The sequence below is a fragment of the Micromonospora sp. C41 genome, assembly GCF_018070485.1.
In the GTDB taxonomy this organism is placed as follows: domain Bacteria; phylum Actinomycetota; class Actinomycetes; order Mycobacteriales; family Micromonosporaceae; genus Micromonospora; species Micromonospora chalcea.
In genome coordinates, this window is sequence record NZ_JAGPXP010000006.1 from 1 (window position 1) to 53842 (window position 53842).

59 protein-coding genes, 1 pseudogene and 1 riboswitch are annotated in these 53842 nt (G+C 73.1%); of the genes and pseudogenes, 31 read left to right on the forward strand and 29 right to left on the reverse strand.

Translation table 11 applies throughout. The features are described from left to right. Positions 1-56: 56 nt before the first annotated feature. Entirely contained in the window at positions 57-245 is a 189-nt protein-coding gene (locus tag KBX43_RS08615) for a DUF397 domain-containing protein (protein WP_166455865.1), read from the forward strand. A 16-nt stretch (positions 246-261) separates the two neighbouring features. Here the strand turns inward: KBX43_RS08615 and KBX43_RS31410 are convergent, their stop codons facing one another. Then, complete coding sequence (locus KBX43_RS31410; protein ID WP_307851494.1) at positions 262-687, reverse strand: nuclear transport factor 2 family protein; 426 nt, start codon at positions 685-687, stop codon at positions 262-264. Then, positions 670-1374, reverse strand: a pseudogene (locus KBX43_RS31415) (hypothetical protein); the annotation flags it as partial. The pseudogene KBX43_RS31415 and the gene KBX43_RS31410, both read right to left, overlap by 18 nt. Between KBX43_RS31415 and KBX43_RS08625 the strand changes: the two are divergent. Beyond that, on the forward strand, positions 1373-2329 hold the full coding sequence (locus tag KBX43_RS08625; RefSeq protein WP_233514592.1) for a sulfotransferase: 957 nt from the start codon (positions 1373-1375) through the stop codon (positions 2327-2329). The pseudogene KBX43_RS31415 and the gene KBX43_RS08625 sit on opposite strands and share 2 nt — an antisense overlap. A 70-nt stretch (positions 2330-2399) precedes the next feature. On the opposite strand, the gene KBX43_RS08630 is transcribed toward KBX43_RS08625, so the two are convergent. Then, entirely contained in the window at positions 2400-2924 is a 525-nt protein-coding gene (locus KBX43_RS08630) for a hypothetical protein (protein WP_069087827.1), read from the reverse strand. 67 nt (positions 2925-2991) lie between these two features. Next, a complete protein-coding gene (locus KBX43_RS08635; protein WP_247677250.1) occupies positions 2992-4170 on the reverse strand; it encodes a Fic family protein in 1179 nt (392 codons plus the stop codon). A 131-nt stretch (positions 4171-4301) separates the two neighbouring features. Here KBX43_RS08635 and KBX43_RS08640 point away from each other — a divergent pair, with 131 nt between their 5' ends. From KBX43_RS08640 to KBX43_RS08650, 3 genes are read left to right on the forward strand one after another with little or no spacing between them, the layout of a single operon-like run. Beyond that, positions 4302-4769: a DUF4442 domain-containing protein gene (locus KBX43_RS08640; RefSeq protein ID WP_210884012.1), complete on the forward strand. Its 468-nt coding sequence runs from the start codon at positions 4302-4304 to the stop codon at positions 4767-4769. Between the two features lie 46 nt (positions 4770-4815). Further along, positions 4816-5568, forward strand: a complete 753-nt coding sequence (locus KBX43_RS08645) for an HAD family phosphatase (RefSeq protein WP_104115972.1) — start codon at positions 4816-4818, stop codon at positions 5566-5568. Beyond that, a complete protein-coding gene (locus KBX43_RS08650; protein WP_210884014.1) occupies positions 5565-7934 on the forward strand; it encodes a glycoside hydrolase family 65 protein in 2370 nt (789 codons plus the stop codon). Before KBX43_RS08645 ends, KBX43_RS08650 begins: the two co-directional genes overlap by 4 nt. A gap of 43 nt (positions 7935-7977) precedes the next feature. Here KBX43_RS08650 and KBX43_RS08655 read toward each other — a convergent pair whose 3' ends face one another. From KBX43_RS08655 to KBX43_RS08665, 3 genes are all read right to left on the reverse strand, one after another. Beyond that, entirely contained in the window at positions 7978-8157 is a 180-nt protein-coding gene (locus KBX43_RS08655) for a hypothetical protein (RefSeq protein ID WP_210884016.1), read from the reverse strand. Positions 8158-8218: 61 nt separating this feature from the next. Beyond that, complete coding sequence (locus KBX43_RS08660) at positions 8219-8566, reverse strand: co-chaperone YbbN (RefSeq protein ID WP_210884018.1); 348 nt, start codon at positions 8564-8566, stop codon at positions 8219-8221. Beyond that, positions 8536-8928: a MerR family transcriptional regulator gene (locus tag KBX43_RS08665; RefSeq protein ID WP_043327105.1), complete on the reverse strand. Its 393-nt coding sequence runs from the start codon at positions 8926-8928 to the stop codon at positions 8536-8538. The genes KBX43_RS08660 and KBX43_RS08665 overlap by 31 nt, the downstream gene beginning before the upstream one ends. A gap of 181 nt (positions 8929-9109) precedes the next feature. On the opposite strand from KBX43_RS08665, the gene KBX43_RS08670 reads away from it, so the two are divergent. Continuing rightward, on the forward strand, positions 9110-9763 hold the full coding sequence (locus KBX43_RS08670; protein ID WP_043327103.1) for a dienelactone hydrolase family protein: 654 nt from the start codon (positions 9110-9112) through the stop codon (positions 9761-9763). An 11-nt stretch (positions 9764-9774) separates the two neighbouring features. On the opposite strand, the gene KBX43_RS08675 is transcribed toward KBX43_RS08670, so the two are convergent. Next, positions 9775-10908 carry an AI-2E family transporter gene (locus KBX43_RS08675; RefSeq protein WP_043327100.1) on the reverse strand — a complete coding sequence of 378 codons (1134 nt, stop codon included), beginning with the start codon at positions 10906-10908 and terminating at the stop codon, positions 9775-9777. Positions 10909-11037: 129 nt separating this feature from the next. Here KBX43_RS08675 and KBX43_RS08680 point away from each other — a divergent pair, with 129 nt between their 5' ends. After that, complete coding sequence (locus tag KBX43_RS08680; protein WP_043327099.1) at positions 11038-11220, forward strand: antitoxin; 183 nt, start codon at positions 11038-11040, stop codon at positions 11218-11220. Positions 11221-11297: 77 nt separating this feature from the next. Here the strand turns inward: KBX43_RS08680 and KBX43_RS08685 are convergent, their stop codons facing one another. From KBX43_RS08685 to eccB, 8 genes are all read right to left on the reverse strand, one after another. Then, on the reverse strand, positions 11298-11906 hold the full coding sequence (locus KBX43_RS08685; protein WP_043327097.1) for a C39 family peptidase: 609 nt from the start codon (positions 11904-11906) through the stop codon (positions 11298-11300). A 146-nt stretch (positions 11907-12052) separates the two neighbouring features. Beyond that, on the reverse strand, positions 12053-12466 hold the full coding sequence (locus tag KBX43_RS08690) for a pyridoxamine 5'-phosphate oxidase family protein (RefSeq protein ID WP_209959771.1): 414 nt from the start codon (positions 12464-12466) through the stop codon (positions 12053-12055). A gap of 22 nt (positions 12467-12488) precedes the next feature. Beyond that, complete coding sequence (locus KBX43_RS08695; RefSeq protein ID WP_043327093.1) at positions 12489-12827, reverse strand: YkvA family protein; 339 nt, start codon at positions 12825-12827, stop codon at positions 12489-12491. Between the two features lie 77 nt (positions 12828-12904). Further along, positions 12905-13738 carry a hypothetical protein gene (locus tag KBX43_RS08700; RefSeq protein ID WP_064448627.1) on the reverse strand — a complete coding sequence of 278 codons (834 nt, stop codon included), beginning with the start codon at positions 13736-13738 and terminating at the stop codon, positions 12905-12907. 146 nt (positions 13739-13884) lie between these two features. Then, positions 13885-14280: a hypothetical protein gene (locus tag KBX43_RS08705; protein ID WP_043330706.1), complete on the reverse strand. Its 396-nt coding sequence runs from the start codon at positions 14278-14280 to the stop codon at positions 13885-13887. Positions 14281-14387: 107 nt separating this feature from the next. Next, positions 14388-15668 (reverse strand): WXG100 family type VII secretion target, encoded by a 1281-nt coding sequence (locus tag KBX43_RS08710; RefSeq protein ID WP_064448611.1) that lies wholly within the window; start codon positions 15666-15668, stop codon positions 14388-14390. Further along, positions 15661-16032 carry a hypothetical protein gene (locus KBX43_RS08715; protein WP_030503518.1) on the reverse strand — a complete coding sequence of 124 codons (372 nt, stop codon included), beginning with the start codon at positions 16030-16032 and terminating at the stop codon, positions 15661-15663. The genes KBX43_RS08710 and KBX43_RS08715 overlap by 8 nt, the downstream gene beginning before the upstream one ends. A gap of 115 nt (positions 16033-16147) precedes the next feature. After that, entirely contained in the window at positions 16148-17617 is a 1470-nt protein-coding gene (eccB, locus tag KBX43_RS08720; RefSeq protein ID WP_043327091.1) for a type VII secretion protein EccB, read from the reverse strand. Between the two features lie 159 nt (positions 17618-17776). Here eccB and KBX43_RS08725 point away from each other — a divergent pair, with 159 nt between their 5' ends. Further along, positions 17777-18949 (forward strand): type VII secretion protein EccE, encoded by a 1173-nt coding sequence (locus tag KBX43_RS08725; protein WP_064448609.1) that lies wholly within the window; start codon positions 17777-17779, stop codon positions 18947-18949. Here the strand turns inward: KBX43_RS08725 and eccD are convergent. After that, positions 18933-20330 carry a type VII secretion integral membrane protein EccD gene (eccD, locus tag KBX43_RS08730; protein WP_064448608.1) on the reverse strand — a complete coding sequence of 466 codons (1398 nt, stop codon included), beginning with the start codon at positions 20328-20330 and terminating at the stop codon, positions 18933-18935. The genes KBX43_RS08725 and eccD overlap by 17 nt on opposite strands. A gap of 170 nt (positions 20331-20500) precedes the next feature. Between eccD and eccCa the strand changes: the two genes are divergently transcribed. The 7 genes from eccCa (at position 20501) to KBX43_RS08765 (ending at position 27133) form a co-directional block, all read left to right on the forward strand. Then, positions 20501-24466 carry a type VII secretion protein EccCa gene (gene eccCa / locus KBX43_RS08735; protein WP_210884022.1) on the forward strand — a complete coding sequence of 1322 codons (3966 nt, stop codon included), beginning with the start codon at positions 20501-20503 and terminating at the stop codon, positions 24464-24466. Positions 24467-24539: 73 nt separating this feature from the next. Further along, positions 24540-24950 carry a YbaB/EbfC family nucleoid-associated protein gene (locus KBX43_RS08740; RefSeq protein WP_043327085.1) on the forward strand — a complete coding sequence of 137 codons (411 nt, stop codon included), beginning with the start codon at positions 24540-24542 and terminating at the stop codon, positions 24948-24950. Positions 24951-24966: 16 nt separating this feature from the next. Next, positions 24967-25260, forward strand: coding sequence for a hypothetical protein (locus KBX43_RS08745; RefSeq protein WP_043327083.1), 294 nt, complete (start codon positions 24967-24969; stop codon positions 25258-25260). A 31-nt stretch (positions 25261-25291) separates the two neighbouring features. Continuing rightward, a complete protein-coding gene (locus KBX43_RS08750; RefSeq protein ID WP_043327081.1) occupies positions 25292-26020 on the forward strand; it encodes a hypothetical protein in 729 nt (242 codons plus the stop codon). A gap of 12 nt (positions 26021-26032) precedes the next feature. Next, the gene (locus KBX43_RS08755; RefSeq protein WP_043327079.1) at positions 26033-26302 is read left to right on the forward strand and encodes a hypothetical protein; all 270 of its coding nucleotides are present in this window, start codon (positions 26033-26035) and stop codon (positions 26300-26302) included. Positions 26303-26514: 212 nt separating this feature from the next. Next, positions 26515-26823 carry a WXG100 family type VII secretion target gene (locus tag KBX43_RS08760; RefSeq protein WP_043327078.1) on the forward strand — a complete coding sequence of 103 codons (309 nt, stop codon included), beginning with the start codon at positions 26515-26517 and terminating at the stop codon, positions 26821-26823. A gap of 28 nt (positions 26824-26851) precedes the next feature. Next, entirely contained in the window at positions 26852-27133 is a 282-nt protein-coding gene (locus KBX43_RS08765) for a WXG100 family type VII secretion target (RefSeq protein ID WP_043327076.1), read from the forward strand. A 112-nt stretch (positions 27134-27245) separates the two neighbouring features. On the opposite strand, the gene mycP is transcribed toward KBX43_RS08765, so the two are convergent. Next, positions 27246-28484, reverse strand: coding sequence for a type VII secretion-associated serine protease mycosin (gene mycP, locus KBX43_RS08770; protein WP_280841768.1), 1239 nt, complete (start codon positions 28482-28484; stop codon positions 27246-27248). A gap of 56 nt (positions 28485-28540) precedes the next feature. Beyond that, a complete protein-coding gene (locus tag KBX43_RS08775) occupies positions 28541-28882 on the reverse strand; it encodes a MarR family winged helix-turn-helix transcriptional regulator (RefSeq protein ID WP_043327074.1) in 342 nt (113 codons plus the stop codon). A gap of 159 nt (positions 28883-29041) precedes the next feature. Between KBX43_RS08775 and KBX43_RS08780 the strand changes: the two genes are divergently transcribed. Beyond that, complete coding sequence (locus KBX43_RS08780; RefSeq protein WP_043327072.1) at positions 29042-29701, forward strand: carbonic anhydrase; 660 nt, start codon at positions 29042-29044, stop codon at positions 29699-29701. A 61-nt stretch (positions 29702-29762) separates the two neighbouring features. Here the strand turns inward: KBX43_RS08780 and KBX43_RS08785 are convergent, their stop codons facing one another. From KBX43_RS08785 to KBX43_RS08800, 4 genes are all read right to left on the reverse strand, one after another. Then, entirely contained in the window at positions 29763-30788 is a 1026-nt protein-coding gene (locus tag KBX43_RS08785; protein ID WP_043327069.1) for a hypothetical protein, read from the reverse strand. Between the two features lie 3 nt (positions 30789-30791). Further along, positions 30792-30923, reverse strand: a riboswitch (cyclic di-AMP (ydaO/yuaA leader). Positions 30924-31077: 154 nt separating this feature from the next. Then, positions 31078-32361, reverse strand: a complete 1284-nt coding sequence (locus KBX43_RS08790) for a YibE/F family protein (protein ID WP_043327067.1) — start codon at positions 32359-32361, stop codon at positions 31078-31080. 164 nt (positions 32362-32525) lie between these two features. Then, positions 32526-32735: an SHOCT domain-containing protein gene (locus KBX43_RS08795; RefSeq protein ID WP_043327065.1), complete on the reverse strand. Its 210-nt coding sequence runs from the start codon at positions 32733-32735 to the stop codon at positions 32526-32528. 125 nt (positions 32736-32860) lie between these two features. Continuing rightward, on the reverse strand, positions 32861-33160 hold the full coding sequence (locus KBX43_RS08800) for a metal-sensitive transcriptional regulator (RefSeq protein WP_013283780.1): 300 nt from the start codon (positions 33158-33160) through the stop codon (positions 32861-32863). A gap of 80 nt (positions 33161-33240) precedes the next feature. Between KBX43_RS08800 and KBX43_RS08805 the strand changes: the two genes are divergently transcribed. The 4 genes from KBX43_RS08805 to KBX43_RS08820 all read left to right on the forward strand — a co-directional run bounded on the left by KBX43_RS08805 (position 33241) and on the right by KBX43_RS08820 (position 36950). After that, positions 33241-33447: a heavy-metal-associated domain-containing protein gene (locus KBX43_RS08805; protein ID WP_043330704.1), complete on the forward strand. Its 207-nt coding sequence runs from the start codon at positions 33241-33243 to the stop codon at positions 33445-33447. Positions 33448-33482: 35 nt separating this feature from the next. Continuing rightward, the gene (locus KBX43_RS08810) at positions 33483-34439 is read left to right on the forward strand and encodes a hypothetical protein (RefSeq protein WP_043327063.1); all 957 of its coding nucleotides are present in this window, start codon (positions 33483-33485) and stop codon (positions 34437-34439) included. A gap of 17 nt (positions 34440-34456) precedes the next feature. Continuing rightward, positions 34457-36709, forward strand: coding sequence for a cation-translocating P-type ATPase (locus KBX43_RS08815; RefSeq protein ID WP_140946139.1), 2253 nt, complete (start codon positions 34457-34459; stop codon positions 36707-36709). A 67-nt stretch (positions 36710-36776) separates the two neighbouring features. After that, positions 36777-36950 carry a CsbD family protein gene (locus tag KBX43_RS08820; protein WP_043330702.1) on the forward strand — a complete coding sequence of 58 codons (174 nt, stop codon included), beginning with the start codon at positions 36777-36779 and terminating at the stop codon, positions 36948-36950. 64 nt (positions 36951-37014) lie between these two features. On the opposite strand, the gene KBX43_RS08825 is transcribed toward KBX43_RS08820, so the two are convergent. From KBX43_RS08825 to KBX43_RS08835, 3 genes are all read right to left on the reverse strand, one after another. Next, positions 37015-38265, reverse strand: a complete 1251-nt coding sequence (locus KBX43_RS08825; protein ID WP_187692286.1) for an RNA polymerase sigma factor — start codon at positions 38263-38265, stop codon at positions 37015-37017. Beyond that, positions 38262-38624 (reverse strand): YciI family protein, encoded by a 363-nt coding sequence (locus KBX43_RS08830; protein WP_205796229.1) that lies wholly within the window; start codon positions 38622-38624, stop codon positions 38262-38264. The genes KBX43_RS08825 and KBX43_RS08830 overlap by 4 nt, the downstream gene beginning before the upstream one ends. A gap of 99 nt (positions 38625-38723) precedes the next feature. Continuing rightward, positions 38724-39914: a DUF2786 domain-containing protein gene (locus KBX43_RS08835; RefSeq protein WP_210884028.1), complete on the reverse strand. Its 1191-nt coding sequence runs from the start codon at positions 39912-39914 to the stop codon at positions 38724-38726. Positions 39915-40052: 138 nt separating this feature from the next. Between KBX43_RS08835 and KBX43_RS08840 the strand changes: the two genes are divergently transcribed. Then, positions 40053-40895, forward strand: a complete 843-nt coding sequence (locus tag KBX43_RS08840) for a DUF3152 domain-containing protein (RefSeq protein ID WP_209959779.1) — start codon at positions 40053-40055, stop codon at positions 40893-40895. A 15-nt stretch (positions 40896-40910) separates the two neighbouring features. On the opposite strand, the gene KBX43_RS08845 is transcribed toward KBX43_RS08840, so the two are convergent. Next, the gene (locus KBX43_RS08845) at positions 40911-41336 is read right to left on the reverse strand and encodes an ATP-binding protein (RefSeq protein WP_043327055.1); all 426 of its coding nucleotides are present in this window, start codon (positions 41334-41336) and stop codon (positions 40911-40913) included. Positions 41337-41374: 38 nt separating this feature from the next. After that, positions 41375-42130, reverse strand: a complete 756-nt coding sequence (locus KBX43_RS08850) for a cyclopropane-fatty-acyl-phospholipid synthase family protein (RefSeq protein ID WP_113972132.1) — start codon at positions 42128-42130, stop codon at positions 41375-41377. An 84-nt stretch (positions 42131-42214) separates the two neighbouring features. On the opposite strand from KBX43_RS08850, the gene KBX43_RS08855 reads away from it, so the two are divergent. Beyond that, positions 42215-42433, forward strand: a complete 219-nt coding sequence (locus tag KBX43_RS08855) for a hypothetical protein (protein WP_030503492.1) — start codon at positions 42215-42217, stop codon at positions 42431-42433. Positions 42434-42445: 12 nt separating this feature from the next. On the opposite strand, the gene KBX43_RS08860 is transcribed toward KBX43_RS08855, so the two are convergent. Continuing rightward, a complete protein-coding gene (locus KBX43_RS08860; RefSeq protein ID WP_210884029.1) occupies positions 42446-42697 on the reverse strand; it encodes a hypothetical protein in 252 nt (83 codons plus the stop codon). Positions 42698-42869: 172 nt separating this feature from the next. On the opposite strand from KBX43_RS08860, the gene KBX43_RS31420 reads away from it, so the two are divergent. The 9 genes from KBX43_RS31420 (at position 42870) to KBX43_RS08905 (ending at position 53822) form a co-directional block, all read left to right on the forward strand. Beyond that, positions 42870-43289: a hypothetical protein gene (locus tag KBX43_RS31420; RefSeq protein WP_223201253.1), complete on the forward strand. Its 420-nt coding sequence runs from the start codon at positions 42870-42872 to the stop codon at positions 43287-43289. A 184-nt stretch (positions 43290-43473) separates the two neighbouring features. Beyond that, complete coding sequence (kdpF, locus tag KBX43_RS08870) at positions 43474-43563, forward strand: K(+)-transporting ATPase subunit F (RefSeq protein ID WP_036343797.1); 90 nt, start codon at positions 43474-43476, stop codon at positions 43561-43563. Beyond that, positions 43563-45218 carry a potassium-transporting ATPase subunit KdpA gene (gene kdpA / locus KBX43_RS08875; RefSeq protein ID WP_043327048.1) on the forward strand — a complete coding sequence of 552 codons (1656 nt, stop codon included), beginning with the start codon at positions 43563-43565 and terminating at the stop codon, positions 45216-45218. The genes kdpF and kdpA overlap by 1 nt, the downstream gene beginning before the upstream one ends. 20 nt (positions 45219-45238) lie before the next feature. Next, the gene (kdpB, locus tag KBX43_RS08880; protein WP_069087840.1) at positions 45239-47413 is read left to right on the forward strand and encodes a potassium-transporting ATPase subunit KdpB; all 2175 of its coding nucleotides are present in this window, start codon (positions 45239-45241) and stop codon (positions 47411-47413) included. Continuing rightward, the gene (locus tag KBX43_RS08885; protein ID WP_069087841.1) at positions 47413-48294 is read left to right on the forward strand and encodes a potassium-transporting ATPase subunit C; all 882 of its coding nucleotides are present in this window, start codon (positions 47413-47415) and stop codon (positions 48292-48294) included. Before kdpB ends, KBX43_RS08885 begins: the two co-directional genes overlap by 1 nt. An 80-nt stretch (positions 48295-48374) precedes the next feature. After that, positions 48375-50921, forward strand: coding sequence for a DUF4118 domain-containing protein (locus KBX43_RS08890; protein ID WP_210884030.1), 2547 nt, complete (start codon positions 48375-48377; stop codon positions 50919-50921). Continuing rightward, positions 50918-51598, forward strand: a complete 681-nt coding sequence (locus tag KBX43_RS08895) for a response regulator (protein WP_064448596.1) — start codon at positions 50918-50920, stop codon at positions 51596-51598. Before KBX43_RS08890 ends, KBX43_RS08895 begins: the two co-directional genes overlap by 4 nt. A 58-nt stretch (positions 51599-51656) precedes the next feature. Continuing rightward, the gene (locus KBX43_RS08900) at positions 51657-52763 is read left to right on the forward strand and encodes a magnesium and cobalt transport protein CorA (protein WP_064448595.1); all 1107 of its coding nucleotides are present in this window, start codon (positions 51657-51659) and stop codon (positions 52761-52763) included. Positions 52764-52895: 132 nt separating this feature from the next. Next, positions 52896-53822 (forward strand): ion transporter, encoded by a 927-nt coding sequence (locus KBX43_RS08905; protein ID WP_043327039.1) that lies wholly within the window; start codon positions 52896-52898, stop codon positions 53820-53822. The last annotated feature ends 20 nt before the right edge of the window (positions 53823-53842 follow it).

Here is a 53842-nt window from a genome sequence, read left to right on the forward strand (position 1 = left end):
GCGGAGGCGATGCCGCACGGGGAGACTCTGGCGGCGATTTCGGAGGCGGCGAAGCGATGGAGTTGACCGGCGCGATCTGGCGCAAGAGCACCCGCAGCAGCGGCAATTCCGGCGATTGTGTCGAGGTGGCGGACAATCTGCCCGGCGTGGTGGGTGTGCGGGACAGCAAGGACCGGCAGGGGCCGGCGCTGACGTTCACGCCGTCGAGCTGGGCGGCGTTCGTCGCGTACACGAAGCGGGGTTAGGCAGCGACCGCCGTCGTCACCCGGCGGCGGTGGTCCGCCGTTCCGGCGCGAACGGCCACTCCTCGAACGACAGGCAGCGGCCGTCCTCGGCGAACCGCATGATCCAGAGGTCGCGCCACTCCTGGTGGACCGGGTCGCCGTACCGGACCTGCACCCGGGCCACAGCGGTGTCGCCGTCGACCGCGACGACCTCCGAGGTCATCTGGAAGACCTCGTCGGGTCCGTCGCGTTCGCCGTCCCACATGCGGACGATGGCGGGCAGGCCGACCACCGGATCCCGGTACGGCCCCTGCTGGTAGGTCGCGTCGGGCGTGAACATCGTGCCGAGCGCCGCAGTGCCCGGTGTGCGCCACGCCTGCTCGTACGCCGCGATCCAGGCGGCCACCCGATTCCTGTCCATGGCTGCCAGCCTGCCATCCCCGCCCGCCCGGATCTCCCACATCGGCCGCCCGGGGTCGTCGTTGTGCACGACGACGTCGGCGTGCTCGGCCGGGCGGGCAGTGGCGAAGTAGAGCCGCTGGGCGGGAAGGTACCGCTCGTGCCAGCGCCGCTCGACGTCGGCTCTCGTCGACACGCGGCTCTCGCGGATCACGGCCCGGTCCACCGTCTTGTCGAGCGCGGTGGACACGAAGACGCGCAGCTCCCACCGGTCGACCAGTTCCGGGCGCAGCAGGAAGACACCGTCGAAGACCAGCACGGCGTCCGCCGGAGCGGTCGTGGGCGGCGGGGACAGCACCGTATCCGTCGCGTGGTCGTAGACCGTGTGCCGGAAGCGTCGATCTCCGCCCGGGCCGAGCGGATCGAGCAGCACCCGGTTCAGCGACCCGTGATCGTGGGTGTCGACGTAGCAGCCCTCGGCCGAGAACTCGCCGCGCCGGTAACGCCGGGCGCGGGGGAAGAGGAAGTCGTCCACCGTCGCGCGGATGACGTACCGGCCCCGGGCGCGCAGGACGGCGGCCAGCTCGTCGGCGAGCGTGGTCTTGCCGGCAGCGGGCGGCCCGTCGACCGCGACCCGGGTCGGGTGCGGCACGGTGACGGACCCGACCGCGTCGGCCAGGAGGCCGATCAGCTCCCGGCGGGGATAAATGGATTGCCCCTGCGCCCGGCCGGGAGTTTCACTGCCGCCCATGCCGTCCCCCTCACCGGTCTTCGTCGCGGGCACAGGTCGTTCGGGCACCTCGCGGATCGCCGACGTCATCGGCCAGCACCCGCTGATCCACCGGATCCCGATGGAAACCAAGTTCATCGTCGAACCCGGCGGCCTGCGGGACCTGGCCGACGCGCTCACCGAACGGTACGACCCCATCGTCGGCGAGGACGCCCTGCAGCGGCTCAGCGACTTCCTGACCGTACGGGTGCCCGGACGGCGTGACGATCGTGGCAAGACCGTGCCCGAGCTGGTCGGCGAACGGCGCTACCGGGACGCCGTACACCAGCTCTGGCCGCTGTTGATCGCGGACGCCTTCGAGGAGCCCGCGCCCGCGGCGGGCTTCGGCGACGGCGACCGGCCCACCGGGCCGTTCGGGCCGACGGGCCGACGACGGGTCGTGCCGAGGTACTTCCGCGACCGGGCCGAGCTGATCGCCGTCCTGCGCGGCCTGGTCGAGACGCTGTTCGGCGGCGCGGCGGCCGACGCGGGCAAGCCGACGTGGTGCGAGAAGACGCCGTTCAACCTCTTCGCCATGGACTTCCTCTGGGAGCTGTTTCCCGAGGCGACGATCGTGCACATCACACGGCACCCGGTCTCCGTGCTCGCCTCCCACCTGGCCCAGCCGTGGGCGCCGTCAACAGTCGACGGGGCGCTCGCCTACCTCGTGCCGGTCTATCAACGATGGCTGGCCTGGAGGAACGCCGCCGACCTGACGACCCGGCGGTACGTCGAGGTGAAGGCGGAAGACCTCGCGGCCGACTGGGCCGGGCAGCGGCGCGCCCTGTTCGCACGGCTCGGCGTCGAGGACGCCGTCACCGCGTCGACGTTCCAGGCGGGCAGGCTCGCGCACCGCGACGACCAGTTCGACGCCGGCACCCGCGCGTACGTCGAGCGGGAACTGGGCGAGATCATCCCCGCCATGGGCTACGAGTGACGGCCGAGCTGTCGAGGGCCCGCCCCGCTGTGCGGAGCTGACCGGCCCGATCAGGTGATGCGGCTCCGGATCACGCCTTGCGGCGCAGTTCGCGGAGCACGCCGTGCCGGCGGAGCGCCCACGCCAGTCGCCGCGCGCTCGGGTGCCGGACGAACAGCACCGCCGCCCGGCGGACCAGCCCGAACCGGTTGTCGCTCACTTGGTCGTCGGCCGCCCGCCAGATCAGCTCGCGGACGCCGGGGCTGTCCAGCATCGCCCTTACCTCGTGGCGTACCCGGGGGTCCTCGGCCGCGGACGTGACGGCGGTGACCAGGCCGGGACGGTCGGCGAGCGGCTCCACCGCCGCGGCGACGAGCGGCCGGCGTACGGTGTCCCGCTCCAGCAGCAGCAACACCGCCTCCCGGACCTCGGTGCTGTCGAGCCCGGACCGCAGCAGGCCCAGCGCGCTGCGCTCGACCTCGCGGTCGCGGTCCGGAAGGGACAGTGCGGCCAGCAGCACTGTCACCTCGTCGAGGTCGACGAGGTGACGCAGCCCGTCGCGGAACTCCGGGAGCGCCCACGCCACCGTCAGCCCGCGCGCGAGATCGCGGTTCATGGGCCATTCGCTACCCGGAGTCGACAGCCGCCGAAACGCCGCGACAGCGCCGTGAAATAAGCCGTGGTTACAACCGTTCACCTGACCCGGTCGTATTGGCAGCCTCGGTTGCGAGAACGACCGGCATGGCCGGATAGGGGTCGCTGATCGGTTTGCGCTGAGCATGGACTCTTTCCCGCACCGTCACCAGCGTGGGGCCGGCGACGTAATGCCTGCCCCGCCGCTCACCTCGTGCTTCCAGAAGGCCCTGCTCGACAAGGTTGGCCAGATCCCGAGATGCGGTCCTGTCCTCGACCTCGGCGAGTTTGACGTACCCGGATCGGCGGATGCGATATCCGAGAACGGCCTCGTAGAGCAGATCGGTCACCCGTTCGGGGAGTCTTCTCTCAGCGATGATCGCGTCCAACTCGGACCAGATGCCGGACGCCTCTTCGAAGCGGCGAGCGACAGTCTGTGCCTGCATGTGATGGGCTCGCAGGTTGAACGACACCCATAGGTGTGCCGAGCCTTCAGGATTCCAGTGGCCACGACCGGTGACCGCCAGCACGCGGAAGTAGTCCTCGGTGTTGCTGCCCAGCCATTCCTCGATGCTGGAGAAGGCCGGCTCAACGATCGCGCGCCGGGAGAGCACCAGCGTCTGAAGGGCGCGTGCCATCCGCCCGTTGCCGTCACGGAACGGATGGATCATCACCAGGTTCAGATGCGCCATGGCTGCTTTGACGAGCGGGGAGGCGGTGACATCCGACCGTAGATCTTCGGTTAGCTCCTCCATGAGGTGAGGCACGTGGTCGGCGTCCGCGCCCTCGTACACTCGCTCATCGGTTCGCTCATCGTGGACGTAGATCGGGCCCTTGCGATATTGCCCCGGGCTCTTGCCCAGATCGTGCGAGAGCATCATGTAGTGCATGCTGCGGATCACCGACGTGTCGAACCGGAAGTGCGGATCCCCGGCGGTTTGCAGCACGTATCCCAGAGCCTGCCGATAGCCCCGGATCTCGGCGAAGGTCCGGTCGTCGGCGCTCAGCGGCTCCTCGCCGTCCAGCGCGGCGGCTGCGTCGTCCTCGGCGACCACGTAGCCCTCGATGCTGTTGGAACCGAGAATCGCGCGCGCCAGCATCGTGCGCCGAAGGCCACCGGTCCATCGGCGAGGAGTGCGCAGGACATCGGCGAGCATGCGGCGCATGTCATGCACCTCGGCCAGGACGGTCTCGTCGCGATCGTTGAGTTCTGGGGTGGCGTAGATCATCTCATGTCCCAATGTCTCTTAATAAGAGACAAGGCTAGCGTCAGGCGATGTGGATGTCACTTATTTAGTGACATTCGGCCAACGTGTTCCGGTGTCTTGCCGGAAAAGTTACCGGCGAGTAGCGTTCGGGCATGAGCATCGACTCTCGCCAGGTCGCGGCCGGTCTCCTCGCCGCCGTGCCGTTCGCCCGCACGCTCGGGATCGAGTTCGTCGAGGTGGCGCCCGAGGCCGAGGGCGGGGTCCGGGCCGTGGTCCGGCTCCCCGACGACCCGGCGCACCACAACCACGTGGGCGGCCCGCATGCCGGGGCCATGTTCACGCTGGGGGAGAGCGCCTCGGGCGCGGTTGTCCTGGCCGCGTTCGGGCAGGTGCTCGACCGGGCCGTACCCCTGGCCGTGACCGCGACCATCCGCTACCTCAAGGTGGCGGTGGGGCCGGTGCTGGCGACGGCGCGGCTCGGCGGTGTCCCCGCCGAGGTGCTGGCCGAGCTGGACGCCGGGCGACGGCCCGAGTTCCCGGTCGAGGTGGAGGTCCGCACCGAGGACGGCACGCTCACCTCCTCGCTCACCGTGATCTGGACGCTGCGCCCGAACCGCTGAGCCCTGAACGGGTTTGCCCGGGGCGAGCGCCGGATAGATTCAAGCGATGCTGGGCCTCCCCGCGCACGTGAGCGCGTGTCTCTTCGATCTGGACGGTGTGCTGACGCAGACCGCCAAGGTGCACAACGCCGCCTGGGCGGAGACGTTCGACGCCTACCTGCGGCGACGGTCCGTCGAAACCGGCGAGCCGTTCCAACCGTTCGACCCCGGACCGGACTACAACCGTTACGTGGACGGCAGACCGCGCGCCGACGGGGTGCGCACATTCCTGGCCTCGCGCGGCATCACCCTGCCCGAGGGCTCACCCGACGACCCACCCGAGGCGGACACGGTCAACGGCCTCGGCAACCGCAAGAACGTCGTCCTGCTCCAGCGGATCGAGCAGCACGGCGTCGAGGCGTACGAAGGTTCGGTTCGCTACCTGGAGGCCGCCACCGCGGCCGGGCTGCGGCGGGCGGTCGTCTCGGCCAGCGCCAACTGCGCCGCCGTGGTGCACGCCGCTGGGCTGGACCACTGGCTGGAGGCGCGGGTCGACGGCGTGGTCGCCCGCGCGAACGGGCTGCGCGGCAAACCGGCCCCGGACACGTTCCTGGAAGGCGCGCGGCTGCTCGGCGTCGAACCGGCGCAGGCCGCCGTCTTCGAGGACGCCCTCGCCGGCGTGGCCGCCGGACGGGCCGGCGGATTCGGGTACGTGATCGGCGTCGACCGGGTCGGCCAGGCCGACGAGCTGCTGGCGCACGGCGCCGACGTGGTGGTCACCGACCTCGCCGAACTGCTCGCGGCGGAGCCGGCCGCGTGATCCGGGAACGGGCGTATCCGGTCGAGCCCTGGCATGTCCGGGAGGTACGCCTCGACATGGACGTGCTGGCCCAGTCCGAGTCGGTGTTCGCGCTCTCCAACGGGCACATCGGGCTGCGCGGCAACCTCGACGAGGGCGAGCCGCACGGCCTACCCGGCACGTACCTGAACTCCTTCTACGAACTGCGCCCGCTGCCGTACGCGGAAGCCGGCTTCGGCTTCCCCGAGTCGGGGCAGACCATCGTCAACGTCACCAACGGCAAACTGATCCGGCTGCTCGTGGACGACGAACCGCTCGACGTCCGCTACGGCGAGGTGCTCGCCCACGAGCGGGTCCTCGACATGCGCGCCGGAACGCTCCAACGCGACCTGCACTGGCGTTCCCCGGCCGGGCGCGAGGTCAAGGTCCGCACCACCCGGCTGGTGTCGTTCACCCAGCGCTCGGTCGCCGCCATCCACTACGAGGTGGAGCCGGTCGACGGGCCGCTGCGGCTGATCCTCCAGTCCGAGCTGGTGGCCAACGAGACGCTGCCGCCGCAGAGCCGCGACCCCCGGGTGGCCGCCGTGCTGGAGTCACCGCTGCAGGCCGAGGAGGAACTCACCACCGACGACGGCGGCCTGCTCATCCACCGGACCAAGGTCAGCGGCCTGCGGGTCGCCGCCGCCATGGGCCACGACGTGCACGGCCCCGAACGCACCACGATCGAGAGCGAAGGGTACGAGGACTGGGTCCGCACCACCATCGGCTGCGTGCTCAAGCCCGGCGAGAAGCTGCACGTGATCAAGTACCTCACGTACGGCTGGTCCAGCCGCCGGTCGCTGCCGGCGCTGCGCGACCAGGTCGGCGCGGCGCTCGCCGCGGCCCGGCTCGACGGCTGGGACGGGCTGCGCCGGGCGCAGCGGGAATACCTCGACGCGTTCTGGGACGCCGCCGACGTGCGCGTCGAAGGCGACCCGGAGGTCCAGCAGGCCGTCCGCTTCGGCCTCTTCCACGTGCTCCAGGCCGGCGCCCGCGGGGAACGGCGGCCGATCTCCGCCAAGGGCCTCACCGGCCCCGGGTACGACGGCCACGCATTCCGGGACACCGAGATGTTCGTGCTGCCGGTGCTCACGTACACCCAGCCCGGCGCGGTCCGCGACGCGTTGCAGTGGCGGTACGCCACGCTCGCCCAGGCCCAGGAGCGGGCCCGCACGCTGAACCTCGAAGGCGCCGCCTTCCCGTGGCGCACCATCGAAGGACCCGAGTCGTCGGCGTACTGGCCGGCCGGAACCGCCGCGTTCCACATCGCCGCCGACGTCGCCGACGCGCTGCGCCGCTACGTACTGGTCACCGGCGACGAGACACTGGAACGCGAGATCGGACTGGAACTGCTTGTCGAGACCGCCCGGCTGTGGCGATCCCTCGGCCACCACGACCGGGCCGGGCAGTTCCACATCGACGGCGTGACCGGCCCCGACGAGTACACAGCCGTGAAGAACGACAACGTCTACACCAACCTGATGGCGCAGCGGAACCTGCGTACCGCCGCGGACTGCGCGATGCGCTACCGGGACCAGGCCCTCGACCTCGGCGTCACCGAAGAGGAAGCCGCCGCGTGGCGGGACGCCGCGAACGACATGCACGTCCCGTACGACGCCGAGACCGAGGTGCACGAGCAGGTCGAGGGGTTCACCCGGTTCCAGGAGTGGGACTTCGAGCACACGCCACCGGAGAAGTACCCGCTGCTGCTGCACTACCCGTACTTCGACCTCTACCGCAAGCAGGTCGTCAAGCAGGCCGACCTGGTGCTCGCCATGCACTGGCGGGGCGACGCGTTCAGCGCCGCCGAGAAACTGCGCAACTTCGTCTACTACGAGCGGCGCACCGTACGCGACTCGTCGTTGAGCGCCTGCACCCAGGCGGTGCTCGCGGCCGAGGTCGGCTTCCTCGAACTGGCCCACCGCTACCTGCGCGAGGCCGCGCTGATGGATTTGCACGACCTGAACGAGAACACCCGCGACGGCGTGCACATGGCGTCCCTGGCCGGCGCCTGGATCGCGCTCGTCGCCGGATTCGGCGGCCTGCGGGACCACGACGGGACGCTCTCCTTCGCGCCCCGGCTCTCCAGCCGCCTCAGCCGACTGGAGTTCTCGCTCCAGTGGCGCGGGATGCGACTGCGCGTCGACGTGCGGCCGCACCAGACCACGTACTCGCTGCGCAACGGCGGCCCGGACACGGTGGTGGAGCTGCGGCACCACGGCGAGCCGCTGCGGGTCACCTCGGCGCAGCCGGTCACCGTGCCGATCCCGCCCGAGCACCCGACCGAGCCGCAGCCGGAGCAGCCGCAGGGCCGCGCGCCGCTGATGCACCTGCCGGAACGCATGTAGCGGTCCCGCCCCGAAGAGGCGGGACCGCTCGGTACGCGTACCCTCAGAACTGGCGGCCGTTGGACGGGCGCCCGCCGGCGTCGCGCGGCGCCGTGGCCCGCGGATCGTCGGATGTCCGCGCCGTCGAGGCGCGGTCGGCCCAGTCCGGCGAGCCCTCAAGCTCCCGCTTGCGGCGCTCCTGGTCGGTGAATTCCTGTTCCCGGGACCTGTCCTGTTTCGCCATGACGATCCTCGCGATCCGTCGGGGTCCGTGGTCATCCCGCGCGTTCCCGCCCGGCGGCGGCTCAACCGTCCAGGTGGCGGGCGAAGCTGCGCCGCAGGTGGTCCTTGGGGCGGGAGCCGACGATCGAGCCGACCACCTCGCCGTCCCAGAACACCAGCATGGTCGGCGCGGACATGATCCGGTGGGCGCGGGTGGTCGCCGGGTTCTCGTCGGTGTTGAGGGTGACGAAGCGCAGCGCGTCGCCGAACTCCTCGGCCAGCTCGGCCAGGTGCTTCGACACCACCCGGCACGGCGGGCACCACTCGGCCCAGAAGTCGACCACCACGGGCCGGTCGGCGGCCAGCACGGTGGCCGCGAAGGTGTCGTCGGTGACCGGGGTCAGCCGGCCGGTCCCCGTGTCCTGAGGCATGTTTCCTCCCGTTGGGCGATCGCGTGGGCGAGCTGGTCGTGCAGGCGGCGGCGGACGTCGCCCAGCCGGTCGAGGTAGTCGTCCACCTCGGCGAGCTTGCGCCGCAGCACCGCCACCGAATCGGGGCAGACGTCACCGGAGTCGTTCCCCGCGCGCAGGCAGGCGACGAACGGGCGGATGTCGTCCAGGCCGAAACCGATCGCCAGCAGGGAGCGGATCTCGCGGACGACGCGCAGTTCCGCCTCGTCGTAGATCCGGTACCCGTTGGCGGACCGGCCCGGCCGGACCAGGCCGTGGGTCTCGTAGTAGCGCAGGGTGCGGGTGCTCGTACCGGCCCGCCGCGCCAGCTCCCCGATCCGCATCCGCCGCCCCCGTCCCTGCCTGGTGAATCGACGCTAAACCTTGCCGCCGACGTCAACGCAACCCCGCACGCGCGGCCTCCCCGTCGATCATGAGGTTGACGGCGTGGGGAAGCGCTTTCTGGGCCGTCAACTTCATGATCGTGCGGTTGGGGGGTATCGGGTGGGCGGGGGGTGGAGGGATATGCGTGAGGTTTCGGTGCCTGTTGTCGACGGGGGGCTCGTCGGGGATGTCAGTGTGCCCGGCGGGGCCGGTGGGGTGGTGCTGTTCGCGCACGGGAGCGGCAGCTCGCGGCACAGCCCGCGCAACACGGCCGTCGGTCGCGCGCTCAACGACCGTGGGCTGGCCACCGTGCTGGTCGACCTGCTGACCGCCGACGAGGAGGCGCGGGACGAGGTCACCGCCGAACTGCGCTTCGACATCGGGATGCTGGCCGAGCGCCTGGCCGGAATCGTCGACTGGATGGGCGCCGACCCGGAGCTGGGGCGGCTCCCGATCGGGCTGTTCGGGGCCAGCACCGGCGCCGCCGCCGCCCTGGTCGCCGCGGCGGCCCGGCCGGACCGGGTGGCCGCGGTGGTCTCCCGGGGCGGCCGGCCCGACCTGGCCGGCAGCTCACTGACCGCGGTACGCGCACCGACGCTGCTGCTCGTCGGCGGCCTGGACGAGCAGGTGATCGTGCTCAACGAGCAGGCCCGGGACGCGCTCGGCGAGGTGGCGGAGCTGCGGATCGTGCCCGGCGCCACCCACCTGTTCGAGGAGCCCGGCACGCTGGAGCAGGTGGCCGACCAGGCAGGTACCTGGTTCACCACCCACCTGCGCCAGCCGCACCCCGCCTGAGCGGCAGCCCGTCAGCCCGCGGCTTCGACGGCCGGGTCCGGCCCGGCGGCGCGGCCGGTTTCGGCGCGGTGCCGCTGCACGGTGTCCAGCACCCGCCAGAGCACCGCCGCGATCGGCACCGACACGAACGCGCCGGCCACCCCGGCGACCAGCGTGCCGGCGGTGACCACCACCAGGATGACCGCCGGATGCAGTTGCACCTGCCGCCGCATCACCAGTGGCTCCAGCAGGTTGCCCTCGATCTGCTGGACGGCGATCACCGCGGCGAGCGTGAGCAGAGCCGTGGTGGGACCGTTCGCGGCGAGCGCGACAAGCACCGCCACCGCGCCGGCCACCGTGGCACCGATGATCGGCACGAAGCCGCCGAGGAACGTGATCAGGGCGAGCGGCAGGGCCAGCGGGACCCGCAACACGACAAGCGCCAGTCCGATGCCGATGGCGTCGATGGCCGCGATGATCATCGTGCCCCGGCTGTACGCGCCGAGCGTGCGCCAGCCGGCCCGGCCCGCCTCGGCGGTCAGCTCCCGGCGCGGACCGGTCAGCCGGCGCAACACCCAGTGCCACATCGAACGGCCGTCCTTGAGCAGGAAGAACAGCAGCACCAGCGCGAGCAGGATCGCGCCGGCCACCTCGGCTGCCTTGCGCGCCCCGGCCACCGGGTCGGGCGTCCCGCTGCTCAGGCCCTGCCGGATCTGCTCCACCAGCCGGTCGAGCTGCTGATCGGTGACCGGCAGGCTGGAGGTGACGAAGTCGCGGGTGCGTTGCAGCCCCTCGTCGAGTTGCTGGCTCAGCTCGCCGAACTGGCTCGCGGTGAGGTTCCAGACCAGGACGCCGGCACCACCCAGGATGCCGAGCAACAGCAGGACGGTGAGCAGCGCGGCGAGCCCGGCCGGCACCCGCAGCCGGCGCAGGCGTACCAGGACCGGATCGAGCAGCGCGGTGAGGAAGAGCGTGCCGGCCAGCGCCACCGCCAGCGGCGCGAGCAGCACCGCGATCTGCCCCAGCAGCCACAACCCGGTCGTCACCACGAGGAGACAGGCGCTCCAGGTGACAGCGGTCCGTACCGGCCAGGGCAGCCCCGCCCAGGTCTGCCGGGGGCCGGTCGTCGGTGCCGGCCGCGTCGGCTCGGATCCATCAGCGTCCACGTCGCCTCCTCGATCGTGGCCGTTGGTACCCGACGCACGTCGATCCGACACCCCGGTGGGAATCGCCCACCCGGTGTTTGTGCCCCCAGCCCCAGGGAAGGCTTCCAACGTATCGAAGGGAGATCCGACATGAGCGACTTCATGGACAAGGCCAAGGACTTCGCCGACAAGCATGACAAGCAGGTCGACCAGGGCATCGAGAAGGCGGGTGACGCGGCCGACAAGCGCACCGGCGGCAAGTACGACGCCCAGATCGACAAGGGCGTCGACATGGCGCAGCAGCGGACCGGCGAGGGTGACACCGGGCGCTGACCCCGTACACCCGCACCGGCGCCGGACACGACGGCGGCCACGCCCCCTCAGGGAGCGTGGCCGCCGTGGCGTCGGGGTCAGGAGCTGTAGCCGCGTCCGGCGATCCAGTTGGCCAGCTCGGTCACGTCCATCCAGTACGTCGGCGTGTCCGGCCGGGCCGGGTCGGCGATGAGGACGGTGTCGGCGTCGCCCTCGTACCGCACCACGGTCAGGTAGTGGCCGGGGTAGTTGTGCTCCACCCCGTCGATGTCCCGGGCGCCGCCCAGGATGTTCGCCACCACCGGCCGGTCGTCGTCCACGGCGGTCCGGATGTCCGCGCGCAGGCGTGCCACCTGCTCCGGGGTGGCCACGTCGTCGCGGATCTCGGTGGTCCGGTACTTGCCGCCGGTGTACTCGTTGAGCACCCGGGTGATGTCGATGGCGGAGTCGGTGCCGTTCTGGGTGGTGCCCAGCTTCGCCGCCAGCTCGTCCTGGCTCACGTCCTTGCCCTCGGCCGAGAGCGCGATGCGGGCCGAGGCGGGACCACAGTAGAAGAAGTTCGGCTGAGCCTGGTACTCGTAGTCGGCGGTGCGGTCACCCTTGCCCTTGACCGGGGCCGCGTGGGCGGCGGCCGGGCCGGCGACGGCGCCGCCGGCAGCGGCGAGACCGGCGACGGAGAGCAGGCACTTGCGGATGATCGGATTCATGTCGAGGCTCCATTCGGGGGTCGACGGCTCCGTGCGGGAGACGCGGCACCAGGAGTGGCGCTCGGCGTACGGAGAGTTCAACCGCCCTGCTTCCGGGCCTCATTTCCGGGCGTGACCGGGGCCACCGCGAAACCGGACAGAGCGCCTCAGTCGGGCAGGCTGCCCAGGAGCCGGGTCACCGCGATCTCGATGACCACCCGCTCCGGATTCGGACGCGGGGTGCGATAACGCTCGGCGTACCGCCGTTCGGCCTCGGCCACCGAAGCCGGGCCGCGGCGCAGCGCCGCCCGGCCCTCCACGGTCAGCCACCAGCGGCCGTCGACCTGGCAGACCGCCACCGGAGTGCCGTCCGGTCCGGCCGCGGCGACGTGCCGCGCCTTGGCCGACCCCGCGGAGGTGATCACCCGGGCCAGGCCGGCCTCCGGGTCGAAGGTCACCCCCACCGGTACGACGTGCGGGGTGCCGTCGGCGCGCAGCGTGGTCAGCGTGGCGAGATGCCGGTCCGCGAAGAAGCGGGCCACCCGCCCGTCGTGCGGATCCAACCGGTGCCGTCCCGCCATGCCGTCTCCTCGTTCGCGTGTCTCATCGGCGGGGCGCCGCGCCGGGCGGCAGCGCCGGGGACTTCCCGGTGGCCCGCTGTTCCACCTGGGCGGCACGATGCTTGACGGCCAGCCGGCCCAGGTAGAACAGCGCGCCGGCCAGCACGCCCATGTCGTCCAGGTAGATCGGGTCGGGCAGCAGGTCCACCGGCAGGATCGTGTAGATCAGCGCGCCGTAGAACGCGACCTTGCCGCCGGCGCCGAGCGCGCCGAGCATGCGGCGGGTGCGGACCAGCCGGACGGCGAGGACGACCGCCCCGGCCAGCATGGCCGCCGCGACGACGGCGGCGAGTACGACGAGCACCCAGGCTTCACGGGACACGCCCTCACGCTAGCCGAGCCGGGTCGATGCCGCCCGCGGGTCGTGGCCGTGACGCCCCGGGTCGTGGCCCGGGGCGCTCAGGCCGCCACGGCCGCCCGTCCCCGGGCAACCGGGGTCAGCTCGCGGGTGATGTCGACGGCGGCCGAACCGGTCGGCAGTTCCCGGGTGGTCTCCGGCCCGGCGAACCCGACGATGGACAGCTCCGCCTGCGGCTCAGGGGCCGGGTGCAGCGCCGCGAACGCCTCGTCGCGCAGGCTCTGCGCCGCCGCCGCGGCCCGCTCGGCGGCCTGCCAGGCGGCCTGTTCCCGCTGCGTGGCGGCCCGGTGCCGGGCGGCGAGGTTGTCCCGAACCAGCCGGCGCAGCAGCAGCTCCTGCTCCACCGGGTGCCGGCTCGGGTCCCAGCCGTTCCCGCCGAGGATGTCGCTGAGCTGCCGCACCGTGATCTCGTTGCGCCACTGGGCGTCCATCGCCGCCCGGTGCAGCCAGCGCTCCCGGTCCGCGTACTCGGCCGGGGTCCGGGCGGTCCGGGGCAGCGGCAGCGCCGCGGCGGCGGCCAGGCGCCGCACGTCGTCCTCCGCCGCCTGGTACGCCTGCCAGGCCGCCTCGGCCTCCTCCTGGGCGGTCAGCCACTCCGTCCGGCTCCGCTCGGCGGTCGCCGCCGCGCGGGCGGCGGCCACCGCCACCTCGTCGGCGTACCGGTCCCGCTCCCGATCCTGTACGCGGGCCCGCTCGGCCTGATCGATGCTGCTCGGCCGGGCGGCGTCACTGATCCGGTCGACAAGCTCCGAGCGGAACCGGGACGGGCGGACGATCAGGGCGGCGACCACTGTGGCGGCCACGGCGAGCAGAGCCAGCCAGATCACGGCGGCAGCGGGGACGTCGGGCAGGACGGTGGAGAAGACGGTCTGCATCACCAGCACCTCAAGGTGGAACGACTGACGAACAACGGTTTGTGGCCCGGTCATCCGGGTGGGGTGCGTCTCGCTACGGAGACGCGGCAGGGCGCGCGGGTGCGGCAGGTGTGGCCGCGCCGGGGCGTACCGGAAAGGTGGCCCGGTCAGGCGCGCGGCGGACCGCGGCGGGCGATGGCTGCCCGAGCCGGGTCGGCGACGGCGACGGCCTCGACGCCGGGCACCCGCCCGGCGGCTGTGGATTCGGTGCCGGCCGCGTCGGCGGCGGGACCGGAGGTGGACCGCGGCGCGCCGTCGGCCGTCGTGCCGCCCGCCGCGACCGTCGTCAGGCCGACCTCGGCCGGAACCGGAGACGCGATCACGCTCGGCGCGGCGGCGGAGGCGACAGTGACCGCGACGGACTGCTCGGTCACGGTGGCATGGGCGGGTGCGGCGGCGATGCCCTGGAGGCCGACGATCAGCACCAGGCCGGCCACGGCCGTGCGGGCGATCCGGCGCAGCGTCGCCGTCCAGGTGGACGGGGCGAACGCTACGGGCAGCACCAATTCAACCTATCGGTCAGCGGACGATTTCGCAGCTCAAAGATCTTGCTGGTTACGTGAGCCGTCCCACGGGTCGCTGTGGACGGACCGCTGCCTCGATGCCGCTGTCAGTTGCCGCCGAGCACCGGCGGCGGAGCGCCGTCGCCGTCGCCCCAGACCATCTCGTCCTCGGTGAGCCAGGTCAGCCGGCCGTCGGACTCGTCGTCGCCGTGGCTGCCGCGACCACCGAGCACGCCGCCACGGCCGGCCATCGCGGGCCGCCCGGTGCCGCCGGCCCGCTCGCCGGACCTGCCCCCGGCCTCGACCACCAGGCCGCGACCGGAGGTGAGCCGGCCGGTGCCGGCCGCCGCGCGGTTCTCCGCGCCGGGCGCGCCGCCGAACCGGGCCGAGGACGCAGAGTTGGGACCGGTGCCCGCGAGCGACCCGGTGCTGAGCACGCCGGGGGCGCCGTAGAGCCCGCCGCTGCCCCCGCCGGCCGTCATCGTGGCGGGGCCGCCGCCGGAGCCGAAGCCCGCGCTGCCGCCGATCGTCGGGCCGCCGGTGGTGCCGGTCAACGGGCCGGCGCCGGCCAGCGAGGTGCCGCCCGGGTCGACGGTGCCGCCGGTGGTGACCGAGCCCGGAGCGCCCGCGCCGGGGTTGCCGCCCGGTGTGCCCGCGCCCGGGGCGCCCGCACCGGGCGTGCCGCTGGTCGGCGCCGTGTGGTGCACGCCCGACGTGGTGGCGGTGGCGCTCGCTCCCGGGCCGAAACTGCCCAGGTTCGGGCCGGACGACGGCGTCTTGACCGAGGGGCCGTTCTGCAGCGTCGGGTCGCCGTTGCTGGTGTTGCCGGGCAGTTCGACCTCGGGCGGGTCCGGCACGACGATCCGGCCGTACGCCGAGAAGTCGTAGCCCTCGGCGAGCTTCGCCACGACCTGCACCATCCGCTGGTGCGCCTTCTCCTGCTCGGCCTTGTCCTGCTGGTGGCCGACGATCCCGCCGATCACCGCGCCGGGGGCGCCGCCGAGCAGGAAGCCCTTGCCGGCGCCGGAGAGCAGCTTGTCGTTGTCGTCGGTCTTCTCCGGGCTCTCCGCCTTGGACTGCGCGGCCCGCAGCTCGCTGGACATCATGTCGAGGCCCTGCCGGATGCCCGTCATGCCCTCGGCGAGGTTGCCGGAGTAGCGCACGACCATGTCCAGCCGCCTGGTGAACTCGCGCGCGGCGTCGCCGGTCCAGCTCTTGGACAGCGCCTCCAGGTCGGCGGTGAGGTCGCGGCCGAGGTCGTCGAGCGTGCTCTTGAGGGAGGTCCACTGGGCGCTGAGCGCCTCGATCTGCTTCGGGTCGCCGGCGTTGACGCCCTGGTAGAGCTCCTCGTGGCTGACGTGCTCGTAGCGCCGGGTGTACTCAGACACGCGGGTCCTCCTTCGGCTGCTTCATCGCCTCGTTCAGCCCCGAGAGGGCGGCGGCGATGTCGGCCGCGGCGGCGGCGTTGCGGGCCTCGGCGGTCTTGTAGTTCGTCATGATCTTGTGGGTCGCCTCGCGGGCGGCCAGGATCGCCCGGCGCAGCCGGTCGACGTGGTTGACGTAGCTCTGGTGCGTCTCGGAGTAGCGACGTGCGTTGTCGGTCGCGTCGGTGAACGTGCCGAGCGCGGGCGGGCGGCACTGCATCTGGGTGTTCAGCTTGCGCAACACCGACTCCGCCTCGTCCAGCCGCCGCTCAAGTCGCTGGTGGAAGTCCTCCAGGGACAGTACGTCTACTGTCGTGCGCCCCGTCATGGCTGCATCCCCGTAGTCATCGTCGATAACCTTCGCCGCACTCAGGTTAGTCGAAACGCGCCAACCCGGGCGACCCGTGACAGGCCCCATCCACATCGGACCCGGGCGGGGCCGGTCAACCGCCCTGGACCTGGGCCGCGGCTCCGCCGGTGGAGGGGGTCGCGGTGGGCGCCGCCGGGGTCGAGGCATCGAAGTACGCCATCGCGTCCTGGCGCGACAGCGTCGGGCCGGTCGGCACCAGCGCCAGCAGCGAGGCGGGTACGGCCAGCGGGGTCACGTCGCCGTACCCGAGGGCGCTCTTCGCGTCGCCCCCGGCGGTGCCGAGCGGATAGCGGATGCCCTGGGCGGTGATCAGGTAGACCGTCGACCCGGCCGCCGGCTTGCCGCTCTCTCCGGCCGTGGCCTGCGCCAGCACGCCCTTGCCGCCGGGCAGCAGCACGTTCTCGGCGGTGCGTACCGCGTCCCGGCCGCCCTGCCGCGACGGCATCGCGGTCGCCTCGGTCAGCTCGGCCGGCGGGGAGTCGAAGACCTCAAGCGTGGTGGTCGGCGGCTGGCCGGCCGGGCCGGGCCGGTAGGTGGCGCAGAGCACCGTGCGCCCCGGGCGGACCTCGTGCGGCGTCGGCAGCCGGGCGGGCAGGCCGTCCGGCTCCAGCCGCTGGTCGGTGAGGAGCCGGCCCGCCTCGTCCGGCGTGATCTGCGCCACCTCGCCACCCCGGCCGAGCAGCAGCAGCGCGGTCACCTCCCGGAGCGTGGCCAGGCCCTGCCGGGTGAGCACGTAGTACTGGCCGGCCGCCTGGTAGACCTGGCCGATCCGGGCCGGCCGGCCGCCCACCGTGAGCCCGCTCGCGCCGCCGTCCCCGTCGATCGTGGGCTTGCGCAGCACCGGCCCCACCGGCACCGCGTTCAGCAGCTGCTGCCCGACGGTGAGGTTCGTGACGCCGGCCATCTTCAACGCCACCAGCGCCTGGTCGTCGCCGGCGACACGCAGCCGCGAGCCGCCGGTGAGCAGGTAGCGGGCGTCGCCGGTGCGCACCACGACGGCCCGGTCGGTGAGCGCGGTGCCGCCGGGCAGCGTCCGGTCGATCACCAGGTGCGTGGTGGAGCGCTGCGTGTCGTTCGGGTCGGGCACGTCGCACACCGACCAGGGGAGCCCGACCAGGGACTTGCGGTCCGGCAGGTCGTCGGGGGCGCCCACGATGCCGACCAGCCGGCCGCGCGGCCGGTCCTTGATGGACGCCTGGGACATGGTGCGGGGCTTCGCCGCCGCGTCGTTGATGATCAGCCGCGCCGAGGCGTAGTTGAGCGTCGGGCGCAGCACCCGGTCCTCGCCGAAGTAGTACGTCGCGCCGGTCTCCCGCTCGATCACCAGCGTGTTCGGCTCCAGCGGCGCCGAGTTGCTGGTGAGCTGCCCGTACGCGCCCACCCCGCCGAGCACCACGGCGGCCGCGATCACGCTGCCGAACACCGCCATGCCGAGGCGGCGCATCGGCAGGTCGTTGGTCTCCGGGTCGCCCGACAGCAGCGCCGAGACGATGCGGCGGGTGACGAAGCGGTACGCCTGGACCTGATCGCGGCGGGTCCGCATGACTAACCTCCGGCGGGGTGGGTCCAACGACGACAGGGCCGAGCGGCGTCGCGGGCTTCCCTACGATAAGGGGCCACCGGGGGTGCGCCGGACCCCGTCCGCCGCCCGAACGCCGCACCCCGCCGGCGGATGTCCAGGATGTCCAGAAGGGACGCACCGATGACGCAGCTGCAGGCGCCACCCGGTCGTACGGCCACCGCCCCCGCCGTACCGGTGGACCGGCCGGTCACCCCGGCCGACAAGCGCCGCCGGGGCCGGCTCGGCCCGGTCGTGGTCGGGCAGCTCGTCGTGGTGGAGTGCGCCGCGCTGGCGGTCTGGTTCGCCACCGCCGGCCCGCCCTGGCTGCTCGGGGTGGTGGGCGGGCTGGCGCTGCTGGCAGTGGTCGCCGCGTTCGCGCGCCGAGGCGGCCGATGGTGGTACGAGGACCTGATGCTCCGCCGCCGGCTGCGCCGCCGCCGCGACCGGGCCCGGGGCGCGACGCCGGGCGGCGACCCCCGGCTGGCCGCGCTCGCCCCGGAACTGACAGTGGTGGAGCTGACCGAGCGCGGCACCCGCCTCGGCATCGGGCAGGACGACCGGGGCTGGTTCGCCGCGCTGGCGCTCACCGGCCGGCCCGGCGCGCCCGCGGGCTCGATCGAGGCCGCCGTGGTGGACCGCGCGCTCGCCGTGCTCGCCGACTTCTCCGGCCCGGTCACCCAGACCCAGGTCGTCTCGCACACGCTGGTCTGGTACCCGGCCCCCGGCGCGCCGCCGTCGGCGTACCGGACCGTGTGGGTGGCGCTGCGACTGTCGGTGGCCGACGCGCGGGCCGAAACGGTGAGCCGGGGCGGCGGCCTGCGCGGCGTGCACCGGACGGTGGCGGCCGGGGTGGGCCGGCTCGGCAAGGCGCTCAACGCCGCCGGTCTCGGCCACCGCGTGCTCGGGCGGGACGAGCTGCACGCGGCGGTGGTGTCCGGCGCCGGGCTCGACCTGGCGCCGGAGGCGCCGGTGGAGACGTGGACCAGCGTGCGCGGGGGCGGCTGGACGCAGCGCTGCCTGGCCCTGCGGGTACGCCCCAACGGCTCGCTCGGCGCGCTCGTGGACGCGGTCACCGCCACCTCGGCGCCGTCGCACACGGTCGCCGCCGTGGTGCTCCCGGGCGGCCGGCGGGTTCCGCCGCTGCTGCGGGTGGCGGCCATGGACGGGCACGCCGAGGCGCTGGTGAAGGCGGTCCGGGACATGGCCGGGCGCGCGGGTGTGCCGGCCCGCCCGCTGGACGGCCAGCACGGTCCCGGCGTCTACGCCACCGCGCCGGTCGGCACGGCGATGGGGACCGTCACGGTCGAAGGTTGACGATCCAGCCGTACATGCCGCACACCCACACGGCGAGCGGCACCAGCGCGATGATCAGCAGGATCTCGACGATGTCCAGGGTCCGGCCCCAGACCGGCGAGATCCGCTTGCCGGCCACGGTCAGGCCGTAGACCAGGCTGATCACGGCCACCACGGCCAGGCCGCCGAGGACCAGCCCGAGCCGGACCGCCAGCGAACCGGCGGCGAACGTGGCGGCGGCGACCAGTCCCAGGCCGACGGTGCCGGACAGCAGCACCGGCGTACGCTGCCCGCGGCCGAGGAACGGGCGCGCCCGCAGCAGCGACAGCAGCGCCAGGACCAGGCAGAGCAGGACCGCCGGCAGGCGGCCGTCCTCGGCCAGCACCACCTCGCCGCCGAGCACCAGCAGCGAGACGGTCCAGAGCAGGCCGGTGAGGAAACCGTCGGCGCGCTCGCTGTTGCGCAGCACCGACGGCCCGTCCACCGACTCGGTGTCGGTCTTCAGGTCGTCCGGCCCGGTGGGGATGGACGGCACCGGCAGCCGGGCGAGGCGGTAGGCGAGCATCGGCAGCGCCGGCAGCGCGCCGAAGGCGACTGTCGCCACCACTGCCGCCGACGCCGCCGCGCCGATGCCGAAGGCCAGGCTGAGCACCGCGCCGAGCCCGACCGCCGCCCCCACGCCGACCGCGCCGAGGAACAGCGGCAGGCGGTCGCCGACGGCGAGCGCGGCGATCGCGCCGAACACCACCACGGCGGTGCCGGCGAGCAGGACGTGCGGGGCGGCCAGTTCGCCGAGCGTCCGCTCACCGGCGAGCACCAGCAGGCCGCCGACGCCCGCGTAGCCGATCCCGACCAGGGCCAGCACCGCGCCGGTGCGACTGTCTCCGGCCGCCCGGGACAGCACCGCGGCGCCGACCAGCAGCGCCACCGCGACCACGAAGGCGGCCGCCGCGCCGGGCAGGTGCGGCGGGCCGGTGAACAGCGCCGCCACCGCGCCGCCGGCAAGCGCGGAGGCGGCCAGGAGGACCGCGAACGCCCGCGTGGTGCCCACCTGCCAGGCGCCCGCCCGCTGGGTGGTGGAGGTGGCGACCGCGTCCACCACGTCGTCGAAGACGATCTCCGGGGCGGTCGCGGCACGGGGGTTGAAGTAGAGCACCTCGCCGTCGCGGACCCCGAGCTGCGCGGCGGTACGGCCACCGTCGAGCGGCTGGCCGCCGAGCCGGGACAGGGCCCAGCCGCCGTGCCGCACACCCTCGTCGGCCAGGTCCTCGCCCGCGTAGCGCAGCAGCGTGGGCAGCAGGTCGGCGAGCGGCACGTCGGACGGCAGCGCCAGATCCATCCTGGTACGTGGCGCCACGATGGTGATCCGGCTCAGCCCACCGGTCGCCGTCTTCGTCGCCACAGTGGCCTCCTCGTTGCTCGCAAACGATCCGCTCGGCCCACGGCGTCGCCCCCACGGGTCCACGACGCCTCCGGGAGATTACCTACGATGGCGGTCGCACAGGTTGCCCACCCGACGCTCACCGGCGGTGGCAGACCACGATCAGGGCCGCTTCTGGGGAGGGGAGAGCCGTGAGTACGGTGGTGTTCCGCCGGCTTCCGCGTCAACCGGGGCCCGCGCTGCCGCGCGGCGAGGTGCTGCTGGAGTCCCCGCCCGAGCTGCCGGAGCCGAAGGCCAAGGGCATGGGGCAGGTGCTGATGATCCTGCCGATGCTCTGCGGCGTCGGCGCGATGGCCTTCCTCTACGCCGGCCGCGGCGGCGGCATGATGACGTACGTCGCGGGTGGCCTGTTCGGTGTGTCCATGTTGGGCATGGCGATCGGCACGCTCGGCAACGGCGGCAACGACAAGGCCGAGCTGAACGCGCAGCGGCGCGACTACATGCGTTACCTGGCGCAGATGCGCAAGCGCACCCGCCGGGCCGCCGAGCAGCAGCGCGCCGCGATGACCTGGCGGCACCCGGAGCCGGACGCGCTCTGGTCGATCGCCGCCTCCCGCCGGCTGTGGGAGCGGCGGATCACCGAGGACGACTTCGGCGAGGTGCGGATCGCGCTCGGCCCGCAGCGGCTGGCGGTGGAGATCGTGCCGCCGGAGACCAAGCCGGTGGAGGACCTGGAGCCGATGAGCGCGATCGCGCTGCGCCGGTTCGTCCGGGCCCACTCCAGCGTGCCGGATCTGCCGACCGCGTTGTCGCTGCGCGCGTTCAGCCGGATCGCGTTGCGCGGCGACCGGGAGCCGGTGCTCGACCTGGCCCGGGCCGCGCTGGGGCAGCTCGTCACGTTCCACGCCCCGGAGGACCTGCTGGTCGTCGTCGTGGCCGCGCCGGACCGGCAACCGGTCTGGGACTGGGTGAAGTGGCTGCCGCACGCCCAGCACCCGGGGCGTACCGACGCGGCGGGCGCGCGCCGGATGGTGTTCGCCGCGCTGGACGAGGCGGAGACCGCGCTGGCCCAGGAGCTGGGCGGGCGGCCCCGGTTCGCGCCGGAGGCGAAGCCGCTGACCACCGCGCCGCACGTGGTGGTGGTGCTGGACGGCGGCGAGGTCTCGGCGACCTGCGCGCTGACCGGGCCGGGCCTGCTCGGCACCACTGTGGTCGACCTGTCCGGCACGGTGCCCCGCGACGCCGGGCGCTGGCTGCTCTGCCTGGACGCCGGCGACGGCACCGGCCTGGACCTGGTCCGCGGCACCGCCACGTCCCGGCTCGGCAGCCCGGACCGGCTGTCCCTGTCCGCCGCCGAGGGGCTGGCCCGGCAGATCGCCCCGTTCCGGCTCTCCCAGCAGCAGGGCGCGAGCACCGAGGAGCCGCTGGCCCGCAGCATGGAGCTGCCCGACCTGCTCGGTGTCGGCGACGCGGCCACCGTGGACGTCCGGCAGACCTGGCGGCCGCGCAGCCACCGCGACCGGCTGCGCATCCCGCTCGGCCTGGGCCCGGACGGCAACGTGGTCGAGCTGGACTTCAAGGAGTCCGCGCACGAGGGCATGGGCCCGCACGGCCTGGTGATCGGCGCGACCGGCTCCGGCAAGAGCGAACTGCTGCGTACGGTGGTCGCCGCGCTGGCCGTGACGCACTCCTCGGAGGAGCTGAACTTCGTCCTGGTCGACTTCAAGGGCGGTGCGACGTTCGCCTCGCTGGACGCGCTGCCGCACACCAGCGCGGTGATCACCAACCTCTCGGACGAGCTGCCGCTGGTGGACCGCATGCGGGACGCGCTGGCCGGTGAGATGAACCGCCGGCAGGAGGTGCTGCGGGCGGCCGGCAACTACGTCTCCCGTTACGACTACGAGAAGGCGCGGGCGGCCGGTGAGCCGCTGGAGCCGATGCCGAGCCTGCTGATCATCTGTGACGAGTTCTCCGAGCTGCTGGCGGCCAAGCCGGACTTCATCGACCTGTTCGTGATGATCGGCCGCCTCGGCCGGTCGCTCGGCGTGCACCTGCTGCTCGCCTCGCAGCGGCTGGAGGAGGGCAAGCTGCGCGGCCTGGACACGCACCTGTCGTACCGGATCGGTCTGCGCACGTTCTCGGCGGTGGAGAGCCGGATCGTGCTCGGCGTGCCTGATGCGTACGAGCTGCCCAGCGCGCCGGGTCACGGTTACCTGAAGACCGACACCGCCACGATGCTGCGGTTCCGTGCGGCGTACGTGTCCGGCCCGTACCAGGCGCCGGGGCAGGCGCAGCGCTCCACCCGGGCGCAGGTGCAGCGGCGGATCGTCCCGTACGGCATCGACTACGTACCGGCGCCGGCGCTGCCGAGTCCGGCGGAGGCCACGCCGGAGCCGGAGCAGTCGGGCGACGGCAAGGCGGTGGCCATGCTGGACGTGCTGATCGACCAGCTCAAGGGCCGCGGCAAGCCGGCACACCAGGTCTGGCTGCCGCCGCTGGCCGAGCCGTCCGGGCTGGCCGAGCTGCTGCCGAAGCTGAGCGTGCACCCGACGTACGGCCTGACCACCGCCGACTGGCCGGGCCGCGGCCGGCTCGCCGTGCCGGTCGGCATCGTGGACCGCCCGTACGAGCAGCGCCGCGACCCGATGATGGTCGACCTGGCCGGGGCCGGCGGCAACGTGGTGATCGTCGGCGCGTCGCTGAGCGGCAAGAGCACGATGTTGCGCTCGATGCTGGCCTCGCTGGCGCTCACCCACACGCCGCGCGAGGTGCAGTTCTTCTGCCTCGACTTCGGTGGTGGCGCGCTGCGCAGCCTGGACGGGCTGCCGCACACCTCGGGCGTGGCGGGGCGGCGGGACACCGAGGCGGTCCGGCGGACGGTCGCCGAGGTGGTCGCGGTGATCGACGAGCGGGAGAACCGGTTCACCCAGCACGGCATCGACTCGGTGGCCAGCTACCGGCGCCGCCGCGCGGCCGGTGAGTTCGCCGACGACCCGTTCGGTGACGTCTTCCTCGTGGTGGACGGCTGGAACACGCTGCGCCAGGAGTACGAGGAGCTGGAGCAGACCATCACCAACCTGGCCAACCGGGGCCTCGGCTTCGGCGTCCACGTGGTGATCACGGCGGTGCGCTGGGCGGAGATCCGGATCAACATGCGGGACCTGCTCGGCACCAAGCTGGAGCTGCGGCTCGGTGACCCGTCGGAGTCGGAGATCGACCGGCGGGCCGCGCAGAACGTGCCGGTCGGCGCGCCGGGTCGCGGCCTGACCCGGGACAAGCTGCACTTCCTGACCGCGATCTCGCGGATCGACGGCAAGCGCGACATCGAGGACCTGACCGAGGCGTCGGTGGCGCTGGCCGGGCACGTCGCGGCGAACTGGCCGGGCCGTCCGGCGCCGAAGGTCCGGCTGCTGCCGCGCAAGCTGGCGGTCACCGAGCTGGCGAAGGTGGTCGACCGGTCCGTCCCGGGCATCCCGATCGGCGTCAACGAGTCGGCGCTCGCCCCGGTCTACCTGGACCTGGCGAGCGAGCCGCACCTGACCGTGTTCGGCGACGCCGAGTGCGGCAAGACGAACCTGCTGCGGCTGATCGCCCGGGGGATCGCCGAGCGGTACACCCCGGCCCAGGCGCGGCTGGTCATCGCCGACTACCGGCGCGGCCTGCTCGGCGCGGTCGAGGGGGACCACCTGCTCGACTACGCGCCGTCGAACCAGGTGTTCAGCCAGGGTCTCGGCTCGATCCGCAGCGCGTTGCAGAACCGGCTGCCCGGCCCGGACGTGACCACCGCGCAGCTGCGCGACCGGAGCTGGTGGAAGGGGCCGGACCTCTACATCCTGGTGGACGACTACGACCTGGTCGCCTCCGGCGGCAGCAATCCGCTCAGCGCGCTGCACGAGCTGCTGCCGCAGGCGCGGGACATCGGCCTGCACCTGATCGTCACGCGGCGGGTCGGTGGTGTGGCCCGGGCGCTGTACGAGCCGGTGCTGCAGCGTCTGCGTGAGCTGGACTCGCCGGGACTGCTCATGTCCGGCAGCCGGGAGGAGGGCGCGGTCTTCGGCAACCTGCGGCCGACCCCGCAGCCGCCGGGCCGGGGCACGCTGGTGCGCCGCCGCGACGGCCAGCAGCTGATCCAGACCGCCTGGACGGAACCGGTCTGACGGGACGGACGGCGGGCGTCACTTCCGGTAGCGTCGGCCCGATCGATCGTCGCGATTACGGGGAGAGCCGGAGTTGAGCAGCCCGTCGGGTATCGGTGGAGCCCTGGAGGGCCTGTTGCGGCAGGCGCAGGAGCAGCAGCGGCGGCTGGCCGAGCTCCAGCGGCAGCGTGCGGAGCTGCGGGTCACCGGGGAGAGCCCGGACGGGCTGGTGCGGGTGACCGTGGACGGCGACATGAAGGTCGGCGGCATCGAGCTGAACGCGCGGGCCATGCGGCTGGACAGCTTCTCCCTGGCCGAGTCGATGCAGGCCGCGATCGACGCCGCGTACGTGGCCTTCGAGGAGCGGCAGCGGGAGATGCTGGGCGAGATGCTCGGCGACTCCGAGACGGTCCGCCGGGCGCAGGACGGCACGCTGACCCCGGAGGACTGGTTCCGTCAGTTCGGGGTGGATCTGTCCGACCCGACCCGCAATCTGCGGCGCTGAGCGAGAGGGGACGACGATGCCGAACACCGTCGACGTCGACGCGATCCGGAAGGCGAGCCGGATGCTCGACGCCCCGGACGGGCCGATCCAGTACCTGCGCAACGTCGAGGCGCTGCTGGCCGAGGTCAAGCTGCCCGGCGGCGCACTGAGCTGGTTCGGCACCGGGGCGGTGGAGCGGCACAACGCGGCCGTGGACGGGCACCTCGACAACGTCCGCACCGGCGCGGAGCATCTGCGCAAGGCCGCCGCGCAGCTCGAACAGAGCGCGCAGAACTGGGAGAAGTCGGATCAGCCCTGGGTGGTCAAGTGACCGGCCGGGCCCGCCAGGGGAAGGACGCCTGATGCCACCGGAGATCCTCATCGCCAACGCCTCGGGGACGGTGACCGGCTCGGTGTCGGTCGCCCAGACCACGGCGCCGGTGCGGTCGGCCGCGGCCATCGCCCGGGGCAACCTGGTCTGGATCGCCGCCTCGGCGGCGCTGATCGGCACCATCCTCTACCTGGAGTCCTTCGACAACCAGCAGGTGAACGAGTCCATCAAGAAGTGGGACGAGGCGGCCCGCCTGCTCGGCGCGGACCAGTTCGGCGCGGCGATGGCGGCGGTCCCGCCGGAGGCGTCGGAGTGGGACTTCGACGACCGGGACGCGTTCGACCAGTTCATGCGCAAGCTCGGCGCGGAGATCAACTCGCTGGCCGAGGCGTTCGCCGCCAACCGCGACACGCTCACCGCGGCCCGGGACGCGTACAACGACGCGGTGTCCGGCCTGGCGCAGGCGCTCATGCCGATCCTGGTCGCGGTGATCGCCTCGATCGCGCTCCAGTTCTTCCCCGCGACCACCGCGCTGGCCCAGGCCATCGGCATCGCCGGCCTGGCCGCCACCGCCGCGATCCTGGTCCTGGTCTTCGGCGAGATCAGCGCGTTGCTGCACGCGCTGATGGCCGCGTTCCACACAGACAGCCGGTTCACGTTCACCGCGGACTCCCGGCCCGGCTGGGCGCCCGCCGGCTCCGACCCGGACATCAAGGACATCAAGATCGACTGGGTTCGGGACTCCGCGTTCTACAGGTGACGGGAGCGGGGCATGGACACTCTGATCTTCGTACTGTTCCTGTACGTCCTGCTGACCATTCCGGTCTTCGTGCTCCTGATGCTGTTCGCCGTGCTGACCCGCTCGGCGCGGCTGCGGCGGGCCGCCGAGGTGGTCTCGCTGAGCGCCTGCGCGGCGCTGCTGGTGCTGACGTTCGAGCGCGCGTTCGAGAAGCCGCTGCTGTGGATCGTGGTGGTACTGCTGGTCGCGGTGCTGGCCTTCGGTGTGTCGACGATCGTCAAAGCCGCACGTGAGCGGCCCTGACCTCGGGACGGACCGTCCAACTCGTACGGACAGCGCCGGATCGCCTTGCCGATTCCGGGCTGTCGGAGTACGTCGATGGGCCGGCAGGGCTGCGCGGGTTGGACATCGTCCGCTACGGTTCGGATGAAGTGTCCGTCGGTGGGGTGTGTTCGCCTTGCCGCGGGGGAGGGCGCGGCGGAACCGCCGCCACAAAAGACGGAAGGGTGTGAAGCATGGCGTTCGAGGTCAGTGCAGCGACTCTGCACACCGCCGCGAGTGACGTGCGGTCCACGCGCAGCGAGGTTGACGGTGAGCTCAAGAAGCTGTGGAACGTGGTCGACGACCTCGCGATGGCCTGGAAGGGCCAGGCGTCCACGGGCTTCCAGAGCCTGATGACTCGCTGGACCGAGGACACGAACAAGCTGCTGACCGCGATGGACAACATCGCGGACCTGCTCGACAAGTCGGGCACCACGCACCAGGTCAACGACGAAGAGCAGCAGCAGATGCTGGACAAGTTCCACGCTGCTCTCAACCCGTGATCCGCGAAGACAGGCAGAGGAGGAATCGATGAGCATCAAGGTTGACTACGCTGTTCTGGAGAGCAGCAACCAGCAGATGCAGGCCATCTCGCGGATCATCGACGAGAAGCTGGACACGCTGCGGGCGATGCTGACCAAGCTCGAGTGGGAGGGCCAGGACCGGGCCGCCTACCAGCAGCACCAGGCCCAGTGGGACGCCGCCGTGCGGGACATCAACAAGGTCCTGAACGAGATCGGCGGCGCGGTGGGCATCGCGCGCGAGAACTACATGACCACGGAGATGAGCAACTCCAAGGTCTGGGGCAGCTGACCCCCGACCGGTCCACGACGGCTCCGCTCCGGCTCGTGCCGGGCGGAGCCGTCGTGTATTCCGGCCCTGTCTCGTGTATTTCCGGCCCGGCCGTGCGGCGCGAGGAGGCCGGTCAGGCGTCCTGCGGGACGTCCCGCCGGCCGGGGCGCCATCCGCGTCGCCGGCCGCGGGTCAGGATCGGCCGCAGCGTCAGCAGGACCCCGGCGAGCAGCCCGCCGACGACGGCGACCCAGATCGCGACGGTGCGCTGCCAGGCCAGCGGATCGGTGGGCGGCGCCGGCGGCGGCATGGCGCCCAGCGGCGGGTCCGTGCGGGTGCCGAGCAGGCTGGTCACCGCCCGGTAGGGGTTGACCATCCCGTGGCCGACGTCGGCGTTGTGCCCGTCGGGTGGGTTGTCGGCGGTGCGGGTCAGCCGGTAGGCGACCTCGTCGGCGCTGATGTCGGGGTGCGCGGCCCGCACCAGCGCGGCGACACCGGAGACGTACGCGGTGGCGAAGCTCGTGCCGCCCTGCGGCTCGGCCCGGTAGCCGGACCCCTGCGGCGCGGGCCCGAGGATGTTCAGCCCGGGGCCGGCGATGTCCACATAGTCCCCGCTGACCGAGCTGCCGACGTGGCCGCCCTGCTCGTCCACACCGGCGACGGCGATGACCCCCGGGTACGCGGCCGGATAGGCCGGCCGGTCCTCCCGGTTCTCCTGCCGGTTGCCGGCGGAGGCGACGACCACCACGTCCTTGCCGAGCGCGTACTGCACCGCCGATTTCAGCTGCGGGTCGTCGAGCGTGACCAGGGACAGGTTGATCACGTCGGCGTCGTTGTCGACCGCCCAGCGGATCGCCTTGCCGATCTCGCCCGGCACGTCCGGGTCGAAGTTCTCCTTGTTCTCGGCCAGTACGCGCAGCGGCAGGATGCGGGCCTCCGGCGCGATGCCGGTGTACGGCGAGCCGGTGCCCTCCCGCCCGGCGATGATGCCGGCCACCATGGTGCCGTGCCCGACCAGGTCACACTGGCCCTGAAGCCGGACGAGCTGGTTGAAGTCCTCGCCGGGGAGCACCCGCCCGCGCAGCAGGGGATGCGACGGTGAGACCCCGGAGTCGATCACGGCGACGGTGATCCCCGCGCCCTTGCCGACCCGCCAGGCGGAGGCCGGGTCGAGGCGGCTCAGCGCCCACGGCGTTTCGGTGGGCGCGGGGCCGCCGGTCGGCCCGCACTTCGGGGCGGCCACGGCGGGCGCGGGCACCGCCAGCGCGCCGCCGAGCAGAGCGGCTGCCGCCGCTGCCGAGAGGACGGTCCGGATCGGGTGTCCGGCCCGGGCGCGCCCTTTTGTCGCGCCCGGCCGCAAGCTGTCGCGCACGCGGTGAGATTACCGTCGCGCCGGCCCGCGCGGGCGCACGCGGTCGCGGGAACCGGTCACCGGTCGGCGGTGACGTCCCCGGCCGGCTCGGCGGCGAAGAGGGCCAGCAGGGCGCCGACCTGCTGGTCGGCCTCCGCCGGGTGCCGGAAGCGTCCCTTCGGGTTGATCGTGTACTCGTTGCGCCGCCCCACGCGGGTGCGCCGCAGGTATCCCCCGGCTTCCAGGTCGGCGACGATGGCCTGGGCCGCCCGCTCGGTGACGCCCACCTCGTCGGCCACGTCCCGCAGCCGCGCCGTGGGGTTGCGCGCGATCGCCAGCAGCACATGTCCGTGATTGGTGAGGAAGGTCCAGTTGCGGCGGCTCCCGTCCTCACCTGGTGTCGTCGCCATGGTGGCCATGCTATGGCCATCGACGCTGCCGACCCGAATCGGACGCGGGCCGGCACGGGAAAGTATGAAATGCGTATCACGAATCTTGACGTGCCCCTGACGCCGTGTGACCGTGAAGTCGCGAGGCCGTCCGGCCTGGTCGTTCCGCAGGTAGACGAGGTGAGGCAGATGACGCCGAGAAGCCCGGAGCAGGCGCTCGCCGAGCTGCGTGCCGGCAACCACCGGTTCGTCACCGGTGTGCCGCAGCATCCGAATCAGGACGCCGGGCACCGGGCGGCGGTGGCCGACGGCCAGCACCCCTTCGCGGTGATCGTCGGCTGCTCCGACTCGCGGCTCGCCGCGGAGATCATCTTCGATCGGGGTCTCGGTGACCTCTTCGTGGTGCGTACCGCCGGGCACACCGCCGGGCCCGAGGTGCTCGGCAGCGTCGAGTACGCGGTCACCGTGCTGGGCACGCCGCTCGTGGTGGTGCTCGGGCACGACTCCTGCGGCGCGGTCCAGGCCGCCCGGGAGGGGGTCCGGACCGGCGCCGCTCCGGCCGGGCACCTGGGAGCGGTGGTGGACGCGGTCTCGCCCAGCCTGCTGCGCGCCGCCCGGCAGGGCATCGACGACCTCGACGGCATCATCGACGTCCACATCGCGCAGACCGTGGAGACGCTGCTGGCCCGGTCCTCCGTGCTGGCCGAGCGGGTCGCGGCGGGCCGGTGCACGGTGGCGGGGATGTCGTACCGGCTCTCCGGCGGCGAGGTGCGGACAGTGGCGCAGGTCCCGGCGTCACTGCCCGCTCCCTCGTCGCCGGCGGACGCGGACGCGGCGCTGGCCGGCTGACCGGAGCGCCGGACGACGAAGGGGCCGCCCACGGGGGCGGCCCCTTCTTGCTGCGTCCAGGTCAGAGCATCGACATGTGGACGTGGTCGGTGTGGTTCGACGGCCCGCTGTACGACCTCCAGCCGGTGGCCGGGAACCAGATCTGCCGGTTCCAGATCACGTAGTAGATGCCCAGCCGGTCGGCGTTGCGGATGAGGAAGGCGGCCACGTCGTTGCCGTACTTGCGGGTGTCGTTGTTGTGCCAGGGTGAGAAGCCGCTGTTCTGCAGCGACCAGTCGCACGCCTTGCCCTTGGGGTGCTCCCACGGCCCGCCCGGCCGGTAACAGCCCACGAAGCGCGTGTAGCCGGCGCGCCGGACCTCCTTGTAGGCGTGCAGCGTCCGCGGCGTGATGCAGCCCGAGGTGGTCGGGTCGTTCTCGCTGCACGACTCGGCCTTCCAGCCGCCGTCGGCGGTGCGGCCGGGGCCGATCTTGGCGACCGGTGAGGTGGCGTCGACCAGGCCGCCGGTGAAGCCGAGGCCGCCGACGAGCTTGAGGGCGCGTTCGGCCTGCACCTTCTCGCGCTCCATCGCGTTCTTCTGCTTCTCCTGCTCGCGCACCTCGGCGTCGAGCGCGATCTTGGCCGTCTCGGCGCGGTTCTTGACCGCGTTGATGGCGGCCAGGCGCTGCGCGTTGAGGAGGTTCAGCTCGTCCAGGGCGTTGACGCGGCGGACGAACGAGTCGGGCGAGTTGCTCTCCAGCAGCATCGCCATCGCGCCCATCCGGCCGGTCCGGTAGGACTGGGCGGCGAGCTGGTTGACCTGCGGGCTGAGCGCCTCGAGTTCGGCCTGTGCCGCCTGTACCTCGGCGGCCAGCCGCCGCTGGCGGTCCTGCGACTTGGCCAGCTTCGCCTTCGCCTGGAGGAAGTTCCGGTTGGCGCTGTCGATCGCCTCGGTGATGAGCGGTGGTTCGCCGTCCTCCTCGTGCCCGGACGGCTTCGGGGCCGCCGCGGCGGGGGCCGCCGTCGCCGAGTTCGGCCCGGCCAGCACTGCCAGCGAGGCCAGCACGGCCACCAGGGGTGTCAGCCAGCGGCGCAGGGGTGGCGTCACAGTGTTCCCTTCCGTCGGCCGCCGACCGGGTTAGCTGACGGGTTCGGGACGGAAGTGGCCCCTACCGCTCGCGCGGATTCACCCCATGTACCTGGTTCCCCGGCTCGCCCGCAGGCGATTGGGCGGCGGCACCGCTGGCGCCGGTGCGCGCCTTCGGCGGTGACCGGCAGCGAGGTTACCCGACAGCACTCCTGCGGATCTACGTCCGGAAGCCGACCAATAGCGAGATTTCGCCGTGGCGCACCGTGACCAGCGTCGCGTTTGAAATCGATGGTCACCGTGCGGAGTGTCACCATGTCGCCTCCGTACTTTTTCCGCCGCCGAGCGCCTCCAGCGCGTCGTCGCGTCCGGTCGGCGGACGGGGCGGCGGGGGCACGGGCGACGCCGGCTCCGGACCGGGCGCGCGCCGTCCGGCGGTGGTCACGATCGCGGCCAGTGCGGTCGTCAGCGGTACGGCGGCGATCAGGCCGAGCGTGGCCACCGCGCTGCGGACGATCTCCTGGGCGAGGAACTCGCTGGTGAGGATCTGGCTCACCGGGCGGGAGTCGGCGACCAGCAGGAGCAGCAGTGGCAGCGACGCGCCCGCGTACGCCAGCACGATGGTGTTGACGGTGGACGCGATGTGGGCCCGGCCGACGCGGGTCGCCGCCCGGTAGAGCTGCCGCCGGGACAGCCCCGGGTTGGCGTGCGCGAGTTCGGTGACGGTGGCCGCCTGGGTGACGGTGACGTCGTCCAGCACGCCCAGCGAGCCGATGATGATGCCCGCCAGCAGCAGCCCGTGCAGGTCCACGTCGCCCTGGAACATGGACAGCGTGGTGGCGTCCTCGCTGCCGAAGCCGGTCAGATGGGTGGCGGACGTGGCGAGCAGGCCGAGCACGCCGGTGATCACCAGGCTGCCGAGCGTGCCGAGCACCGCCACCGACGTCTGCGCGGTGATCCCGTGCGTCAGATAGAGCACCACGAACATGATCAACGCGGCGCCCACGATCGCCACCAGCAGCGGCGGCTGGCCGCCACCGATGCCGGGCAGCACGAAGCCGAGCAGGATGGCGAAGCTGGCCGCCAAGCCGCCGAGCGCGGCGAGCCCGCGCCAGCGGCCGAACGCCACGATCGCGGCGGCGAAGAGCACAAGCAGCCAGATCAGCGGTGTGCCGCGCTGGTGCTCGGCGATGTTGTAGGACTTCATCGAAGGGTCGGCCGGGTCGATCAGCTCGACCAGGACGATCTTGTCGCCGACCTCGACCCGGGGCGCGCCCGGTCCGGCCGGGAGCGGCGTCTCGACCTGCCGTCCCGCGTCCGGGCCCTGCTCGGCGGCGACGGTCGCGGTGCCGCAGGGGCCGCCCGCGCCCTCCGGGGCCTCCGGCGTCGGCGGGCAGGGTTCGGTGACCACCCGGGTCACGGTGCCGTGGTAGCGGGGGACGTCCGCGCCGCCGACCGGCTCCCGGTCCTGCCGGGGCCAGAGCACCAGCGCGGCGATCACGGTGAGCGCGAACAGCGGCACCACCACGGCGACGAGCAGCCGCCGTACGCCCGGTGGCGTGGGCGGTGCGGGGCGGGTGTGGTCGGCACCCAAGGCGTCTCTCCCAACGGTCGCGGCGACGCCTGGTCCGCCGGACCGGTCTGGTCACCGGGCCGGCGCGGACGTGTCGACCACGTCCGGGTCGTCGCCCCGACATGGTAGGCAGCCCGGCTGGGTGCTCCCGGACACCGTGACCGGTGACGCGCGCCCCGCGCGGGTCAGGCCAGTCCGGCCCGGCGTCGCCGGTACTCGTCCTCGTCGATCTCGCCGCGGGCGTACCGCTCGTCGAGGATGCGCCGGGCCGCCGTCGGCCCGGACCGCTGCGGGCCGGTCCACCGTACGGCCAGCCAGAGGAGCCCTGCCAGCACCGCCAGCACCGCCAGGGACCAGATCCACATCCAGCCCATCATCGGGCTCTGCCACATCATCGGGCCGCCCTCCGTCCGTCACCGCGGGTCCGCCGGGGCCGGCCTGCCCGCCACTTCGACGGTACGGCCGCACGGGCGCGTCGGCGCGGGTCGATGTGCCCTGCTCGGAGGGGCGGAGGTCCCGTTCAGCCGCGCTTCATCAGGCGGCCGACGGCGGCCATCATCTCGGTCGCCATCTCGTCGGCCCGGCCCTCGGCGGCGCCCTCGTGCATGCAGTGCCGCGCGTGCCCGTCGAGCAGGCCGAGGCCGACCTTGTCCAGCGCCGCCTGGATGGCCGAGATCTGGGTCAGCACGTCGATGCAGTAACGGTCGTCCTCGACCATCTTCTCGATGCCACGGACCTGACCCTCGATCCGGCGGAGCCGGGCGAGGAGCTGGTCCTTGCTGGCGGTGTAGCCCCGGGTCGGGCTGGACGGAGCGGTCATGAGAACGAGGATAGCGTACCCCTCGGGGGTATGCTAACGTTCCGGCTGTACCCCCAGGGGGTATGAGATCGGAGGGCGACATGGAGAGCACCTACCAGGTGAGCGGTATGACCTGCGGCCACTGCGTCAACTCGGTGAGCACCGAGCTGAGCGCGCTTCCGGGCGTCACCGGCGTCCAGGTCGACCTGGCCACCGGCCGGGTCACCGTCACCAGTCAGAACCCGCTGGACACGGACACCGTCCGCGCGGCGGTCGACGAGGCCGGCTACGACCTCGTCGGTGCGTGACGGGTCCACGGGACCCGCAGAACCGAGGAGAAACCATGAACACGGCGACGAAGCTCAGCGGCTTCGCGCTCGGCCTCGTGGCGGTCTTCGGCGCGGCGTACGGGATCGGCAACCTGGCCGATCCCGTCGCCCCGGCCGCCGAGACCCGCCACGACGACAGCGGCAGCGACCACGGGACCGGCGACACCGGTCACGGTGACGAGAACGGCGCCGACGCGCACCTGCCCGGCGGGCTGCTCGTCTCCGAAGGCGGCTACACGCTCCAGCCCGCCACCGCGCCGGCCGGGCAGTTCGCCTTCCGGATCACCGGCCCGGACGGCACGCCGGTCACCCGCTTCGAGGTGGCCCACGACAAGCGCATGCACCTGATCGTCGCGCGCCGGGACCTGTCCGGCTTCCGGCACGTCCACCCGGAGATGGCCGGCGACGGCACCTGGCGGGTCGCCTCCCCGCTCGACGGCCCCGGGGTGTGGCGGGCGTTCGCCGACTTCACGCCCGAAGGCGGCGAGCCGTTGACCCTCGGCCTGGACGTCACGGTCCCCGGCGAGCTGGCCGCCCGGCCGCTGCCGGCGCCGGTGACCAGCACCACCGTCGACGGCTACACAGTCACGCTGACCGGCACGCCGGAGCCGGGCCGGACCAGCCGGCTCACGCTCTCCGTCAGCCGCGACGGGAGACCGGTCACCGACCTTCAGCCCTACCTCGGCGCGTACGGGCACCTGGTGGCGCTGCGGCAGGGCGACCTGGCGTACCTGCACGTGCACCCGGAGGGCACACCCGGCGACGGGCGCACCCCCGCCGGTCCGGCGATCACGTTCGCCGCCGAGGTGCCCTCGGCCGGGGCGTACCGTCTCTACCTGGACTTCCGGCACGGCGACGCGGTGCACACCGCCGAATTCACCGTCCTGGCCGGCGACCCGACCGCGCCGGTATCCACCACCGCACCGACCCCGGACGCCGGACACGGCACGCCGGGGCACGGGCACAGTTGAGCGCCGGAGGTGCCGCGATGACTGCCACGGGAAAGACGCTGCCCACCGCGCCGAACCTGATCGAACTGGCGATCGGCGGGATGACCTGCGCGTCCTGTGCCGCCCGGATCGAGAAGAAGCTCAACCGGATGGACGGCGTCGAGGCGACAGTGAACTACGCCACCGAGAAGGCCACCGTCCGGTACGCCGACGACATCGCGCCGGCCGACCTGATCGCCACCGTCGAGAAGACCGGTTACACCGCCGTGGTGCCGCCCCCGCCCGAGCAGGCGGCCGCAGCGGCCGGGGAGCCGGCGGACGAGCTGCGCGTCGCGCGTACCCGGCTCTGGGTCTCCGCCGTGCTCACGCTGCCGGTGATCGTGCTCGCCATGGTCCCGGCCTGGCAGTTCGACTACTGGCAGTGGGCCTCGCTCACGCTGGCCGCCCCCGTGGTGGTCTGGGGCGGGCTGCCGTTCCACCGCGCCGCGCTGGTCAACCTGCGGCACGGCGCGGCGACCATGGACACGCTCGTCTCGCTGGGCACGCTCGCCGCGTTCGGCTGGTCGCTCTGGGCGCTGTTCCTCGGCGACGCCGGCATGCCCGGGATGAAGCACCCGTTCAGCCTCGACATCACCCGGGGCGACGGCGCCGGCAACATCTACCTGGAGGCCGCCGCCGGGGTGACGGTGTTCATCCTGGCCGGGCGGTACTTCGAGGCCCGCTCCAAGCGCACCGCCGGGGCGGCGCTGCGCGCCCTGCTCGAACTCGGGGCCAAGGACGTCGCGGTGCTGCGCGGCGGCCAGGAGGTCCGGGTCCCGGTCGACCGGCTCGCGGTCGGCGACCGGTTCGTGGTCCGGCCCGGCGAGAAGATCGCCACCGACGGCGTGGTCGAGGAGGGCACCTCGGCCGTCGACGCCAGCATGCTCACCGGCGAGTCGGTGCCGGTCGAGGTGGGGACGGGCGACACCGTGACCGGCGCGACCGTGAACGCCGGTGGCCGGCTGGTCGTCCGGGCCACCCGGGTCGGCGGCGACACCCAGCTCGCCCAGATGGCACGGCTCGTGGAGCAGGCGCAGACCGGCAAGGCGGCGGTGCAGCGGCTCGCCGACCGGATCTCCGGCGTCTTCGTGCCGATCGTGATCGCGCTGGCCGCCGGCACGCTCGGCTGGTGGCTCGGCACCGGCTCCGGTGCGACCGCCGCGTTCACCGCCGCGGTGGCCGTGCTGATCATCGCCTGCCCGTGCGCGCTCGGCCTGGCCACGCCGACCGCGCTGCTCGTCGGCACCGGACGCGGCGCGCAGCTCGGGGTGCTGATCAAGGGGCCGGAGATGCTGGAGTCCACCCGCCGGGTCGACACCGTGGTGCTGGACAAGACCGGCACCGTCACCACCGGCCGGATGGCGCTGGCCGAGGTGCTGCCCGCCGACGGCGAGGACGCCGACGAACTGCTCCGGGTGGCCGGCGCGCTGGAGGCCGCCTCCGAGCACCCGATCGCGCGGGCCGTCGCCGAGGCCGCGGCCGAAGCCGGACCGCTGCCGCCGGTCGGCGGGTTCGCCAACGCCGAAGGGCTGGGCGTGACCGGCACCGTGGACGGCCGGACCGTGGTGGTCGGCCGGGCACGGCTGCTGCGCGAGCGGGGTCTCGACGTACCCGAGGAGATCGCGCGGGCCGCGACCGGCGCGGAGGCCGCCGGCCGGACGGCGATCCTGGCCGGCTGGGACGGGCGGGCCCGGGGCGTGCTCGCGGTGGCCGACGCGGTGAAGCCGACCAGCCGGACGGCCGTCGCGCGGCTGCGCGAACTGGGGCTCACCCCGGTGCTGCTCACCGGCGACAACGCCACGGTGGCGAAGGCGGTGGCCGCCGAGGTCGGCATCGACGAGGTGATCGCGGAGGTGCTGCCCGCCGAGAAGGTCGCGGTGGTCGAGCGGCTGCAGGGCGAGGGCCGGGTGGTCGCGATGGTCGGCGACGGGGTCAACGACGCCGCCGCGCTGGCCCGGGCCGACCTCGGGCTGGCCATGGGCACCGGCACCGACGCGGCCATCGAGGCCGCCGACCTGACGCTGGTCCGGGGTGACCTGACCGCCGCCGCGGACGCCATCCGGCTCTCCCGGCGAACGCTGGCGATCATCAAGGGAAACCTGTTCTGGGCGTTCGCCTACAACGTCGCGGCGCTGCCGCTGGCGGCCGCCGGGCTGCTCAACCCGATGCTCGCCGGGGCGGCGATGGCCTTCTCGTCGGTCTTCGTGGTGGGCAACAGCCTGCGGCTGCGGCGCTTCCGCCCGATCGGGTGAGGGGATTGGGCGGGCGGTCGACGGGGTAACCAGTTGTCGTCAGGCAATCGCATCAGTGGAGGTCATCATGGGTCTCGACGACAAGATCGACAACACGTCGCAGGACGTCTCCGGCAAGGTCAAGGAGGGCGTCGGCCGCGCCACGGACAACGAGCGCCTGGAGGCCGAGGGCCGCAACGACCAGGCCGGCGCCAAGCTCAAGCAGGCCGCCGAGAAGATCAAGGACGCCTTCAAGAGCTGACGTACGCGACGCACACCCACCGGGTCGGCCCACGGGCCGGCCCGGCGTGCTGTCCGGGCGCGGATCAGCGCGGCCCGTCACCGGCCAGGCGGGCGGCGCGGGCCTGCAGGTACCGCCGTTCCGGCAGGCTCGTGGTGGCCCGGGCGGCGGCCAGGTACGCGGCCCGCGCGTCCGCCCGGTCCCCGGCCAGGTCGAGCAGATGCGCGCGGACAGCGGTGAGCCGGTGGTGGCCGGCGGTCCGGCCGTCGGCGTCGAGCGGCTCCAGCAGCGCGAGCCCGGCGCGCGGGCCGTCCACCATGGCCACCGCGACCGCCTGGTTCAGCGTGACCATCGGGTTCGGCGCGAGGTGGGCCAGCACCCGGTAGAGCGAGACGATCTGCGGCCAGTCGGTGGTCCCGGCGGTGGGCGCCTCCGCGTGCACCGCCGCGATGGCCGCCTGCACCTGGTACGGGCCCGGCGACGACCAGGTCAGCGCCTCGGTCACCAGCGCCACCCCCTCCTCGATCGCAGCCCGGTCCCACCGGCCGCGGTCCTGCTCGGCCAGCGGCACCAGCTCGCCGTCCGGCCCGGTACGCGCCGCCCGGTGCGCGTCGGTGAGCAGCATCAGCGCCAGCAGCCCGGCCACCTCGCCGTCGTCCGGGAGCAGCCGGCGCAGCTCCCGGGCCAGCCGGATCGCCTCGGCGGTCAGCTCCGCCCGGTGCAGCGCCTCGCCGCTCGACGCCGCGTACCCCTCGTTGAAGACCAGGTAGAGCACGCGCAGCACCGCGCCCAGCCGCTCGTCCCGGTCGGCCGGCGAGGGCAGCGTGAAACGCGCGCCGGCCGCCTCGATCCGCTGCTTCGCGCGCCGGATCCGCTGGCTCATGGTCGCCTCCGGCACCAGGTACGCGCGGGCGATCTCGGCGGTGCTCAACCCGCCCACCGCACGCAGCGTGAGCGCCACCTGCGCGCTGACCGGCAGCGCCGGATGACAGCAGAGGAACAGCAGCTTCAGCGTGTCGTCCCCGCCGGGCGGCTCCTCGTCGGCGGGCGGCGCGACAGTCGCGTACGCGGGCTGCCGGACCGCCACCGCGACCTCGCGTGCCCGGCGGGCGTGCTCACCGCGCCACTCGTCGGTGAGCCGGCGGGTGGCGACGGTGACCAGCCACGCTCGGGGATGGTCCGGCAGGCCCTGCTCCGGCCACTGGACGGCGGCAGCCAGCAGCGCCTCCTGGACCGCGTCCTCGCAGGCGTAGAACTGGCCGTGCCGGCGCACGAGCACGCCGAGGACCTGCGGCGCGAGCGTGCGCAGCAGGTCCTCGACCGCAGGTGAGGTCACATCTCCGTCCCGGCCTGCTCCATCACCGCGCGCACCTCCAGCACGCCGAAACCGTGCCGCACGTCCGGCCAGCGCGCGGCGATCTCGGCAGCCCGCTCCGGTGTCTCGCAGTCGACGGTCAGGTAACCCGCGAACTGCTCCTTGCTCTCCACGAACGGCCCGTCGGTGATCTCGGTGCCGCCACCGGCGGCCGGACGGGCCGTACGGGCCTGCGACGGGTGCGCCAGCGCCTCACCGCCGACCAGCTCACCGGACTCGGACAGCTCCTTCATGATCTCGTCGACCTCGCCGAAGATCGCGTTGCGTTCCGCCTCGGACAGCTCCTCCACGAAGCCGGGCCGGTTCCAGATCAGCAGCATGTACTTCACCGTGCACTCCTCGGGTTCGGGCCACCGTCGGTGGCGCCTCGCAGACGGGTCGGAGCCGGTCCGCCCGAACCGACATCATCGGCCAGGAAGTCAGCGAGAACCGCGCACCGGGCGGCGTGCCGGGCGGCCCGGATCGAGCGAGGCGCGGTCGGCGGCGCTGGTGCCGGAGACCCAGCCCTGTTCGTCGCGCACCTGGAGCCGGTGCCGCGTGGTGCCGGGAAAGAGCTGGTCGACCCGCTCCCGGACGGCGTCCGAGCGGGCCGCGAGCACCGGCAGCAGGCGGTCGTCGTCGCTCTGTCCGGCCGCCGCCGCGCTGGCCTCCCGCAGCCGGTCGCCGATCCGCAGCGCGAACGCGTTGAGGAACGACTCGTCGTAGCCCTTGGTGCGCCGCCCGCCTGCCTTTCCGCGCTCGCGCCGTCCGCGCAGCATCGCGGCGGTGGCCTGCACCAGCAGCGAGGTGTGCAGCAACTCCACCGCCGCCAGGTCGGCCGGGAAGCCGAGCACTGTGGCGAAGCCCAGGTCGTCGGACCAGACCGACTCGCACCGGTTCGCCGCCGCCACCTCCTGGACCAGCAGCGCCTTCGCCGCCGCGTACGGGGCGTCGACCCCGATCCGGACGCCGCCCGGACCGCCGGAGCGCTCGGCGGCGGCGTCGAGCAGCGCCGCGTCGATGCTGTGCCGGGCCATCAGCTCCTGCGCCTTGGCGGTGAACGCCTCCGCCTCGGCCGGGTAGGCGGTCGACTCGGCCTTGGCGAGCAGCGCGCGTACCCGGTCGAGCATCCGGGAGCCGCTCGGCGTCGCGGCGGCGAGTGCGGTGCCCGCCGAGCCGGGCGGCGGCCGCAGCGCCGCGATCGGCGGCAGCCCCGCCACCAGGACGATCGCGTCCACCGCGTCGCGCAACGTGGTGATCCGGTCGCCGTCGGCGCGCCGGTCCAGCCAGCCCGCGTCGCCGTCCCAGGTCGCGCCCAGGTCGGTGAGCTGTGCGTCGAACCACTCCGGGACCGGCGCGGGCAGCGTGCGCCGCTGTGCGGCCATGGCGTCGCGCAGCAGGCGGGCACCGCGCGGGGTCAGCCGCCGGGTGGCGAGCCGGTCCAGGTCGGCGGGCTGCCAGCCGCGTGGCCAGAGCCGGCCCACGTCCCGGGTCAGCCGGGCCAGCAGCGCCGCGTCCACCGCCGCGCCGTCGGCCACCACCAGCCCGTCGAGGGCCCGCTCGGCGGCGCGTACGTCGGTGCCGCGCGCCGTCGCGACGGCGTCGTCGAGCAGTCGGTCGGCTGGTGACACGGGTGGCTCTCCCTGAACTCCGGCAGGCGGCCTCTCGCTCACCCCGGCACCGACGGTACCCGGCCGGTCCGTTCAACCGTCCGGGGCTGCCGTCCGTACTCCTGCCCGAGCGCGTGGGGGCGACGGACGGAGATCGACGTGGGCGGGTACGACCGAGGGCTGCACCGGCGACGGCGGAGGCCGCGATCACTGCGCATCCTGGCGGTGGTACTGGTCGGGGCCGCGCTCGCCGCCGGCGGGTACGCCGCCCGGCACCCGGACCTGCTGGACCGCGTGGACGTGCGGCGGACCGTGCAGGCGGCGGCACCGACCCCGCCGGACGCGCGTCCCGCGCCGACGACGGTGCCGACGCCGGTTCCGGCGGCCGGGCGGGTGGTACCCGGCATCGTCTACCCGACCCGGGGCGGCGGCACCTTCCGCACCGCCGACACGGTCGGCGCGGTGGCCGGGCGCTCCGGCGAACTGCTGCGCTACCGGGTCGCCGTCGAGGACGGTATCCGCAACGTGGACGTGGAACGCTTCGCCAGTGAGGTCGCGGCGACGCTCGCCGACCGGCGGGGCTGGACCGGCGACGGCCGGTGGCGGCTGCAACGGGTGGGCCGCGACGACCGCGCCGACTTCACCGTGCTGCTCACCACGCCGGTGACCCGGGGGCGGCTCTGCGGCGACCCGAGCGACAGCTACACGTCCTGCCGCAACGGCGACCGGGTGGTGATCAACGTGGCCCGCTGGGTGTACGGGGTGCCGCACGTGGCCGACCTCTCCCGCTACCGGGAGTACCTGCTCAACCACGAGGTCGGCCACCGGCTGGGCCGGGGACACGAGCTGTGCCCCCGGGCCGGCGGTCCGGCGCCGGTGATGGTGCAGCAGACGCTCGGGCTGCACGGGTGCACGCCGAACCCGTGGCCGATCGTGGGCGCCGAACCGTTGACCGGACCGCCCGGCCAGTACGACGACCCCGTCCCGGCCGGCGACCGCTGAACCGGCGGCGGGCCGTCAGCGGGAGAACGCGGCCCAGATGTTCTTGGTGGCGTCGGTGGCGTACCAGCCGACGTCGAGCGAGACCGACTGGGCGAGGAACAGTCCGCGCCCGCCCGAGTCGGTCGGGCTGATGTCGGTCAGCTCCGGCACCGAGCTGACGTCGTGGTCGGCGACGTCCAGCAGGAACCGGTCGTCGGTGGCGAGCAGCGTGACGATGGTCGGCGGCCGTCCGTGCCGCAGCGCGTTGCTGGCCAGCTCGGTGGCGACCAGCACGACCAGGTGCGGGACTTCGTCCAGGTCCTCGCCCTGCACCAGCCCGTGCCGGTTCAGCGCGTCCCGCAGCGAGGCGCGCAGACCGCGTAGATCCTCGGGACTGTCCAGCACCCATTGCTCCAGCTCAGTGGCCTCCGGCGGTGGAGGCGAGGTGCGCAACTGTCCCATGATCTGTCTTTACCCTGCGTAGCCGTTCGTTAAGCAGCTCACCGGCGCAGCAGCGCGAACACTCCCCACCCCAGGTACTCGCGCTGGAAACGGACGTATCGCAGCGGGTCCTCGGTCAGCTCCCGGCGCAGCTCCGGGGCCAGTTCGTCGTCCGGATTGGCGTCCAGCCAGCGACGCAGGTTCAGCCAGTGCGCGGCGGCGTACCGGTCCCAGCTGTCCTGGTCGGCGAGGACCATCTCGACCAGGTCCCAGCCGCACTCGCCGAAGAGCCGGACCAGACCGGGCAGATCCTGGAACTCGTCCCGGGACCGGGCGTGCGACCCGGTGACGGCCTCCTCGTCCGGCGGGTCACGCCGCCAGTAGGGCTCCCCGACGAGCGCCATGCCGCCCGGCCGCAGCGCCCGGCCGAGCAGCTCCAGCGTGCCCGGCACCCCGTCGCCGATCCAGGTGGCGCCGACGCAGGCGGCCACGTCGACCGGCCGCTCCGGCGAGTACGCAGCCGCGTCGCCGTGCACGAAACGTACCCGGTCGGTGACGCCGAGTCCGGCGGCGCGTTCCCGGGCGGCGGCGGTGAAGGCGCTGCTGATGTCGACGCCGGTGCCGGTGATCCCGTGGTCGCGGGCCCAGGTGCAGAGCAGCTCGCCCTTCCCGCTGCACAGATCGAGCAGCTCGTCACCGGGGCGCAGCCGGATCGCGCGGCCCAGCGTGGCCAGCTTGACGTCGTCGAACGGGTTGAGGATCCGCAGGTCGCCCTCGCGGATGGTGAACTGGCGCGGCAGGTCCGGTGCTGTCATCCGGGGAGCGTCCCGCCGTACGGCCGGCGGTGGCAACCAATTTGCGTCTGTGCTGCTCCGGGTCTCCTGCGGTACGGTCACGGCATGGTGGTCGAGGAACACTGGTGGAACGGCGTCAGCAACCCTCGCGGACGGCGCGACGTCTACATCCGCACCGACGGAAGCCAGTGGCAGGTCCAGGCGCAGATCGGTGGGGCCAGCGGCCGGTCCCGCATCCAGCAGTGCCCGAGCCGCGGCTCGGCGAGCATCCTCGCCGGGGCGTGGCGGGCGAGCGGCTCCGGCTGGCGGGCGATGCCCCGCTGACCGCGCGCTCAGTCACGAGGCCCGTGCACCGCGCGATCGACGGGTGGCCCGGCGGCGTGAAACCGTCGTGAAACCGCGCTGATCCCGTCGGCCGTCACGGGCTCCGCGACGCCTCGCACCACCCTGCTCGCAGTCGTCGAGCACCCGCAGCACCGCCTTCACGTCCACCTGCGCGTCGGTGAGCGCCAGCCGGTAACCGGTGGCGGTCCGGACGATCAGGTCGGCGCCCAGCTCGTCCGACAGCTCTGTCAGTTCGGTGGTCACCGGGCCAGCGTAGGCGGCGGACCGGCCCGTCACGGTCCCCGCGCCGGGCGGTCCGTGAAGGCGGCGTGAAAAGTCCCGGCCCGCCCGTACCGGATCCGTCAAAGCCGTCGACCGTGCCCACCCGGCCCGGCTGGTATGGCCCGCGAGGGACGTACCGACGCGGGAGGCGGACATGGGACGAGAACGGGCGGACGGGTGCACCGGATTCCGGGTGGCCGCCGGCGCCGTCGTGGTGGTCGGCGCGGCGCTGGTGGCGGCCGGGGTGTTCACACCCGACGAGCGGCCCGGGCGGGTCCTGGTGATGGCGGGCGTCGTCGGGGCGTACGCCGCTGTGGTGGCCGATCTGCGCGCGGTCGCGGCGGTGGCCGCGCTGGGTGCGGCGGTCTTCGTCGGGTTCCTCGCCCACCGCTACGGCGAGCTGACCGGCCCGGGTGACGCCTGGTCCCAGGCCGTGCCGATCGGGTTCGCCGCGGTGCTCGGCACCGGCTACCGGCACCTCCGGTCGATCGGGGCCGAGGCCCGTCCGGTGACCCGGATCACCGCCCACGGAGGCGGCGTGAAAAGCGCGTCAAGAAACCGCCGTCGCGCGTGATGGTCGCGTCAAGACCCCTGTCGGTCCGGCGGATACGGCGTTGTGATTGCCCGGCGCGGCCGGGAGGCGGTCGCGAGGACATCTTCCGCTAGGAGAGATCAGCCGTGTCTGACGTGCTGTTCGTGTTGCTGACGGTGGGGCTGTTCGCGGCTCTCGCCCTCGTGGTGAGGGGCGTGGAGAAGCTGTGAGCGCCGTCAACGCCGTCGGGCTGGTGCTGGCGATCGGGTTGGGCGTGTTCCTGGTCGTCGCCCTGCTGTTCCCGGAGCGCTTCTGATGAGCATGACCACAGCCGGCGTGCTCTTCGTCCTGTCGCTGGTGGTGGCGCTGGTCGCCGTGCACCGGCCGTTCGGCGACCACATGTACCGCGTGGTGGCCGGAACCCGGTCGTCCCGGGTCGAGCGGGGGATCTACCGCTTGGTCGGGGTCGACCCGGCCGCCGAGCAGACCTGGGGCGTGTACGCCCGCTCGGTGCTGGCCTTCTCGGCCGTCTCCCTGCTGTTCCTGTACGCGTTCCAGCGGCTGCAGAACCACCTGTGGCTCTCGCTGGGCTTCGACCCGGTGGTGCCGCACGGCGCCTGGAACACCGCTGTGTCGTTCGTGACCAACACGAACTGGCAGTGGTACTCGGGTGAGTCGACGATGGGCCACCTGGTCCAGATGGCCGGGCTGGCGGTGCAGAACTTCGTCTCGGCCGCCGTCGGCATCGCCGTGGCGGTGGCGCTGGTCCGGGGCTTCGCCCGTAGCCGCACCGGCGAGCTGGGCAACTTCTGGGTCGACCTGACCCGGGTCACGCTGCGGATCCTGCTGCCGATCGCGGTGCTCGGCGCGCTCGCGCTGATGCTCGGCGGCGTGGTGCAGAACCTCTCCGGCGGCACCGACGTGACCACGCTGACCGGCGGCGCCCAGACCGTCACCGGCGGACCGGTGGCGAGCCAGGAGGTCATCAAGGAGCTGGGCACCAACGGCGGCGGCTTCTACAACGTCAACAGCGCCCACCCGTTCGAGAACCCGACCGCGTGGACGAACTGGCTGGAGATCTTCCTGATCCTGGTGATCCCGTTCAGCCTGCCCCGGGTCTTCGGCCGGATGGTGGGGCAGAAGCGGCAGGGCTACGCGATCGTCGCCGTGATGGCGATCCTGGCGCTCGCCAGCATCACGTTGACCAACGTCTTCGAGCTGACCGGCGACGGCACGGTGCCGCAGGCGGTCGGCGCGGCGATGGAGGGCAAGGAGGTGCGCTTCGACGTGTCGAATTCGGCCACGTTCGCGGCGGCCACCACGCTCACCTCGACCGGCGCCGTCAACTCGTTCCACGACTCGTACACCGCGCTGGGCGGCATGATGACGCTGGGCAACATGATGCTCGGCGAGGTCGCGCCCGGCGGCGTCGGCGCGGGCCTGTACGGGCTGCTGATCCTCGCGGTGATCACGGTGTTCGTGGCCGGGCTGATGGTCGGGCGCACCCCGGAGTACCTGGGCAAGAAGATCGGCTCGCGCGAGATCAAGTTCGCCTCGATGTACTTCCTGATCACCCCGGCGCTGGTGCTCACCGGCACCGCCGCAGCGTTCGCCACCGGCAACGCCTCGACAGCGCTGAACGTCGGGCCGCACGGGCTGTCCGAAGTGCTCTACGCGTTCACCTCGGCCAGCAACAACAACGGCTCCGCGTTCGCCGGCATCACCGTTAACACGCCGTGGTGGAACACCGCGCTCGGGCTCTGCATGCTGCTCGGCCGGTTCCTGCCGATCATCTTCGTGCTCGCGCTGGCCGGCTCGCTGGCCCGCCAGCAACCCACACCCGCCTCCGAGGGCACCCTGCCGACCCACCGGCCGCTGTTCGTCGGCATGGTCGTCGGCGTCACGGTGGTCCTCGTCGCGCTCACCTTCCTTCCCGCGCTCGCGCTCGGCCCGCTGGCCGAAGGGCTGTGACCACCATGAGAGACAAGGACATGACAGCACCTGTGCAGACCGTCGAAGCGCCGGTGGCAGGTACGCCGGGGCGCCGCGACGACCGGGTCGGCGGCGGGCTGCTCGACCCTCGCCAGCTGATCGCGTCGCTGCCGGACGCGCTGCGCAAGCTCGACCCGCGCACGCTGTGGCGCAACCCGGTGATGCTGATCGTGGAGATCGGCGCGCTGTTCACCACTGTGCTCGCGGTGACCGACCCGTCGGTGTTCGCTGTGGCGATCACGGTCTGGCTCTGGCTCACGGTGATCTTCGCGAACCTGGCCGAGGCGGTCGCCGAGGGGCGTGGCAAGGCGCAGGCCGACACGCTGCGCCGGGCCAAGCAGGACACCGTCGCCACCCGCCTGGTCGGCTGGACTCCCGGCGCCGCCGCGAACGCGTTCCGGGACGAGGCGGTGCCCGCGCCGCAACTGCGCCAGGGTGACGTCGTCCTGGTCGAGGCCGGGCAGGTCATTCCCGGTGACGGCGACGTGGTGGAGGGCATCGCCAGCGTCGACGAGTCGGCGATCACCGGCGAGTCCGCCCCGGTGATCCGGGAGTCCGGCGGCGACCGCAGCGCGGTCACCGGCGGCACCCGGGTGCTCTCCGACCGGATCGTCGTGCGGATCACCCAGAAGCCCGGCGAGAGCTTCATCGACCGGATGATCGCGCTGGTCGAGGGCGCCAACCGGCAGAAGACGCCGAACGAGATCGCGCTGAACATCCTGCTGGCCGCGCTGACGATCGTCTTCCTGCTCGCCGTCGTCACGCTCCAGCCCATGGCGATCTTCGCGAAGGGTTACCAGGCCGCCGCGCCGGACACCGCGGCGATCACCGACTCCGGCGTCACCGGCGTCGTCCTCGTGTCGCTGCTGGTCTGTCTCATCCCGACCACCATCGGCGCGCTGCTGTCCGCTATCGGCATCGCCGGCATGGACCGGCTCGTGCAGCGCAACGTGCTGGCGATGAGCGGCCGGGCGGTCGAGGCGGCGGGCGACGTCAACACGCTGCTGCTGGACAAGACCGGCACGATCACGCTCGGCAACCGGCAGGCCGCCGAGTTCCTGCCGGTGACCGGGGTCGACGCGGCCACGCTCGCCGACGCGGCGCAGCTGTCCAGCCTGGCCGACGAGACCCCCGAGGGCCGCTCGGTGGTGGTGCTCGCGAAGAACGGGTACGGGCTGCGCGAGCGCGAGCCCGGCCTCATCCCGCACGCCACGTTCGTGCCGTTCACCGCGCAGACCCGGATGAGCGGCGTCGACCTCGACGCCGGCGGCGGCGTCCGGCACGTCCGCAAGGGCGCCGCCGCCGCGGTGATGAAGTGGGTACGCGACAACGGCGGCCACCCGACCGAACAGGTCGGTGAGCTGGTCGACGCGATCAGCGGCACCGGCGGTACGCCGCTGGTGGTGGCCGAGCACGTGGCGGGCGAACCGGCCCGGGCGCTCGGCGTCATCCACCTCAAGGACGTGGTGAAGGCCGGCATGCGGGAGCGCTTCGACGAGATGCGCCGGATGGGCATCCGCACCGTGATGATCACCGGCGACAACCCGCGTACCGCGAAGGCGATCGCCGACGAGGCGGGCGTGGACGACTTCCTCGCCGAGGCCACGCCGGAGGACAAGCTCGCCCTGATCAAGAAGGAGCAGGAGGGCGGCCGGCTGGTCGCGATGACCGGCGACGGCACGAACGACGCGCCCGCGCTGGCCCAGGCGGACGTCGGCGTGGCCATGAACACCGGCACGTCGGCGGCGAAGGAGGCCGGCAACATGGTCGACCTCGACTCCGACCCGACCAAGCTGATCGAGATCGTAGAGATCGGCAAGCAGTTGCTGATCACCCGGGGCGCGCTGACGACGTTCAGCATCGCCAACGACATCGCGAAGTACTTCGCGATCATCCCGGCCATGTTCGCCGGCATCTACCCGTCGCTGGACCGGCTGAACATCATGCGGCTGGCCAGCCCCGAGTCGGCGATCCTCTCCGCCGTCGTCTTCAACGCGATAGTCATCGTGGCGCTGATCCCGCTGGCCCTGCGCGGTGTGCGGTACCGCCCGGCCAGCGCGTCCGCGCTGCTGCGCCGCAACCTGTGGCTCTACGGCCTCGGCGGCATCGTGGTGCCGTTCGTCGGCATCAAGCTCATCGACCTGCTCGTCCAGTTCGTCCCGGGGATCTCGTGATGCGCCTTCCCAGTTGGCTCTCCCAGCACCTGGCCGCCCTGCGCGCGGTGCTCGTCTTCACCGTGCTGCTCGGCCTGCTCTACCCGCTCGCCCTGGTCGCCGCCGGCCGGCTCCCAGGCCTCGACGGCAGGGCCGACGGGTCACTGCTCACCGTCGACGGCCGTACCGTCGGCAGCTCGCTGATCGGCCAGTCGTTCACCGACGCGGACGGCAACCCGATCCCGCGCTACTTCCAGTCCCGCCCGTCGGCCGCCGGGGACGGCTACGACCCGACCGCCACCGCGGCCGGCAACCTCGGCCCGGAGAGCGTGGTGGACACGCTCTCCGCCGACCCCGCCGACTCCACGTCGAGCCTGCTCACCCAGGTCTGCGCCCGCAGCAAGGCGGTCGGCGAACTGGACGGCGTGGACGGGCGGCGCCCGTACTGCACGCCGGACGGGGTGGGCGCGGTGCTCGCCGTGTTCCGCGCCGACGGACTCACCGGCCGGATCACCCGCGTGGTGAGCGTCAACCAGGCCGCGCCCGCGACGCCGTTCGTCACCACCTGGCAGGGCGTACCGGTGGAGGCGGCGCAGCCCGGTCACGACTACGTGGCCGAGGGCGGCATCGTCACCCCGGTCCGCGGGGACGCCCCGGCCCGGCCCGCCGTACCGGCCGACGCGGTCACCGCCAGCGGCAGCGGCCTCGACCCGCACATCTCCCCGGCGTACGCCCGGAGGCAGGTGGCCCGGGTGGCGCGGGAGCGCGGCGCGGACCCGGCGGCGGTACGGCGGCTGGTCGCCGAGCACACCACCGGCCGGGCGCTGGGCTTCATGGGCGAGCCGGGGGTGAACGTGCTGGAACTCAACCTCGCGCTGGACGAGGCGTTCCCGGCGCGCTGACGGAAGTGTTAAGAAGGGCCCCCTTCACCTCGCGAGGCGTTAACAGGGGGCCCTTCCTTGCACTCAGGGAGGATGGGGGCGTGGGCAGGGGTGAACTGCGGATCTATCTCGGGGCCGCCCCGGGCGTCGGCAAGACGTACGCGATGCTGGAGGAGGCCCAGCGCCGGGCCGAGCGCGGCACCGACGTGGTGATCGGCCTGGTCGAGACGCACGGGCGCCGGCACACCGCCGAGATGATCGGCGACCTGGAGGTGGTGCCGCGCCGCCCGATGACGTACCGGGGCGTCGAGTTCACCGAGATGGACCTGGACGCCGTGCTGGCCCGGCGGCCCGAGGTCGTCGTGGTGGACGAGCTGGCCCACACCAACGTGCCCGGCTCCCGGCACGAGAAGCGCTGGCAGGACGTGCAGGAGCTGCTCGACGCCGGCATCAGCGTGCTGTCCACGGTCAACGTGCAGCACCTGGAGTCGCTCAACGACGTGGTCGCGCAGATCACCGGCACCACCCAGCGGGAGACCGTGCCGGACCAGGTGGTCCGCGCCGCCGAGCAGGTCGAGCTGGTGGACATGACGCCGGAGGCGCTGCGCCGCCGGATGGCGCACGGCAACATCTACCGGCCCGACAAGATCGACGCCGCGCTCGGCAACTACTTCCGGGTCGGCAACCTCACCGCGCTGCGCGAGCTGGCGCTGCTCTGGCTGGCCGGCAAGGTCGACGAGCAGCTCGACGCGTACCGGGCCCAGCAGGGCATCTCCGACACCTGGGAGGCGCGGGAACGGGTGGTCGTCGCGCTGACCGGCGGCCCGGAGGGCGAGACGCTGATCCGCCGGGCGGCCCGGATCGCCGCCCGCAGCAAGGGCGCCGACCTGCTCGCCGTGCACGTCGCCCGCAGCGACGGGCTGGCCGGCGCCGACCCGGCCCAGCTGGCCCGGCAGCGGGTGCTGGTGGAGAGCCTCGGCGGCACGTACCACCAGGTGCTCGGCACCGACATCCCGGCGTCACTGCTGGACTTCGCCCGGGGCGTCAACGCCACCCAGCTCGTGCTCGGCGCGAGCCGCCGGGGCCGGTTCGCGCAGGTGTTCGCCCGGGGCGTCGGGGTGACCACCACCGCGCTGTCCGGCCCGATCGACGTGCATCTGGTCACCCACCCCGAGGCGGGCCGCGGGCGCCGGGGCACGTCGGTGCCCGCCGCGCTGTCGCGACGCCGGCGACTGATCGGGTACGCGCTCGCATTGCTCGGCATGCCCCTGCTCACGCTGCTGCTGCGGACGCTGCCCGACCTCACGCTCACAAACGACATCCTGCTGTTCCTCGCCGGTGTGGTGGGCGTGGCGCTGGTCGGCGGGCTCTGGCCGGCGCTGGTCGCCGCGCTCGGCGGCTCGCTGCTGCTCAACTGGTTCTTCACCCCGCCGTACCGGACGCTGACCATCGCCGAGGCGGACAACCTGCTCGCTCTCGGCGTGTTCGTCGGTGTCGCCATCGCGGTGAGCTGGGTGGTCGACGTGGCGGCCCGGCGTACCCGGGAGGCGGCCCGGGCCTCCGCCGACGCGCAGACCCTGGCCACCGTCGCGGGCAGCGTGCTGCGCGGCGAGCGGCCGCTGCCCGCCCTGCTGGACCGGCTGCGGGAGACGTTCGGGCTGCGGGCGGTGAGCGTGCTGGAGCTGACCGACGAGGCCGGCGGACGCCCGGCGCGCGCCCGGGACGCGGACGCCTGGCGGGTGGTGGCGAGCGTCGGCGAGCGGCCGCCCGGTAGCCCGGGCGCGGGCGAGACGGTGGTGCCGGTCGACGACCGGCTCAGCGTGGTGCTCGCCGGCCGGCGGCTGGAGGCGGCCGACCGCCGGGTGGTGGAGGCGTTCGCCGCGCAGGCCGCCGTCGCGCTGCGCCAGGAACGGCTGGCCGAGGAGGCCGCCACCGCCCGCCCGCTGGCCGCCGCCGACCGGATGCGCACCGCGCTGCTCGCGGCGGTCAGCCACGACCTGCGTACGCCGCTGGCGTCGGCCAAGGCCGCGGTGAGCAGCCTGCGCAGCCACGACGTCGAGTTCGACCCGGACGACCGGGAGGAACTGCTGGCCACCGCCGACGAGTCGCTGGACCGGCTGGGCCGGCTGGTGGCGAACCTGCTCGACATGAGCCGCCTGCAGGCCGGCGCGCTGGGCGTCACCACCACCGCGATCGGGCTGGAGGACGCCGTACCCCGGGCCCTCGACGAACTGGGCCCGGCGGCGGCCGAGGTGACCACGGACATCCCGGCCGACCTGCCGGCGGCGCTGGCCGACCCGGGCCTGCTGGAGCGCGTGCTCGTAAACGTGGTGTCGAACGCGCTGCGGCACAGCCCGCCCGGCCGCCCGCCGACGATCACCGGCAGCGCGCACGCCGGGCAGGTCGAGCTGCGGGTGATCGACACCGGGCCGGGCATCCCGGAGGACCAGTGGGAGCACGTCTTCCTGCCGTTCCAGCGCCTCGGCGACCGGGACAACCAGACCGGCGTCGGCCTCGGGCTGGCGCTGTCCCGGGGCCTCGCCGAGGCGATGGGTGGCAGCATCACCCCGGAGACCACGCCCGGCGGCGGGCTCACCATGGTGTTGCGGCTGCCGGCCGCCCCGCACGCGGAAGGGCCGCAGGAATGACCCGGATCCTGGTCGTCGACGACGAGCCGCAGATCCTGCGCGCCCTGCGGATCAACCTGCGCGCCCGGGGCTACGACGTGGAGGTCGCAGGCAGCGGCGCCGCCGCGCTCAAGGCCGCCGCCGGGCACCCGCCGGACCTGGTGGTGCTCGACCTGGGCCTGCCGGATCTGGACGGCACCGAGGTGATCCGGGGCCTGCGCGGCTGGACCACCGTGCCGATCATCGTGCTCTCCGGCCGGGCCGGCAGCGAGGACAAGGTGGCCGCGCTCGACGCGGGCGCCGACGACTACGTCACCAAGCCGTTCGGGGTCGACGAGCTGCTGGCCCGCATCCGGGCGGTGACCCGGCGGCTCGCCCCGGCCACGCCCGCCGTGCCAGCGCTGCGGATCGGCCGCAACACCGTCGACCTGGCCGACCGGACCGTCACCCGGGACGACGGCGTCGAGGTCAAGCTGACCCCCACCCAGTGGGCGATGCTGGAGAAGCTGCTGCGCAACCCGGGCAAGCTGGTCAGCCAGCGTCAGCTGCTGCACGACGTGTGGGGGCCGGAGTACCACCAGGAGACGAACTACCTGCGGCAGTACATGGCCCAGTTGCGGCGCAAGCTGGAGGACGATCCGGCCCGGCCCCGGCACCTGATCACCGAGCCGGGGATGGGCTACCGCTACCGCCCCTGACGTTTGCGACCGCCTCGGCGGGGGACTCGGCGAGCCGGTCGGGCTGCGGGGGAGGGGCATGGCGGGCAACCGGTCCTCGGAGGGGTTCGGCCGGCAACTGGACGAACACGCCATCGACGCCGGCGCGGCGGAGCCGGAGCGCCCCGACGGGCTGGTCGACAGCGGCGTCTACGTCGGCGGGGTACGGCGGGCGTCGCCGGTCAGCCTCGCCGACACGTACCGCTGCCTGCAGCAGCTCGACGACGCGATGGCCTGGATCGGGCTGCTCCGGCCGGGCCGCGAGCAGATCGCCTCGCTCGCCGCCGAGTTCCAGCTCCCCGACCTGGCCGTCGAGGACGCGATCAACGCCCATCAGCGCCCCAAGCTGGAACGCTACGGCGACACCCTGTTCGTGGTGCTGCGCGCCGCCCGCTACCTGGACGAGCGGGACGCGGTCGAGTTCGCCGAGCTGCACCTGTTCCTCGGGCCCGGATTCGTGATCACCGTGCGGCACGGCGGCACGCCCGACCTGGCCGGCGTACGACGGCGGCTGGAGGCCGAGCCGAACGTGCTCGCGCTCGGCCCGGAAGCGGTGCTCTACGCCGTGCTCGACCGGGTGGTGGACGGCTACGCGCCGGTGGTGGCCGGGCTGGAGAACGACATCGACGAGGTCGAGACCGAGGTGTTCGGCGGCGACCCGAACGCCAGCCGCCGCATCTACGAGCTGAGCCGCGAGGTGATCCAGTTCCAGCGGGCCGCCCGCCCGCTGCTGAAGGTGGTGGACGAGCTGGCACACGGGTTCGACAAGTACGGCACGGACGAGGAGCTGCGCCGTCGGCTGCGCGACGTGGCCGACCACCTCACCCAGGTGGTGGAGCGGGTGGACGGGTTCCGGCACCTGCTCCAGAACATCCTCACCGTCAACGCCACGCTGTTATCGCAGGCGCAGAACGAGGAGATGCGCAGCCTGACCGCCGCCAGCTTCGAGCAGAACGAGGAGGTCAAGCGGGTCTCCGCCTGGGCCGCCATCCTGTTCGCGCCGACCCTGATCGGCACCGTGTACGGGATGAACTTCGGGCACATGCCGGAGCTGGGCTGGCGGTACGGCTATCTGTTCGCGCTCGCCCTGATGCTCGCCGTCTGCGGCGCGCTCTATCTGCTGTTCAAGCGCCGCGGCTGGCTGTGAGCCGGGCCGGCCGGGCCTCGGCCGTGACCGCGCGCCGTCGGTGATCCACTAAAGTGTCCGGGTGACTACCCCCCGTCGTCCGTACGTTGCCCGGACCTCGTGTCGTGGAGGTAGGCGCTGATCGGGGACACGGTGCCGACCCCGCGCGGCGGTCGCCGGACGAGCACGGGGAGGCGAGGGCTGGCGGGCCACTGTGCCCGGCTCGTCGCGTCCCGGCCGTTCGAGGTGGCCATCGTGGTGCTCATCATGGCCAACGGAGTGGTGCTGGGTATCGAGACGTACCCGAACCTGGGCGCCGCCGGGCCGGTGCTGCGGTGGACGGAGCTGATGTTCCGGGCCGCCTTCGTCGTGGAGATCACCATCCGGATCCTCGCGTACGGCCGCCGCCCGCAGGACTTCTTCCGGCACGGCTGGAACGTCTTCGACCTGCTGGTCACCGCGGCCATCTTCATCCCGGGACTGCACGGCGACTCGGGCGTGCTGCGGTTCATCCGGGTCGCCCGGGTGCTGCGGCTGGTCCGCTTCTCGCCCGGCCTGCGGACCATCGTCACGGCGCTGTGGCGCAGCCTGCCCGGCGTCGCCGGGTTCCTCGCGCTCGCCGCCGTCACGCTCTACGTGTACGGCATGGCCGGCTGGCTGATCTTCGGCGACCGTTACCCCGAGCAGTACGGCGACATCGGCCGTTCCCTCGTCACGCTGTTCGTGCTGCTGTCCCTGGAGACGCTGCCGGACCTGCTGGAACAGGGCCTTGAGGTGTCACCGTGGACGCTTCTCTACTACGTCAGCTTCGTGATGATCGCGGTCAACCTGCTGCTGAACATCCTCATCGCGGTCATCGTCAACTCGATGGAGGAGGCGCGCCGGCTGGAGATGACCGAGGGGCTGGCGCCGGACTACGACGAAGACGGCGACGGGATACCGGACGAGGTGGACCGGATCGCGATCAGTCAGCGCCTGGACGACCTGCGCATGGTCATCGCCGAGTTGGAGCGGGAACTGCGCATCGACCGGGACGAGCCGCCCGGTGCGCCGCGCCGCCGCCAGCACTCGGAGCACTGACCGGCCCGGTCATGACAGTT

What these genes read in the sequence shown, in the direction of transcription:
- KBX43_RS08615 (WP_166455865.1), top strand. Translation starts at nt 57, where the DNA reads ATGGAGTTGACCGGCGCGATCTGGCGCAAGAGCACCCGCAGCAGCGGC.
- KBX43_RS31410 (WP_307851494.1), bottom strand. Translation starts at nt 687, where the DNA reads ATGTGGGAGATCCGGGCGGGCGGGGATGGCAGGCTGGCAGCCATGGAC.
- KBX43_RS08625 (WP_233514592.1), top strand. Translation starts at nt 1,373, where the DNA reads ATGCCGTCCCCCTCACCGGTCTTCGTCGCGGGCACAGGTCGTTCGGGC.
- KBX43_RS08630 (WP_069087827.1), bottom strand. Translation starts at nt 2,924, where the DNA reads ATGAACCGCGATCTCGCGCGCGGGCTGACGGTGGCGTGGGCGCTCCCG.
- KBX43_RS08635 (WP_247677250.1), bottom strand. Translation starts at nt 4,170, where the DNA reads ATGATCTACGCCACCCCAGAACTCAACGATCGCGACGAGACCGTCCTG.
- KBX43_RS08640 (WP_210884012.1), top strand. Translation starts at nt 4,302, where the DNA reads ATGAGCATCGACTCTCGCCAGGTCGCGGCCGGTCTCCTCGCCGCCGTG.
- KBX43_RS08645 (WP_104115972.1), top strand. Translation starts at nt 4,816, where the DNA reads ATGCTGGGCCTCCCCGCGCACGTGAGCGCGTGTCTCTTCGATCTGGAC.
- KBX43_RS08655 (WP_210884016.1), bottom strand. Translation starts at nt 8,157, where the DNA reads ATGGCGAAACAGGACAGGTCCCGGGAACAGGAATTCACCGACCAGGAG.
- KBX43_RS08660 (WP_210884018.1), bottom strand. Translation starts at nt 8,566, where the DNA reads ATGCCTCAGGACACGGGGACCGGCCGGCTGACCCCGGTCACCGACGAC.
- KBX43_RS08665 (WP_043327105.1), bottom strand. Translation starts at nt 8,928, where the DNA reads ATGCGGATCGGGGAGCTGGCGCGGCGGGCCGGTACGAGCACCCGCACC.
- KBX43_RS08670 (WP_043327103.1), top strand. Translation starts at nt 9,110, where the DNA reads ATGCGTGAGGTTTCGGTGCCTGTTGTCGACGGGGGGCTCGTCGGGGAT.
- KBX43_RS08680 (WP_043327099.1), top strand. Translation starts at nt 11,038, where the DNA reads ATGAGCGACTTCATGGACAAGGCCAAGGACTTCGCCGACAAGCATGAC.
- KBX43_RS08685 (WP_043327097.1), bottom strand. Translation starts at nt 11,906, where the DNA reads ATGAATCCGATCATCCGCAAGTGCCTGCTCTCCGTCGCCGGTCTCGCC.
- KBX43_RS08690 (WP_209959771.1), bottom strand. Translation starts at nt 12,466, where the DNA reads ATGGCGGGACGGCACCGGTTGGATCCGCACGACGGGCGGGTGGCCCGC.
- KBX43_RS08700 (WP_064448627.1), bottom strand. Translation starts at nt 13,738, where the DNA reads ATGCAGACCGTCTTCTCCACCGTCCTGCCCGACGTCCCCGCTGCCGCC.
- KBX43_RS08715 (WP_030503518.1), bottom strand. Translation starts at nt 16,032, where the DNA reads ATGACGGGGCGCACGACAGTAGACGTACTGTCCCTGGAGGACTTCCAC.
- eccB (WP_043327091.1), bottom strand. Translation starts at nt 17,617, where the DNA reads ATGCGGACCCGCCGCGATCAGGTCCAGGCGTACCGCTTCGTCACCCGC.
- KBX43_RS08725 (WP_064448609.1), top strand. Translation starts at nt 17,777, where the DNA reads ATGACGCAGCTGCAGGCGCCACCCGGTCGTACGGCCACCGCCCCCGCC.
- KBX43_RS08745 (WP_043327083.1), top strand. Translation starts at nt 24,967, where the DNA reads ATGCCGAACACCGTCGACGTCGACGCGATCCGGAAGGCGAGCCGGATG.
- KBX43_RS08750 (WP_043327081.1), top strand. Translation starts at nt 25,292, where the DNA reads ATGCCACCGGAGATCCTCATCGCCAACGCCTCGGGGACGGTGACCGGC.
- KBX43_RS08755 (WP_043327079.1), top strand. Translation starts at nt 26,033, where the DNA reads ATGGACACTCTGATCTTCGTACTGTTCCTGTACGTCCTGCTGACCATT.
- KBX43_RS08760 (WP_043327078.1), top strand. Translation starts at nt 26,515, where the DNA reads ATGGCGTTCGAGGTCAGTGCAGCGACTCTGCACACCGCCGCGAGTGAC.
- KBX43_RS08765 (WP_043327076.1), top strand. Translation starts at nt 26,852, where the DNA reads ATGAGCATCAAGGTTGACTACGCTGTTCTGGAGAGCAGCAACCAGCAG.
- KBX43_RS08775 (WP_043327074.1), bottom strand. Translation starts at nt 28,882, where the DNA reads ATGGCCACCATGGCGACGACACCAGGTGAGGACGGGAGCCGCCGCAAC.
- KBX43_RS08780 (WP_043327072.1), top strand. Translation starts at nt 29,042, where the DNA reads ATGACGCCGAGAAGCCCGGAGCAGGCGCTCGCCGAGCTGCGTGCCGGC.
- KBX43_RS08795 (WP_043327065.1), bottom strand. Translation starts at nt 32,735, where the DNA reads ATGATGTGGCAGAGCCCGATGATGGGCTGGATGTGGATCTGGTCCCTG.
- KBX43_RS08800 (WP_013283780.1), bottom strand. Translation starts at nt 33,160, where the DNA reads ATGACCGCTCCGTCCAGCCCGACCCGGGGCTACACCGCCAGCAAGGAC.
- KBX43_RS08805 (WP_043330704.1), top strand. Translation starts at nt 33,241, where the DNA reads ATGGAGAGCACCTACCAGGTGAGCGGTATGACCTGCGGCCACTGCGTC.
- KBX43_RS08810 (WP_043327063.1), top strand. Translation starts at nt 33,483, where the DNA reads ATGAACACGGCGACGAAGCTCAGCGGCTTCGCGCTCGGCCTCGTGGCG.
- KBX43_RS08815 (WP_140946139.1), top strand. Translation starts at nt 34,457, where the DNA reads ATGACTGCCACGGGAAAGACGCTGCCCACCGCGCCGAACCTGATCGAA.
- KBX43_RS08820 (WP_043330702.1), top strand. Translation starts at nt 36,777, where the DNA reads ATGGGTCTCGACGACAAGATCGACAACACGTCGCAGGACGTCTCCGGC.
- KBX43_RS08830 (WP_205796229.1), bottom strand. Translation starts at nt 38,624, where the DNA reads ATGCTGCTGATCTGGAACCGGCCCGGCTTCGTGGAGGAGCTGTCCGAG.
- KBX43_RS08845 (WP_043327055.1), bottom strand. Translation starts at nt 41,336, where the DNA reads ATGGGACAGTTGCGCACCTCGCCTCCACCGCCGGAGGCCACTGAGCTG.
- KBX43_RS08850 (WP_113972132.1), bottom strand. Translation starts at nt 42,130, where the DNA reads ATGACAGCACCGGACCTGCCGCGCCAGTTCACCATCCGCGAGGGCGAC.
- KBX43_RS08855 (WP_030503492.1), top strand. Translation starts at nt 42,215, where the DNA reads ATGGTGGTCGAGGAACACTGGTGGAACGGCGTCAGCAACCCTCGCGGA.
- KBX43_RS31420 (WP_223201253.1), top strand. Translation starts at nt 42,870, where the DNA reads ATGGGACGAGAACGGGCGGACGGGTGCACCGGATTCCGGGTGGCCGCC.
- kdpA (WP_043327048.1), top strand. Translation starts at nt 43,563, where the DNA reads ATGAGCATGACCACAGCCGGCGTGCTCTTCGTCCTGTCGCTGGTGGTG.
- kdpB (WP_069087840.1), top strand. Translation starts at nt 45,239, where the DNA reads ATGACAGCACCTGTGCAGACCGTCGAAGCGCCGGTGGCAGGTACGCCG.
- KBX43_RS08885 (WP_069087841.1), top strand. Translation starts at nt 47,413, where the DNA reads ATGCGCCTTCCCAGTTGGCTCTCCCAGCACCTGGCCGCCCTGCGCGCG.
- KBX43_RS08895 (WP_064448596.1), top strand. Translation starts at nt 50,918, where the DNA reads ATGACCCGGATCCTGGTCGTCGACGACGAGCCGCAGATCCTGCGCGCC.
- KBX43_RS08900 (WP_064448595.1), top strand. Translation starts at nt 51,657, where the DNA reads ATGGCGGGCAACCGGTCCTCGGAGGGGTTCGGCCGGCAACTGGACGAA.